Origin of the sequence: Mycolicibacterium vinylchloridicum (assembly GCF_013404075.1) — a bacterium.
In the GTDB taxonomy this organism is placed as follows: domain Bacteria; phylum Actinomycetota; class Actinomycetes; order Mycobacteriales; family Mycobacteriaceae; genus Mycobacterium; species Mycobacterium vinylchloridicum.
Genome location: NZ_JACBJQ010000032.1, coordinates 1 through 57,671, shown reverse-complemented (window position 1 = coordinate 57,671; position 57,671 = coordinate 1). Strand labels below are relative to the sequence as shown.

Annotated in this window: 53 protein-coding genes and 1 pseudogene; 34 read left to right on the top strand and 20 right to left on the bottom strand. The window is 66.7% G+C overall.

Features of this window, described 5'->3' with window-relative positions:
- Nucleotides 1-19: 19 nt before the first annotated feature.
- Complete coding sequence (locus HPC46_RS23430; protein WP_179474385.1) at nt 20-892, bottom strand: phosphoadenosine phosphosulfate reductase domain-containing protein; 873 nt, start codon at nt 890-892, stop codon at nt 20-22.
- Between the two features lie 531 nt (nt 893-1,423).
- On the opposite strand from HPC46_RS23430, the gene HPC46_RS23425 reads away from it, so the two are divergent.
- The gene (locus HPC46_RS23425) at nt 1,424-2,338 is read left to right on the top strand and encodes an MPT63 family protein (protein WP_179474383.1); all 915 of its coding nucleotides are present in this window, start codon (nt 1,424-1,426) and stop codon (nt 2,336-2,338) included.
- Between the two features lie 58 nt (nt 2,339-2,396).
- Here HPC46_RS23425 and HPC46_RS23420 read toward each other — a convergent pair whose 3' ends face one another.
- Nucleotides 2,397-2,897: a hypothetical protein gene (locus HPC46_RS23420; RefSeq protein ID WP_179474381.1), complete on the bottom strand. Its 501-nt coding sequence runs from the start codon at nt 2,895-2,897 to the stop codon at nt 2,397-2,399.
- A 95-nt stretch (nt 2,898-2,992) separates the two neighbouring features.
- Here HPC46_RS23420 and HPC46_RS23415 point away from each other — a divergent pair, with 95 nt between their 5' ends.
- The gene (locus HPC46_RS23415; RefSeq protein WP_233716597.1) at nt 2,993-4,183 is read left to right on the top strand and encodes a hypothetical protein; all 1,191 of its coding nucleotides are present in this window, start codon (nt 2,993-2,995) and stop codon (nt 4,181-4,183) included.
- A 270-nt stretch (nt 4,184-4,453) separates the two neighbouring features.
- Here HPC46_RS23415 and HPC46_RS23410 read toward each other — a convergent pair whose 3' ends face one another.
- Both HPC46_RS23410 and HPC46_RS23405 read right to left on the bottom strand, forming a co-directional pair.
- The gene (locus HPC46_RS23410; RefSeq protein ID WP_179474379.1) at nt 4,454-4,876 is read right to left on the bottom strand and encodes a hypothetical protein; all 423 of its coding nucleotides are present in this window, start codon (nt 4,874-4,876) and stop codon (nt 4,454-4,456) included.
- A 164-nt stretch (nt 4,877-5,040) separates the two neighbouring features.
- The gene (locus HPC46_RS23405) at nt 5,041-5,307 is read right to left on the bottom strand and encodes a helix-turn-helix domain-containing protein (RefSeq protein ID WP_179474377.1); all 267 of its coding nucleotides are present in this window, start codon (nt 5,305-5,307) and stop codon (nt 5,041-5,043) included.
- 96 nt (nt 5,308-5,403) lie between these two features.
- On the opposite strand from HPC46_RS23405, the gene HPC46_RS23400 reads away from it, so the two are divergent.
- Nucleotides 5,404-5,691, top strand: a complete 288-nt coding sequence (locus HPC46_RS23400) for a hypothetical protein (RefSeq protein ID WP_233716596.1) — start codon at nt 5,404-5,406, stop codon at nt 5,689-5,691.
- 14 nt (nt 5,692-5,705) lie between these two features.
- On the opposite strand, the gene HPC46_RS23395 is transcribed toward HPC46_RS23400, so the two are convergent.
- The 3 genes from HPC46_RS23395 to HPC46_RS23385 all read right to left on the bottom strand — a co-directional run bounded on the left by HPC46_RS23395 (nt 5,706) and on the right by HPC46_RS23385 (nt 7,440).
- Nucleotides 5,706-6,467, bottom strand: a complete 762-nt coding sequence (locus HPC46_RS23395) for a Fic/DOC family protein (protein WP_179474373.1) — start codon at nt 6,465-6,467, stop codon at nt 5,706-5,708.
- 4 nt (nt 6,468-6,471) lie between these two features.
- Nucleotides 6,472-6,663: an antitoxin VbhA family protein gene (locus HPC46_RS23390; protein WP_233716595.1), complete on the bottom strand. Its 192-nt coding sequence runs from the start codon at nt 6,661-6,663 to the stop codon at nt 6,472-6,474.
- A 144-nt stretch (nt 6,664-6,807) separates the two neighbouring features.
- Complete coding sequence (locus HPC46_RS23385) at nt 6,808-7,440, bottom strand: thermonuclease family protein (protein WP_179474369.1); 633 nt, start codon at nt 7,438-7,440, stop codon at nt 6,808-6,810.
- Between the two features lie 81 nt (nt 7,441-7,521).
- Here HPC46_RS23385 and HPC46_RS23380 point away from each other — a divergent pair, with 81 nt between their 5' ends.
- Nucleotides 7,522-7,977: a hypothetical protein gene (locus HPC46_RS23380; RefSeq protein ID WP_179474367.1), complete on the top strand. Its 456-nt coding sequence runs from the start codon at nt 7,522-7,524 to the stop codon at nt 7,975-7,977.
- A gap of 44 nt (nt 7,978-8,021) precedes the next feature.
- On the opposite strand, the gene HPC46_RS23375 is transcribed toward HPC46_RS23380, so the two are convergent.
- The 4 genes from HPC46_RS23375 to HPC46_RS23360 all read right to left on the bottom strand — a co-directional run bounded on the left by HPC46_RS23375 (nt 8,022) and on the right by HPC46_RS23360 (nt 12,312).
- A complete protein-coding gene (locus HPC46_RS23375) occupies nt 8,022-8,630 on the bottom strand; it encodes a protein kinase (protein WP_233716594.1) in 609 nt (202 codons plus the stop codon).
- A 155-nt stretch (nt 8,631-8,785) separates the two neighbouring features.
- Nucleotides 8,786-10,600 carry a hypothetical protein gene (locus HPC46_RS23370; protein ID WP_179474365.1) on the bottom strand — a complete coding sequence of 605 codons (1,815 nt, stop codon included), beginning with the start codon at nt 10,598-10,600 and terminating at the stop codon, nt 8,786-8,788.
- A gap of 96 nt (nt 10,601-10,696) precedes the next feature.
- Nucleotides 10,697-11,071 carry a hypothetical protein gene (locus HPC46_RS23365; RefSeq protein WP_179474363.1) on the bottom strand — a complete coding sequence of 125 codons (375 nt, stop codon included), beginning with the start codon at nt 11,069-11,071 and terminating at the stop codon, nt 10,697-10,699.
- 53 nt (nt 11,072-11,124) lie between these two features.
- Entirely contained in the window at nt 11,125-12,312 is a 1,188-nt protein-coding gene (locus HPC46_RS23360) for a helix-turn-helix domain-containing protein (protein WP_179474361.1), read from the bottom strand.
- Between the two features lie 148 nt (nt 12,313-12,460).
- Here HPC46_RS23360 and HPC46_RS23355 point away from each other — a divergent pair, with 148 nt between their 5' ends.
- The 4 genes from HPC46_RS23355 (at nt 12,461) to HPC46_RS23340 (ending at nt 14,676) form a co-directional block, all read left to right on the top strand.
- Nucleotides 12,461-12,796 (top strand): AbrB/MazE/SpoVT family DNA-binding domain-containing protein, encoded by a 336-nt coding sequence (locus tag HPC46_RS23355; protein WP_179474360.1) that lies wholly within the window; start codon nt 12,461-12,463, stop codon nt 12,794-12,796.
- Nucleotides 12,793-13,104 (top strand): hypothetical protein, encoded by a 312-nt coding sequence (locus tag HPC46_RS23350; protein ID WP_073682041.1) that lies wholly within the window; start codon nt 12,793-12,795, stop codon nt 13,102-13,104. Before HPC46_RS23355 ends, HPC46_RS23350 begins: the two co-directional genes overlap by 4 nt.
- Before the next feature lie 109 nt (nt 13,105-13,213).
- Complete coding sequence (locus HPC46_RS23345; RefSeq protein ID WP_233716593.1) at nt 13,214-13,918, top strand: hypothetical protein; 705 nt, start codon at nt 13,214-13,216, stop codon at nt 13,916-13,918.
- 173 nt (nt 13,919-14,091) lie between these two features.
- Nucleotides 14,092-14,676, top strand: a complete 585-nt coding sequence (locus HPC46_RS23340; protein WP_179474356.1) for a hypothetical protein — start codon at nt 14,092-14,094, stop codon at nt 14,674-14,676.
- Nucleotides 14,677-14,920: 244 nt separating this feature from the next.
- Here the strand turns inward: HPC46_RS23340 and HPC46_RS23335 are convergent, their stop codons facing one another.
- The 6 genes from HPC46_RS23335 to HPC46_RS23310 form a co-directional block, all read right to left on the bottom strand.
- Complete coding sequence (locus tag HPC46_RS23335) at nt 14,921-15,400, bottom strand: hypothetical protein (RefSeq protein WP_179474354.1); 480 nt, start codon at nt 15,398-15,400, stop codon at nt 14,921-14,923.
- Between the two features lie 100 nt (nt 15,401-15,500).
- Complete coding sequence (locus HPC46_RS23330; RefSeq protein ID WP_179474352.1) at nt 15,501-15,899, bottom strand: hypothetical protein; 399 nt, start codon at nt 15,897-15,899, stop codon at nt 15,501-15,503.
- Nucleotides 15,896-16,639, bottom strand: a complete 744-nt coding sequence (locus tag HPC46_RS23325) for a hypothetical protein (RefSeq protein ID WP_179474350.1) — start codon at nt 16,637-16,639, stop codon at nt 15,896-15,898. Before HPC46_RS23325 ends, HPC46_RS23330 begins: the two co-directional genes overlap by 4 nt.
- Nucleotides 16,636-22,386 carry a helicase-like domain-containing protein gene (locus HPC46_RS23320; protein WP_179474348.1) on the bottom strand — a complete coding sequence of 1,917 codons (5,751 nt, stop codon included), beginning with the start codon at nt 22,384-22,386 and terminating at the stop codon, nt 16,636-16,638. The genes HPC46_RS23325 and HPC46_RS23320 overlap by 4 nt, the downstream gene beginning before the upstream one ends.
- 47 nt (nt 22,387-22,433) lie before the next feature.
- Nucleotides 22,434-23,027 carry a hypothetical protein gene (locus tag HPC46_RS23315; protein ID WP_233716592.1) on the bottom strand — a complete coding sequence of 198 codons (594 nt, stop codon included), beginning with the start codon at nt 23,025-23,027 and terminating at the stop codon, nt 22,434-22,436.
- Between the two features lie 73 nt (nt 23,028-23,100).
- Nucleotides 23,101-23,982 carry a hypothetical protein gene (locus tag HPC46_RS23310; protein ID WP_179474344.1) on the bottom strand — a complete coding sequence of 294 codons (882 nt, stop codon included), beginning with the start codon at nt 23,980-23,982 and terminating at the stop codon, nt 23,101-23,103.
- A gap of 889 nt (nt 23,983-24,871) precedes the next feature.
- On the opposite strand from HPC46_RS23310, the gene HPC46_RS23305 reads away from it, so the two are divergent.
- Both HPC46_RS23305 and HPC46_RS23300 read left to right on the top strand, forming a co-directional pair.
- Nucleotides 24,872-25,753: a P-loop NTPase family protein gene (locus HPC46_RS23305; RefSeq protein ID WP_179474342.1), complete on the top strand. Its 882-nt coding sequence runs from the start codon at nt 24,872-24,874 to the stop codon at nt 25,751-25,753.
- The gene (locus HPC46_RS23300) at nt 25,750-26,514 is read left to right on the top strand and encodes a hypothetical protein (RefSeq protein ID WP_179474340.1); all 765 of its coding nucleotides are present in this window, start codon (nt 25,750-25,752) and stop codon (nt 26,512-26,514) included. Before HPC46_RS23305 ends, HPC46_RS23300 begins: the two co-directional genes overlap by 4 nt.
- 11 nt (nt 26,515-26,525) lie before the next feature.
- On the opposite strand, the gene HPC46_RS23295 is transcribed toward HPC46_RS23300, so the two are convergent.
- Nucleotides 26,526-28,550 carry a hypothetical protein gene (locus HPC46_RS23295; RefSeq protein WP_308161693.1) on the bottom strand — a complete coding sequence of 675 codons (2,025 nt, stop codon included), beginning with the start codon at nt 28,548-28,550 and terminating at the stop codon, nt 26,526-26,528.
- Nucleotides 28,551-28,905: 355 nt separating this feature from the next.
- On the bottom strand, nt 28,906-29,346 hold the full coding sequence (locus HPC46_RS23290) for a hypothetical protein (RefSeq protein WP_233716591.1): 441 nt from the start codon (nt 29,344-29,346) through the stop codon (nt 28,906-28,908).
- A gap of 211 nt (nt 29,347-29,557) precedes the next feature.
- Here HPC46_RS23290 and HPC46_RS23285 point away from each other — a divergent pair, with 211 nt between their 5' ends.
- The 5 genes from HPC46_RS23285 (at nt 29,558) to HPC46_RS35105 (ending at nt 33,191) form a co-directional block, all read left to right on the top strand.
- The gene (locus HPC46_RS23285) at nt 29,558-29,875 is read left to right on the top strand and encodes a type VII secretion target (RefSeq protein ID WP_179474336.1); all 318 of its coding nucleotides are present in this window, start codon (nt 29,558-29,560) and stop codon (nt 29,873-29,875) included.
- Nucleotides 29,876-29,928: 53 nt separating this feature from the next.
- Complete coding sequence (locus HPC46_RS23280; RefSeq protein ID WP_179474334.1) at nt 29,929-31,683, top strand: PPE domain-containing protein; 1,755 nt, start codon at nt 29,929-29,931, stop codon at nt 31,681-31,683.
- Complete coding sequence (locus HPC46_RS23275; RefSeq protein ID WP_179474332.1) at nt 31,664-32,062, top strand: hypothetical protein; 399 nt, start codon at nt 31,664-31,666, stop codon at nt 32,060-32,062. The genes HPC46_RS23280 and HPC46_RS23275 overlap by 20 nt, the downstream gene beginning before the upstream one ends.
- Before the next feature lie 2 nt (nt 32,063-32,064).
- Complete coding sequence (locus tag HPC46_RS23270; protein WP_179474330.1) at nt 32,065-32,439, top strand: hypothetical protein; 375 nt, start codon at nt 32,065-32,067, stop codon at nt 32,437-32,439.
- 494 nt (nt 32,440-32,933) lie between these two features.
- Nucleotides 32,934-33,191 (top strand): hypothetical protein, encoded by a 258-nt coding sequence (locus HPC46_RS35105; protein ID WP_233716590.1) that lies wholly within the window; start codon nt 32,934-32,936, stop codon nt 33,189-33,191.
- A 57-nt stretch (nt 33,192-33,248) separates the two neighbouring features.
- Here HPC46_RS35105 and HPC46_RS23260 read toward each other — a convergent pair whose 3' ends face one another.
- A complete protein-coding gene (locus HPC46_RS23260) occupies nt 33,249-33,965 on the bottom strand; it encodes a hypothetical protein (RefSeq protein ID WP_179474326.1) in 717 nt (238 codons plus the stop codon).
- A 75-nt stretch (nt 33,966-34,040) separates the two neighbouring features.
- Between HPC46_RS23260 and HPC46_RS23255 the strand changes: the two genes are divergently transcribed.
- The 19 genes and pseudogenes from HPC46_RS23255 to HPC46_RS23165 all read left to right on the top strand — a co-directional run.
- Nucleotides 34,041-35,651 (top strand): hypothetical protein, encoded by a 1,611-nt coding sequence (locus HPC46_RS23255; protein ID WP_179474324.1) that lies wholly within the window; start codon nt 34,041-34,043, stop codon nt 35,649-35,651.
- Between the two features lie 124 nt (nt 35,652-35,775).
- Nucleotides 35,776-36,063: a hypothetical protein gene (locus HPC46_RS23250; protein ID WP_179474322.1), complete on the top strand. Its 288-nt coding sequence runs from the start codon at nt 35,776-35,778 to the stop codon at nt 36,061-36,063.
- A 367-nt stretch (nt 36,064-36,430) separates the two neighbouring features.
- Complete coding sequence (locus HPC46_RS23245) at nt 36,431-37,609, top strand: hypothetical protein (protein WP_233716589.1); 1,179 nt, start codon at nt 36,431-36,433, stop codon at nt 37,607-37,609.
- 70 nt (nt 37,610-37,679) lie between these two features.
- The gene (locus tag HPC46_RS35780; protein WP_179474318.1) at nt 37,680-38,834 is read left to right on the top strand and encodes a lysozyme family protein; all 1,155 of its coding nucleotides are present in this window, start codon (nt 37,680-37,682) and stop codon (nt 38,832-38,834) included.
- Nucleotides 38,834-39,913, top strand: a complete 1,080-nt coding sequence (locus HPC46_RS23235) for a VldE C-terminal domain-containing protein (protein WP_179474316.1) — start codon at nt 38,834-38,836, stop codon at nt 39,911-39,913. The genes HPC46_RS35780 and HPC46_RS23235 overlap by 1 nt, the downstream gene beginning before the upstream one ends.
- 3 nt (nt 39,914-39,916) lie before the next feature.
- A complete protein-coding gene (eccB, locus tag HPC46_RS23230) occupies nt 39,917-41,461 on the top strand; it encodes a type VII secretion protein EccB (RefSeq protein WP_179474314.1) in 1,545 nt (514 codons plus the stop codon).
- Nucleotides 41,458-42,609, top strand: a complete 1,152-nt coding sequence (locus tag HPC46_RS23225; RefSeq protein WP_179474312.1) for a cell division protein FtsK — start codon at nt 41,458-41,460, stop codon at nt 42,607-42,609. Before eccB ends, HPC46_RS23225 begins: the two co-directional genes overlap by 4 nt.
- Nucleotides 42,610-45,606 (top strand): type VII secretion protein EccCb, encoded by a 2,997-nt coding sequence (gene eccCb / locus HPC46_RS23220; RefSeq protein WP_179474310.1) that lies wholly within the window; start codon nt 42,610-42,612, stop codon nt 45,604-45,606.
- Nucleotides 45,607-45,757: 151 nt separating this feature from the next.
- On the top strand, nt 45,758-46,069 hold the full coding sequence (locus HPC46_RS23215) for a hypothetical protein (RefSeq protein WP_179474308.1): 312 nt from the start codon (nt 45,758-45,760) through the stop codon (nt 46,067-46,069).
- A 14-nt stretch (nt 46,070-46,083) separates the two neighbouring features.
- Nucleotides 46,084-47,319: a PPE family protein gene (locus HPC46_RS23210; RefSeq protein WP_179474306.1), complete on the top strand. Its 1,236-nt coding sequence runs from the start codon at nt 46,084-46,086 to the stop codon at nt 47,317-47,319.
- Between the two features lie 92 nt (nt 47,320-47,411).
- On the top strand, nt 47,412-47,717 hold the full coding sequence (locus tag HPC46_RS23205) for a hypothetical protein (protein ID WP_179474304.1): 306 nt from the start codon (nt 47,412-47,414) through the stop codon (nt 47,715-47,717).
- Nucleotides 47,718-47,780: 63 nt separating this feature from the next.
- Nucleotides 47,781-48,071, top strand: coding sequence for a hypothetical protein (locus tag HPC46_RS23200; protein WP_179474302.1), 291 nt, complete (start codon nt 47,781-47,783; stop codon nt 48,069-48,071).
- A gap of 125 nt (nt 48,072-48,196) precedes the next feature.
- Nucleotides 48,197-49,078: an ESX secretion-associated protein EspG gene (locus HPC46_RS23195; RefSeq protein ID WP_179474300.1), complete on the top strand. Its 882-nt coding sequence runs from the start codon at nt 48,197-48,199 to the stop codon at nt 49,076-49,078.
- A gap of 174 nt (nt 49,079-49,252) precedes the next feature.
- The gene (locus HPC46_RS23190; RefSeq protein WP_325096741.1) at nt 49,253-50,683 is read left to right on the top strand and encodes a MinD/ParA family ATP-binding protein; all 1,431 of its coding nucleotides are present in this window, start codon (nt 49,253-49,255) and stop codon (nt 50,681-50,683) included.
- On the top strand, nt 50,680-52,212 hold the full coding sequence (gene eccD, locus HPC46_RS23185) for a type VII secretion integral membrane protein EccD (RefSeq protein ID WP_179474298.1): 1,533 nt from the start codon (nt 50,680-50,682) through the stop codon (nt 52,210-52,212). Before HPC46_RS23190 ends, eccD begins: the two co-directional genes overlap by 4 nt.
- Complete coding sequence (gene mycP, locus HPC46_RS23180) at nt 52,212-53,633, top strand: type VII secretion-associated serine protease mycosin (RefSeq protein WP_179474296.1); 1,422 nt, start codon at nt 52,212-52,214, stop codon at nt 53,631-53,633. Before eccD ends, mycP begins: the two co-directional genes overlap by 1 nt.
- Nucleotides 53,634-53,642: 9 nt before the next feature.
- On the top strand, nt 53,643-55,289 hold the full coding sequence (gene eccE, locus HPC46_RS23175; RefSeq protein WP_179474294.1) for a type VII secretion protein EccE: 1,647 nt from the start codon (nt 53,643-53,645) through the stop codon (nt 55,287-55,289).
- A complete protein-coding gene (eccA, locus tag HPC46_RS23170; protein ID WP_179474292.1) occupies nt 55,286-57,169 on the top strand; it encodes a type VII secretion AAA-ATPase EccA in 1,884 nt (627 codons plus the stop codon). The genes eccE and eccA overlap by 4 nt, the downstream gene beginning before the upstream one ends.
- A 139-nt stretch (nt 57,170-57,308) precedes the next feature.
- Nucleotides 57,309-57,671 (top strand): annotated as a pseudogene (locus HPC46_RS23165) (IS1634 family transposase); the annotation flags it as partial.

The following is a 57,671-nucleotide window of genomic DNA, read 5'->3' as shown; positions in this document are numbered from 1 at the left end:
TCCTGTCTGGCGTGGGTGGTCATGCCCCGATGGGGTGCAGGTCCGCGAGTGCGATGAAGGCGCCTTGCTCACCGGCTTGGGATTCGGCGATGATGTCGGCCATCGATAGGTCGGCGCGAAATCGGTGACCGGTCTCGACTTCGACCTCGGCGTAGCGGCGGGCCAGCTCGGGGTTCAGGCGAGCCGAGCACACCAGGTCGGCGCGGGACGCTAGGACGCAGAACCTGCACGACAGGCGTGACATGCCTTCGATGTAGGCCCGGTGGGGGCGGGTGCCGGCGGCGCGGATGCGCTCCCAGACCTGTTTGGTGGACCAGTGGTGGATGGGGTACCAGTCATCGACGCGGCGACGTCCGTTGGAGGCGGCCGTGTTGGGGGAGTAGGCCAGTCGGCGGGCGCGGGCGCTGCTCTCCTCGGCGCGAAGGCCCATGACGTTGAGCAGGTGCACGGGGCGGCCGGCGACCTGGCCGCTGTCGCGCAGCTCGGCGACCAGCTTGGTCATCACCTTGCGGATCGGACCGCGCTTGAAATCCGATGTGCACCAACGCTGGGAGGCACTGGGCCAAAGTCGGCGTTGCTGAACGTGATCCAGGATCGTGTAGAGGGCTCCGTTGCGTTCGCGGCGGGCCAGTTCGAATCGCAGGCCGTAGTGGGTGGCGTGCTCGGCGGCGAGTTCGGGCACGCCATCCCATTCGGCCTCGCCCAGATCGGCATGCACCACCACGACGCGGTGAACCACTCCGGCCCGGCGGGCGGCGGCAGCCACCACGTCGAGGCTGGCTTGGGAGTCCTTTCCGGCGCTGGAGTTGACCAGAATGACGTCGTAGCAACGCAGGTCAGGCACGTCACCGCCGGTGACGGTTCCCTGCGGGCGTTCAGAGGTGGCGGTCATGGCGGGCTCCGCGGCCTTTCTGTATGGGTGCCTTTAGCCTACCACTAACGGATGGCTTTAGCCACCCGTTTATGCTCTGAAAGCCATACGCGGCAGTGTATTTCGTGCTAGCGGCTCAGCAGCCTTGGTCGGCAGATCGGGGCGTAGGGCGACGTTCGCCTTGTCCTGGCTGTCGTTGATCCGGTTGAGGCGGCGTCGGCGGCCGACGACGGGGCTGCGGGCGACGCGGCCGCGGCTGCGCCTGGGTGCAAGCCGGCCCACCGGGATGCGAGCCAGGACCCGGCATTCGACCTGGCCTGGTCGCCCATCTAGGGGTGCCGCCAGAGGCCGTGTTGCAGGCGATGTTGCAGCGGATGTCAGAGGGGATGTTGCACACGAGGTGGCGGGCGGCCCGCCGAAGGGGTGCCCGGCCCCCGCCTCCTCGGTAACCAGCGTGTTTGGCCTCAGCGGCTGATAGCTTGCAAAGAGGACGACAGTTTTCTGTCGGGAACCTGGACGACGGAAGACGACAGCGACAGGAGACTCAAATCCGTGAAGACCTCAACCGTCTCCACCGCGATCGCCTCGACAGCACTAGCTGCGGCGCTGGGGCTCTCGGGCGCGCCAGCGGTGCTGGCCGAGCCCACCACGACGACCCTCGGCAGCCAGGCCGAGCTGGTCAATGGCGACGTGGTGCAGGGCTGGACCGTCAAAGACCTCAAGCCCAGCAGCGATGTGATCCCGCATCGGGTCTATGGGGTGCTGTGGGAGGCGACGGCCACCGACACCGCCCTCGCGGGGTCGGTAATCCCGATCGTGTCGAACTTCAATGCCCGCGCCCGCAACGGCGAGACCTACCGCGTCCTGTTCGGTGCGGCCACACCCCAGGGCGTCAACCCTGCCACGATCGCTCAGGGCCAGCAGACGACCGGCAAGCTCTACTTCGACGTGACCGGGGCCGAGCCCGATAGCGTCGTCTACAACGCCGGCGGCACCGATCTGGCGGTGTGGGTTACACCGGCGCCAGCACCGCGCGACGGTGGGGCCAGTACCGGAGCAAGTCGCACACCCGGCACCAGCTCCTCGGGCAGCGGCTCGGCGGCCGCGGCTGCGGTCCCCACTGAGCAGGAACCAGGCCTGGTGCCTGCCACACCAGCCGCCAGCGGCGCCGAGGGTGTCCCCGAGGGAAGCTCCGGGGCCCCGCTGCCCGGAAGTTCGGGCACCCCGTTGCCCACGGGCAGCACGGGCACCCCGGCGGGTGCTCCAGCGCCGGAGGCTGCCACCGCTGAGGCCCCCGGCAGCTCGGGTACGCCCGTCGAGGGGCAGCCCCACGGTCCAGCCCCGGCCAGCCCTGCGCCCCCAGCGCCGCCAGCACAGGGCCAGCCCGCCGCGGCGATACCGTCAGAAGCACCACCGGCCTCGGCGGCGCCGGCCACCACAGCGGTTGTCCCGCCGCCTGGTGCGTGACGGACGAAGACCGCAGATCAGCCAGCTCGCAACTGTTGAGCCAGCGAGTGGCGAGGAGTCAGTGCCGACCGTAGTCACCGGCCGTGGCGTTGAGGGCCACTAGCCCGGCCTCGGTAGGCCAGTAGTCGGCGGTGTTCGGAGTCGCGGCCTGGGGCGCGGTGGCGACGTCGTGGATGCGGGTGTCGTTGAGGTTGACTCGGATCGGGGCCGCATCGGGCGCGGTGTCGATCTGCACGACGGGCACGCCGTCGTCGGCAACGTACTCGCTGATGCGGGCGGGCTGTGGCAGGCCCCGGAATCGGGCCAGCGCGGCGGTGGTGGCGGCTAGGCCTTCCTGCAGCGTGTGCAGGTCGGCGTCGAGGGTCAGGATGCTGTGGGTTAGCAGTCTGTGATCCATGACGCCGAGGTGATCGTGCAGTCGTTCGGCCAGGATCAGCGTGGCCCGGGCGTCGACGAGCTGAGCGACGGCGGTGACGATGGCGTCACGGGCCCGGTCGAAGGTGTAGTTGCGGCGCAGGGCGCTGAGGTCGGCGGCGTGGGCGTCGGTGTGATCGGTCACCGGAGTTCTCCAATCTGTCTCGGACGGGCGGGTGCCTTTAGCCTACCATTTGTGGTAGGCTATAGCCATCCATCCCTCGAGTTTGCGGAGGACCGATGTTCAACACGGGCGCAATGGAATTGGAGATCCCGGGGATCGCCGATGGTGCTCGGCGTCCGTCCGTCGTGGTGTCCTACGGCCTCGGATTGGACAGCACCTGTCTGTTGTTGCGGTGGTTGACCGAGCCGCAGGCCCGGGATTTCGACCTGGCCGACATGGTGGTGGTGACGGCGATGACCGGTGATGAATTCGCCTCCACGGCACGGGATGTGGAGAAGCATGTGCTTCCGCTGTTTCGGGCCAACGGGGTGCGCTACATCCAATGTGCGCGGTCGGAGCGGACCACAACGAGCAGTGGGGACGGTGTGGTGATCCTGGATGATTCCACCTGTCCGCAGCAGCTCCACATAGACGGGAACTACCGGCTGTCGACCGAAATGATCACTGCTGGAACGGTTCCGCAGCTCGGCGGTGCCCGCAAGTGCTCGGTCCACGCGAAGGGTTGGGCACTCGATCCGGTGATCACCATGGTTACCGGGGGTCAGCCCTACCGGCACGTCATCGGTTTCGAGGCCGGCGAACAGCGACGGGCGGATAAGGACCGGCTGTACAACAACTCGCGCCGCACAGGATGGTATCCCCTGATCGAGTGGGGGATGGATCGACAGGCCTGCGCTGAGTATGTGCAGTCCAAACTCGGCACGTCCTGGTCCAAGAGCTGCTGCACGTTCTGCGTCTATGCCATGTCGACGGCGGCAGGCCGGGCCAACATGGTGCAGCGCTACCGCCGGGAGCCGATGGCCGGCGCGAAGGCGATGTTCATGGAGGCGGTGTCGCGGCGACTCAACGAACGCCAGACCCTGATCGCGGGAAGCAGTGTGGCCCAGATGATCTCCGAGGCCGGACTGGCCGAGGTCGAGGTGGCGTTCCACCGGCTGTGGGATGAGACCGACTTCGCCGTCTACGAGGTTCGCCGGGTCACCCCGTCGGGCCGTGAGGGCCGCAAGGGCGTCACGGCGCGGTCGGTGCGCCGCCTGGCGTGCGGGTCACGGGCCGACATGGATGCCCACCTGGCCGAGCTGCCCGGCCGCCGCGACATCGGCGGTGACCGCATCGTTCGGCACCGCCTTGCCGCGGCGGCGAACTGCGAGCACTTCTTCGTCGTGGCTCCGGCGGTGGTGGACGACAAGCAGCGCCCCTCGTTCGAGACCTTGTGGGCGCAGGCCAACAGCGACTTTCTGTTCTGAGCCTGACCCACGCGTCGAGCGGGAGCGGGCTGCCCATGCGGGTACCGATCCGTCGGCGCTTCTCCTTGTCCAGGCCACGTCTGGCCTCGGGGCACGGCACGCAGCCCACCGTGTGGCGCGGCGGCGACCGCGCGGCCCTGTGTGCAGACCGCCCCTCACACCACCGGGATTGCGGCAGGCGCTGGCCTTTCCGAGTGGAGGGGCGCGTTGGGCGGGGCGTGAGGGTTTGAGGTCGCGGCGCGGGCCTGTGAGTGGGAACCGCCGGGTGGATTATCCGGTGCGCAGAATGTCGGTGACGCGCCACTGCACCGCGGCCCAGTCCTCTGCGGGGAGGGCGTCGACCTCGGGTGACCAACCGGTGTCTGCGTCGATTTGATAGCGCAGTTCGCTGAAGCAGACGACCTGTCGGATCGTGCCCTGGCTGGCCAGGTTGTCGATCTGTTCAACCACCTCTCGTGCAAGACGGTCGATTACCAGCCAGTATTCCGCCGGGCGGCCGGTCTCGCGGAGCAGGTCGATGTGGCGCACCACGTGGTGCCCGACGAAGGTCTTGCCGTTGGTGTAGCGGACCCGGGCCAGCGGCTGCCGGTCGGACGGCGAGACTGCCGAGTACGGCTTGACCGCCGCGACGTACACCTCATCGCTGGCGGGCGCCTGCCGGGAGTCGGGTGGGTTGTAGTCGAACGGGTTCACGGCACCAGCACCCCTTCCATCCGTTGGACGCTGCGCACTGAGGTGTGCAACACCTGGTGCCGACGGGTCGGTGTGCTGCGGTCCATGGTTGATCCTTACCAGCAGGGGCCGACATCTCCGGATGGGAGCGTCGGTGTCGGGGTGTTCATCGCCGCAGATGTGGGTCAGACGCCGTGGGCGAGCTTTTCGATGCTGGTGTCGAGGGCGTCGGCAATCTTGGCGAGGAAGACGAGAGTGGCCGCGCGGTTGCCCTGCTCGACGTGACGCAGGAACACTCGGTCGATACCGGCTTTTTCTGCCAATGCCCGCTGCGACATGCCCAGCTTTTCGCGTCGGGCGATGACGTTGGCGCCCACGATCGGAAGGACGCGCTCAGCCACCGAGGTGTCAGGGTCGGGGCGGGACTTGGCGCCGGTCGCGGTGGCGGGCATCGATGCTGGTTCCTCTCGGGTCGTTGGGTAGACCTGCTGTGCTGAGCCTACCCCAGAGCGGGTGGCTAAAACCACCCGATTGCGAGAATGACTGACATGAGCAAGGGCAGTCGCGGCGGGGACGGAACCGGTGACGAGGTGGTCGTTGTCGGTGGTGTTCCGTTGCGCCGCAACCGTGATGGGAGCTGGTCGGAGCCGCCGTATCCGGCGGTGTGCGCTAATGGTCACGAGCTGGGTCCGTACCGCGTCACGATCGGGGTAAGCCACTGTCTGTGCGGGATTCTGCACCGCACCGCGCAGTGCAACGAGTGCGGGGCGACCTACTTCCTGCCTCCTCCGGGCGACCGCTGTGAGTCCACGGCGCTGGACGGGCGCCACGGGTAGGGGAGGGCCGGCGGTCAGAGGTGCAGCCCTCCGGGGCCGGCGGGGCGCTCGGAAGCCTCGCGTAGCGATTGTGCCCACTGCTGTTCTCGCTCACTGAGCTGTTCGGACTCGCGCTTGTGCACCGTGTCGAGCAGCAGTGCGATCAACCGCCCGTACCCTCGGGTAGCGTGTCCGTGAAAGCGGGCGCCGATGAACTCCTCTCGGCGATTGAACAGCTCTTGGCCGTCCAGCTCGTAGCCGTATTTGCGGCAGACCTGGTGGAACAGAATCGTCTGGCTTCGGGTGTTGCCTTCACGGAATGGGTGGATGTTGTCCAGCCCGCCCCAGTAGGTGGCCATGAGTGGAATGAACTGGTGCGGAGCCTGTTTTCGCGGGTCACTTAGTTCGAAGTCGAGCATGGTGAATTGGGAGGCCGCGCGGTTGGCGACCTCCGGGCCTGGGTGATAGCGGTACTTGACCCACGGTGCGGTGCGATCGTCGGGGGCGAAGTTGACGACATCGCGCCACTGTTTGGTCATGGCGAACTTCGGCACTGTGCGGGGTGTGCCCGCCCAGTCGTAGACGTCACCGAAGATCTTGCGATGTATGCCGCAGTAGTAGTTGAGGTCGATCACGTCGGGCTGGTTGTCCTCGGTGATGATCTCGGCCATGCGCACCAAGCTGATCCGCGTTTCCGCCTCGCGCAGTTGCCAACTGTCTTTGATGTTGAGGCGATTTTTCAGAACCCCTGGCGCATCGGGCCAGAAGTAATCCTCCCACTGGTCGTAGGACGCCAACGTGCTATTCGCCGGGCTGACCGAACTCCGCGATGACCTCGGCGACGGCCTGGTCGTAGGTCAGTTCGCCGCGGCCGATTCGGTCGAGGAGGTCCATCGCGCCGGGCGAGACGTCGTGGCCGGCCAGGCCGCTTGCGGCCACGGCGATGGTCACGGCCTCGTCGTGGGTGGGCGGGCGCTTGGGCGCGGTGGTCATGGTGCTCATTGTAGGTGCTCCCCTTTGATTCGTGCCGCACCAGAGAGTCAGCATTGCCGCTGGTGAAGGCGGGTGTTCAACCGTTTCCAGGATACCACATGCGGGTGGCGATGGCCTCCCATTATGCGGGGTTGTCGGTGTGGTTCAGCGCTGTGCTGCACAGGCTTTCGGGTTCCACAGTCCACGTTCACGCTCGGCAGCGGAGGCTTCGGCATCCTGGAACCGGCGCTGGTAGCGGTAGGGCGTGGAGTAGGTGTACTCGTTGGCGTATCCCCCGGCGATGAGGTCGAGGTTGATGAGGCGGCCGTCGAGGGTCCAGACATAGGCCAGGCGGCGGCCGTAGCGGTCTACGCTGTCCTGGCTGGGATCGTCCTCTAGGTACACCAACTGTCCGGTGAGGGCGTTCTTGGTGAAGTCGGAAGCCTCCTGGGCGAAGCACTCCACCGGAGAGCGGGGGTCGAGCAGTTCAGGGGTGTCGATGCCGATCAACCGGACCTTGGTGTCACCGTTGTCGGTTTTGACCGACAAGGTGTCGCCGTCGACCACACGAGACACCGGTACGGGCCCGGTGAGGGTGTCTGCGGGCGGTTGGGCGGGGTAGTCGGGGCCGTCGGTTGGCGGCTGCCCGGCGACGGAGGGTACCTGGCATGCCGCCAGGAAGATGGTGCCGGCGGCTCCGGCGAGGATATGCAGGTGACGGGGCGGGTTGCGTGCAGTAGTCCGCGGTGCGGCGCTGTCCGAAGGGCCACCACGTGATGGTCGTTCCTGCCTGTCCATGCGGGTCAGAATAGTGCATCGTTAGTCATTTGGGGAACGGTTCGTAAACACGTCTGTGCGGGTTGGTGTTAGCGTCTTCGTGTGGCCCGTCTCGTATTGCACAGTGTGCGGGGATTCCCGGTGACGGACTTTGCCGCGCACCTGCCCCTGAAGCTGCGGGTGAGCGGACGTCTGCGTTCGACGGTGCCGGGCCGGTACTGGTTCTGCGAGATTCAGCCAGCCGTGGTGTGTGCGTTGGGTGAGGGCGTCGAGCGCGATCACATCCATCCTGACCTGCTCAGCGAGGACCGAGGTTCAGTCACGGTCTCGGCGGTGGTGCTCACCCCGGCCGCGGGCAATCGGGTTCTGCAGTCCGGGATTGTGGACTTTCCAGTGCATGTGGCAGCGGTGCTGGACCCCGCTATGGAGGTGTCGGGGGTGATGGACCCCGACAGGGTCGGGTATCTGGGGTGCGCACTCGTTGACGACGCTGACGTGGCCGCAAGCAGCCAGGCTGTGCTGGAGCAGCAGGTTCGGGCACTGCCCACCCGGTGGTGATCCCCCGGACTGCCTTGCAGCGCGTTTAGAGGCGACGACCGGGGTCAGGAGTGCTTCGACCACCAGTCGTAGAGCTGGGGGAGCGTGGGGCCGCCCTGAGTGGATTCAATGCTGGCAAGCAGTCGCTCGCTGTCGACGGTCCAGCCGATCCGGGGATGTCCCTGGGGGCTAGTGCCACACACCAGGGTGCCGACGGGCACGTCGAGTGCTGCGTTGCGGCGCCACGGCCCCGGCGAGAGGTAGTTTCCCGGGCAGACGAGAACTGTTGTGCCACTGATGAATTGGTCGAGTGCGGCAGCCAGGGCATCGGCGTCCTGGTAGAGGGTGTATCGCGAGGAGGTGTTCGGGGCGTCGATGTTGGGGCCGCACTCAGCGGCGCTGCGATTGTCAGCGGGAACCGGCTTGCACGACCCCGGCGGATAACCGGTTGGCAGAAGTGACGCAAGCCGGGGATCGAGCCGAGGAGGGGACGCGACAGTCGCGGAGGGGGAGGCCTGGTCGTCTAAGTTTCCGGGCTGGTCGGTGGTGCCGGGCTCGGGCCAGAAGACCACGGCGGCCGCGGTGACGGCAGCAACGGCACCGACGGCGAGCAGCCAACGGCGGCGGTGTCCTGACTGGTTCGCGGACTGGGGTGGTGGTACGACGTCGATCACAGGGGGCGAGGAAGGGCCTTGGGGTCGCAGCGTTTCCGTTGAAGTTCGCGGCGGATCGTAGGGCGCGGGCTGTTCCCCGGGCGCCCAAGTGAAGAACTGACTGAGGACTGGCAGCGGTGCGGTGTTGGGGTCCTCGCCCCGCGTTGGCGCTTCTTTCACGCGACGTGCCCATCGCTCGTGCGCTGCGTGCGCCAGTTGGCGTCGAGCACGGCAGCCAGCTCCTCATCTCCACGGCCGCGAAGTACGGCGCCGACGTCTTCTTGTCGACAGTCCAAGGCCGCCGCGAGCGCTGCGGCGGGCTTTCGAACCGCGTGGCCGAGCAGTGTGTGCAACCGAGCCTTTCCGGCCTCGCCGGCGCCTACGCGGACCACCTCCAGTGACCTATCGGCCACCATGAACACCAACACCAGCGTGTCACCGGGGGCTGCGTTGACCGCGACGGCGTGGGCGCGCAACGAACCGATCCCGACACCGCTTGTCGACGTCAGCTTCCAAGACAGCGTGACCGACCCGTGTGGACTGGTGAATGTTCGCTGTCGGCCCGGGCGGACGCCAGCAGCGTCGGCCACCGACGGGTGGACCGTCTGGCCCGAGCCGCGCAGCACCTCCGAGGTGACGGGTAGCGCGACACGAATCTCGTTAGCCCCGTTACGGAAAACGCCACGGACCGTGTTCAGCGGCGGCAGCGCCGGCCAGCCATCAGCCTTGGTCCGGCGCCGTACAACGCCCTTTTCCACGACGAACTCCAGAGTGCTGAGATAGGCCCGGATCGACGCCTCGCTGATATCCGGATACCGTTCCCGAAGCTCGTCGATCACCGTGGTGACCCTGGCTTTGCCGCCGCCGGCGTCGATGCGTTCGCCGATCGCATGCGCGGCGTTGACGTACTCGGCAACGTCCCACTCCCGCAGCCCCCATGTGCTGCGGCTGGTGCGAACGAATCGGTCGTGCTTGGACAGAACCGCTTTGACACGCTGCAGGCTGGTGCCTGCCGCCGCGCCGGTTCCGATGGTGGCGAGGATGGCTTCGGCGGTCGCCGGGGCTCCGAGGACGTGCAGCGCCGCTTCTGTCATGTTGGCGGCGGTATCACCTGACCAGTGCACCCAAACATCGCCGAAACGACGCAGACTCATCTGGCTTTCGAGAAAGGTCAGGGCAACCCCGGTCGGCATTCCCAGGCTCGTCAGCGCGCGCAGCAGCGTGTCGGAGGTGGGGGCGGGCTGGGCATCGAAGACCGCCTCGACGGCGGCGATCACCTGCGCGCGTCCTCCACCCGGCGGCGTCGAGGTGTCCTCCATCCAACCGTCACGGCGGGCATACGGGCCGGCGACATGAAGCAGGACCTCAGCAGTCTTGCTCGCGGGTTCTACGCCCAGTCGGCGTAAGTCGAGGTGGACCGCTTCCACGGGAAGATACGGGCCCAGGCGTTGCCGCACTTGATCGGCATGCTCGCCGACCTCCTGGTGTGCCGGATCGGCGAGCAGCTCGGCGAACCGCGCTCGCGCCCGGCGCAGGTTGCGGCCCACCGAGACAGCGTGCACACCCAGGCGCTGGGCCACCACGTGTTGAGGAACCGGGTCCAGCGCCCACACCTGGGCCGACAGGATTTCACGGTCGAAACCGTCGAGCTGCCCGAGCAGGCTGGCCACCGCGGCATCGGCTCCGACCCGGCCGGCGGCGATCGTGTCTTGCCGAATTTGCACGGCTCGTTGCGCGGCCTCGATCAATGCACGAACTGCCGCCGCCCCCAACTTGGGGCGCAACAGCAGCGCCTGGGGAGTTTGGTCCGCCACATCGGCCCAGCGAGGGAACTCCTTGGCGTAGGCGCTCAGTCGCCGGGGTAACCGCGCGTACGGAATGGTGAACGAGCAGATGCTGTCGAAGCCGGGAACGAGGTCGCGCAGGCGCGTGTGCAGGGTCGTCTCGCAGCGCCACCATTCCGGATCGAGAAGCTCATCGAGTGGTGGCATTTTGCTCAGCACCCGCGTCGACATCGGGACCGAACCGGCACTTGCGGAGTACTCCAGGCGCGAAAGCGTGCCAACTGGAATCCGAGCATCCAGTTCTCATTCGAAGTCACTTGCCGTCAATTCGCGGGGGATTGCCCACAAGACGTCGGGTTCCTGTCTGAACCGCGCGCCCAGGATCAGCGGCCACTGCCACGGTAGGCACGGGTAGAAAATCGGAATTCCTGACGCGGCGGTTTGCTCGCGGTGCAGACGCGGCTCAGCGATTGCCACTGCGGGGGTCAGGCCCGGTGTGAAGCGAATGTCGGTGCGTAGAAGCTCAAACAAGATCCCGGGTGTGTCTTCAGCCTGGTCCTTCTTCGTGACGACAGTGGCTCCTCGTGCAACCCAATCGTCCCAACGTTCGTTGAGCGTCTTAACGGTCTCGTCCGGGAAGTAGAACGCCAAATTCGGTGTGGAAATTACGCCAGTCATAAACGGTTACAGCCTCCGTAGTTGTTGTGTTGCAATTGGCCAGGTCGACGGCTTCACTCGCCGGAATGATCCGTTTCCTCGCGGCGCAGCGCCGCTTCGGCGCGTTCGAGCAGCGTCCCGGGGAGATTGTCGGGGGTGGGTGTAGTGGAGACGGCGGCAGCGACGGCGTTGTCGATGGCGTTTGCCGTCCAGCCCAGCGTGGGCGAATCAAGGGCCTGATCCCACGGCGTGTCGAGGTCGACAGTCACCGACACTGGAACCGGCAGCTTGAGGGCCGCTAGCTCGGTACGAACCGCGGCTGCGGCCCGCTCGCCGTAGTCGGCGAGTTCGGCACGGCGCTGTGCTTCCACCCGTTCACGAAGGGCATCCAGGGCCGCCAGCGCGTCTTCTTCGGCTTGTTCTTCGGGGGTTAGCGGGATGGGATTCTCGCGCTCGGCGGCCTGCCATGCCCTGATCTCTTCATCCGTTGGCAACGGCGGGGGAGGTCCTGGGATGACCTCAATGCCCTCGTCGATGGCCCACTGCAGCGTCTGCGGGTCCTGATCGTAGGTGTAGATGACGCCAGGCCGCACGGCGGTCTCCCGGCGTTGTATCTCGGCTTCGGCGTTGTCGAGTTCGTTGAACCAGTCCGAGGCGTCATTGTCGAACAACAGCCGCTCGGGGTGAAGCACGACGGTCACCGGTTCGGTGCGGTGGCGCCACAGATCCCACTCGTCGTGCCCGACAGCGGCGCGCAGTGCGTCGCCAACCACCGCGGCTTCCCAGGAGCCGGGACGGCCGGCCAGGATCGCGTCGATGCCCCCGGCGTTGGCGGCCGCCCCGGCCAGTGCATCGGTGACGAATGCCGCCCAGTCGATCGCCAGCGCAGCTCGGGGGTCGGGGTCGGGCTCCCACTGGCCCGAACTCGTTTGGCGCATCGGTTGATTCGTGAGCCGACTCGCTTCAGTGAGCACATTGATGGCGTCACGCAGCACCTCATCGTAGGGCCGTGGAGCGTCAGTGTCGGCGTCCAGATAGCCGGTGTCGTACAGGGCTGCCGATAGGACCTCGCGGTATGGGCGGCCGATCACACGCGCCGTAGCAGCCAGATTCACGCGGTCCGGGAGCCGTCGGACACCGTTGATCCGCCATTTGCGCAGGTTCTCGCGCGTGACGCCGATGCGGCGGGCCAGCTCGGACTCGCTCACCCCGTGAGCGTTGCGGTACCTGTCGATCAGCTCGACCAGGCGAGGGGTTGCCATGCCGCCAAGTATTCTGCGAAACTATGGCTAAGTCAAGTGTCAGTATGCGCTACCGCCAACTATGAGTTGACATAACGGATGTTATCGGTAATACCGTTTTGCGGCATTACCGCTTTACAACATTACAGCATTATGGGATGATTGAGGTATGGCTTTCCATGGTTTCGTGGCGGTCCAGGGCCGCGGTGTCGTTGCTCTGCCCGCCGAGGTTCGGCGCCGACTGCACCTCGATGAATCGGGGGCTCAAGTCGAGATCACCGAGCGCGAGGACGGGGTGCTTGAGCTTCGGGCGGTGCTACCGATCCCGGCTGATCAACGGTGGTTTTGGCAGGATCGCTGGCAGCAGCGGGAGAAGGAAGTCGACGAGCACGTAGCGGCCGGGCGGGTCACCGTTCACGACGACGGCGACGCCTTGCTGGACCATCTCGATCAGCTTGACGCCCAGGCCGACGAAGCGCGGGCCAAGACCGAGCCCGAGTCGTGAAGTTCGAGACCACACCGGCGTTCGATGCGGACTACCGCAAGCTCAAGGCTGAGCACCGAACGGCCTTCCGCGACGTGGTGAAGACGAAGTTCGTCCCAGCCTGCGATGCCTACGCCGCCGATCCGGGGACCCCATGGCCGCGGTCGCTGCGCGTCAAGGCCGTGCACGGCGCGCCCGGCATCTTGGAGATGACGTGGTCGTTCGCCAGTCCCGACGGGCGAGCCACCTTCGAATTGGTAACCGTCAACGCCGAACTGCGCTGTCGGTGGCGCCGCGTCGGAGACCACGATGTCTTCAAATCCCCCTAGGCCGAGGTCGGCCTTCCCCTTCGACCACACCCCTGCCCACGCACTAATACGTCACGGTGACGAATCACCCCCGTGCAGACTGTCAGCCCGAAGGAGCAGAATGCCCACCATGACCTCCACCCTGGATGCACAGGCACGCGCTGCTGACATCGACAGCCGCCCTTGGTACGTCGTGGCCTACCACGATCGCGACGTCGTCAACGTTCAGGAGTTCAGCACCTTGCGACCGGGACGGCGCTTGACGTCTCGCCACTGGAACGGGTTTCGGCTCTTCGACGACCCGGCGTACCTGGCGTACGCCGGAGGCCCTTATGCCCACCGCTGCATGCCGTGGGAGGTGTGGCAGGTCATACCCACCCGACCGTTGCGCTACGAACCCACATCGGTTCCGGGTTTCACCACCCGCCAACTTCGGGCTCGCCGCATCGAAGTGGTGCAACGCATGACCCCAGGCTTCGAGTACGGACCCCACGGTCGCACAGTCCGTGCACTCGTCGAAAAGCTCGCCCAGGTCCCACCCGATCCTCCCGATCCGGCCCGGCGCGATCTCGACTACGAAATCGCTCTGACCTTCCTCGAAGAGCAGCGGGGTCCCGGAGGGTGGCTCCACGATTGCCGGGTGTCGCTGGCCACTGCATACCTGGACTGCCTCACATCGGGCTCATCTACCGGGCCGAGCGGCCGCTGGAAACACCGTCTGCCAACCAGCTTGCCGGTCCACACCCTCTTGGACGCGGCCATTTCCGGACTGCCGATCCCGCACGTCGTCGCTGAGCGGTGGAACCTCACCGAGGATTCAAGTGCCAGAATCTGACCTCTCACAACATCATTGGTGAGACGTCCGCTGCCTCTTACTGAAGGTCCCGATGCCGCCGTGAAGAACGCGGCGCAGGGGCGTGACGGCCAGGCCCTCGGACGGTGTTTCGGACCGAGACCAGAGTCGTAGGTGTCAGTGCCTCGGCGTACGGTCAGACGATGCCTCCCGAGTTGACCGCGGCCATGGAGGCGACGGCCGCGGCGGTCTTTAATGCGGCCACGACAACCCTGCTGCCGCAAGGGTTATCGCCGTCGCCACAGGTATTCGTCTTCGATCGGTTGGGTGGCGACAGGCTGGTTGGGCAGGTGACCTGTCGGCCGTACCGGCGTGGCCAGGACGCCGCGGTCGCTATCGCCGAGTTGGGGCGGATCGCCGCCGGCGTAGTTGGCACCGACCTGTTGGTGTTTTGGGAAGAGTTCAACCTGAGGACCTCGCTCTACGGGTCGTCTGAACAACACCCGAAGGCGCTGGTGATCCTGCAAGCAACCCTGCAGTCGCATTTTCTGACGTGGTTTCCGTTCGAAAGCGACGTGCTGAGCTGGCGGGCCAACGGCTTGCCCGACGATGTGCGGATCAGACGCGGTGCACCGACCGACACCGTCGAAGGAGCTCAGCTCTCAGAGCCGATTTACCGATTACTCGGTTTGTGGCGAGCTGGGATCGTGGCGTATGACTTCGACGAATGCCGGCGCATCGTCACCTCAGCTGTAAAAGACGGTTACGACGTCTCTTTCGTGACACAGTCCCACGATTAGCCCTGTGGGCCTGAACCGGTCAGGATTCGAAGTCGGCGGCCCCGGCTGGGCGGCAGTTCAAGTAGTTGCCGTCCTGGACCACAATCCCGTAGCTGTCCAGAGGCTGAGGTCGGGGCCGGCGTCTCGCTCGCGGCCGTGGTTTCGGTTGTGGTGGTTGCGGGCCTGGATCCAGCGGCCGGCCGCCGGTGCGGTCGTCGAGTTCGGCGAGCATACGGCAACGTCGGCTTGGCAGTGGGGAGTCGTTTCAGATCGTCAGTGGTCGGCGGTCAGGCTGAGGTTTCTTGCGCCGGCGCCGCTGGGCATGAGCGTCGGCGGCGTAGCGCCATTCAAGCCGTATTGGTCCGCGCCAGCCGTTCGCGTGCAACGCGATAGCGTGGATTTGGTCGTTCGTTAGCCCGGCGAGGCCGCCGTCTGCGTCATGGGAGAGGATCATGACTCGGCCACGCAGGAGCGGAACGGTGCTTGGCCGCAGTTTCGCCGTATACATGAACAGCTCGGTTGCGGGCCGATTGACAGCGCGCGGGTCTTGCCCGGGCCAGCGGCTGAACCAGAAGTCAAGACGCCCGAACGGGCCTGCTGTTGCGAAGGTCTCGACAAACCTGTCCGGGGGGTAATGGGCGCGCAGGTACATGGCCAGCTCGTCATGGTCGGAGACGTCCATCACGTCAAGCGACGACGGATGCAGATAGTGGTTCGCGTCGTGGATAAAGATCCCTTGCGGCATCTCTTAATCGTAATCAGCTTGCCCGACAGTTCCCGGCTCCATCAACACCGTTCCTCGCTGCACATTTGCCGCTGCGGGACTTCGCCCATCGAAGTGGCCACTACGGCTGGTCTTCGCGGTGGAGCAGCAGATAATGCGCTCCAATTTGCTGTGTGTGGAACAGGGAGATGTTGGCGGGGAGGGTGTCGAGGCGGTCGGCGGTTTCGGTCCAGGTGGCTTGACAGGCGGGGCAGTCGGCGTGAGCGAGGTGGGCCAGGCTGATCAGCCAGGTTTCGGCGGTGCCGGTGGTGAGCGTGTTGAATGTGCCTACCAGCAGGGGCATTTGGGTGCTGGTGTAGGGGTGTCGGTACAGCCGTGGTGGATGGTGGGGCTGGAACTCGGCGGCGGGTGATCCGGGGATGTAGAGGGCTGATCCGTTGGTGAGGTGCCGCAGCCGGGATCGGGTGTAGCTGCTGAGGTCGTCGGGGCTGAGGCAGTGCAGTGTGATGGGGGTGGTCATCGGCTCAGTCCGGGTTCGTCGGCGCTGCGGGTGTTGCGGTGTGGTCTGCGCTGTTGTTGGTCGATCCACCATTGGCGCTGCTGCTCGGTGAGCCCATCGATGAGCTGATGGTCCGGGTCTTGGGTGTGGTCGGGGTTGTCGCGCTGGCGGTCCTGTTGGGTGGGTGGGATGAGGGCGGCCAGGTGGGGGTGTTCGCGCCAGGCGTCGCCGTAGATGGCGTGACCGGCCCAGAGGCTGATCGCGGGTACGGCGGGCCCGGTGAGTTGCAGGGGCGGGGTGTGGTCTTCGTCGAACGACATCACCAGGGTGCGGGCGTGTGGTTGGGGGTAGAACTCGGCGAGGTCTTGGTACCAGAACGACACGTAGCCGCCGTCGGGGCGGCTGCACATGAGCCGCAGGTTGGTGGTGAGCACCGCGGCTGGGCGGTGGTTGCGCCAACTGGGCTGGGCATCCTGCTCGGCGCGGCGTCGTCGGCCGCGGTTGACCGCTCCTTGGGTGGCCATCGCTCCGGCCATGAGCAGCGGGTTGACGAAGAATGGGGCGCCGGCGCGGTCGAAGTGCCCGTCGCCGCCCACCAGGCGGCTGTAGTGGGCGGGGGCGCTGAGCCTGGTCACCTCGTTGGGCTGCAGCAGTGGGCCGTGGGTGGCCACCACGGGTGGTTCCACTCCCCTGCTCAGCGCGGCCGCGCAGCCTTGGGTGTAGCTCCACCATGGGTCGTCTGTGCGTTCCTGGCTGTTCACAGTGCCAGCCCTTCGTCGGTGTCGCGGTGGGCCTCCTGACCCGGTTCCTGTTGGGAGGCAAGGTATTCGGCGGCGCGGGCACGCTCGGCCATTCTTTGGGCGAAGCGGTACTGCTCGGCGGTGTCGAAACCGGATTCCTCGAGGAGGAACGGGGTCGGGTTGAGGTGCAGGGACCATCCGGGTTCGCGGCCGGCGGCGCGCATGCGGTGCGCCGCCTCGGCGGCTTTGGCTTTGGCTGCCTCGGATTCGGCTTCCAGCCGCAGCATCGTGGTCAAGGTGGCGTGTTCTTCCCGGAGCGCGGCCAGTTCGTCGCCGCGGTCGAACACCTCGACCTCGGTGGCTTGGAGGTCTTCGATGCCGCCGGCGATCTGGTCATGGTGGCGCTGCAGCCGCTGGTGATGGTTGGGCAGGTCCTTGTAGAGGTTCTCGATGCGGGTGAGCAGGCCTCGGGCTTTGGCGCTGCCGTTGTCATCGAGACTGCCCAGGGTTGCGTGCAGGTCCATCACCGTGACATCGACTTCGGCTGACGGCACGTCGGCTTTGATCCATAGTTTCGAGTTCATGTGGTCGCGGCGGGCGAGAAGCCCGACACCGTTGATCGAGACGTTCAGGGGGCGGTTCTCGTAACCGGGGGCGTTCTTCATGGCGTGGTAGGTATTGCGGCAGACGGTGGCCAAAGCTTCGGCGGCGTCCTTGCGCTCCTTGTGTCGGCGGCCTTCGACCAGGATGGTCGGGCGGGCCTCGGGGTCGCGGGTGGTGACGTCTTCGGCCACGGGCGCCAGGGCCTGCAGATCGGCGGCGACGATGGCGAGTTGGCGTTGGTTGGCGGCGATTTCGCGGTCGCGGCTGGCCAGCGTCTCGTGGTGGGAGCGTTCCAGTGCAGCGAGGTGGTCGATCTCGTCCTGCAGTTGCACCTGCCGCACGTAGCGCGGGTCGCCGGTGGCGATGGCCTTGGTTTCGGCGGCGCTGGCGCTGAGGTCTCCCCCACCGACGTCCTCGACTTCATCGACGGCGATGTCGGCGCGTTTGACCTGTTCGATGAACAGGGATTTGGCCTCGATCTTCTGCCACATCACCGTGTCGTAGCTGCCCTCGACCACGTAGTTGAAGATGTGGACCTCGCGGTTCTGGTTGCCCTGTCGGATGATGCGGCCCTCGCGCTGCTCCAGATCGGCTGGGCGCCAGGGCACATCGACGTGATGCAGGGCGACGGCGCGGGCCTGCACGTTTGTCCCGGTGCCCATCTTCTCTGTGGATCCGAGGAGCACCGACACCATCCCGCGGTTGCATTCATCGAACAGTCGCAGCTTGTCCTCGGGTTTTTCGGCGTCGTGGATGAACCGGATTTTCTCGGCCGGAATGCCGCGGTCGATCAACTCATCGCGGATGGCGGTGTACATCCCGAAGCTGTTGTTGGGTTTGCCGGCCTTCTTGGTGGGTGTCCCCCGGTCGCAGAACACGATCTGCAGGCCGCCGGGATTGGGCATGTCGTGGCCGTGCTGGGGGTCTTTGTAGATGCGGTCGGCGGTGGCGTTGTGCACCGCCATGATCTGGTCGGCCACGGCAGCGGTGCGTGAGTACGCCGGGGCGGGCAGGTGCACCATTCGGGGGTCCAGGCTAGCCTCACGACCGTCGTTGCTGATCTTGAGGATGTTGTCGCGGGCCATGTTCTTCGGGTCGATGGCGGTGGCCCGATAGCCCAGATCGGTGATGAAGTCCTTGAGTTCTTGATCGGCCGGGATGTTGACGATGGTGCGTTTGCCGCCGACCAGCTCCGGCAGCTCGATGTTGGCCTGGTCGAGCACCTGGTCGCGGGTGATGACGTCGCTGAACACCGACGACAGCTTCAGCAGCTCCTGCAGGTTGCAGAACTTGCCGACGCGGGTGACCGGCCTGAGCTGGGTGCCGGTGGCGTTGACTTCGACGGTGTTGACGGTGGAGGTGAACGCTGCTCCCCAGTCGTTGAGGTGGAACACTCCGGCGTCTTCGAGCAGGTCGGGACGCAGATAGCGCTGCATGACATACATTTCGCCGAGACTGTTGGCGACCGGGGTGCCGGTGGCGAAGGTGGCGACCCGCTCGTCGGCCGCGGTGGGCTGGCGGCCGGCGGCCAGGGCCTCCTCGCGGCGGCGCTGGCGCAACATGTCCATCTTCATCGCGAGGTCGTCGGCACGCTCAGACCCGTTGGGGCAGGCCAATTCTTTGACTGCCGACAGCCTCGTCCGGTTTTTGAACATGTGGGCTTCGTCAACGAAAAGGTAGTCCGCGCCTGTCTGCTCGAAACGCAGCCCGGTGTCCTTGCTGGCTTGATCGGTGAGGTCGTTGAGTTTGGTTTCGTAGCGCTGCAGGGCCTTTTCGAGTCGCTTGACGCTGGTCGGGGTGGTGTCCTCGGTGGTGGCGCTGAGTGCCTCTCGCAGGATTTCCAGCTCGCGTTCGATGTAGTCCCGTTGTACCTCGGGCCCGACCGGGATCGCCTCAAACAGTGACTGCGGCACGATCACCATGTCCCAGTCCGAGGTGGCGGACTGGGCGACGAAGCGCCGGCGCCCTTCGGGGTTGGTTCCCGGTGCGCCGAGCAGGATTTCGGCGCTGGGGTACCACCATTTGGCCTCCTTGCCGACCTGCTCGATGATGTGGTTGGGCACCACGATCCAGGGTTGGCGTGCCAGCCCGAGTCGGCGCAGTTCCATGGCGGCCATGAACATGGTGCCGGATTTGCCCGCGCCGACCACGTGGTCGAGCAGCACGTTGGGTTCGGCGATGATCCGGGCCACTGCATCCCGTTGGTAGGGGTGCGGTTCGATGCGTTGCGACAGTCCGGGCAGGGTGAGTGCGGCACCGGAGTAGCGGGGTGCCCGCAGGGAGTTGAACCGTTCGTTGTAGACGGTGACCAGTTCGTCGCGGCGGGTCTCGTCGGCGAAGATCCACTTCTGAAAGGCCTCGGTGATTTTGGCAGCTTTGGCCTGGGCGGCGACGGTGGCGTCGCGGTTGACGCCGGTTCGGCCGGTGCGCTCGGTCTCTTCGGCGGTGTATTTGACGACGATTTCTTTGTTGTTGCACACCATTTCGAGCAGATCGATGGCGTCGCGGTTGTCGTAGCGGGTGCCCCAGGTTTCGAAGAAGCTGGCATGCGCCCGGTCGTGGTTGGGGCATTCGATGGTCCACACACCCTGGATGTGGTCGACCTTGACGCGGGGAATCTTGTGTTCGGAGGGCGCGAAGGTCTCGCGGGCGAACTGGGCGATGTAGCGGGCGTCGATCCAGGGTGATCCGGGGCGGGCGCTGATCTGGCTGGCTTGGCGGTCGATGGGCTGCACCTTTTGCAGCGCGTCGATGTATTCGTGGTAGCGGGGATCGTTTTCGGCGGCCTTTTTGGCCTGCCGCAATTGGCGGCGCACGTTGCCCGACAGGGCTGTGGTGGCAGGGATCAGCACTTCGGGGTCGCGCAGCGAAGGAAATACCAGGCCGCGCAGGTGTTCTCGCGCGGCGTCTTTGTCGGTGCCCAGCAGGGTGGCGATGTGGTCGAGGTCGACGCCGCCGTGCTGGTCGAGGCTGATGGCCAGGGCTTCCTCGGCGGTTTCGGCGCGGTCGCGGACGGTGGGTGGCCCCAACAGGTCGACGCTGAAGATCGGTGCCTTGCGGACCTCTTTGGTCTGCTCGTCGTAGGACTCCAGCGCCAGCACCGTGGTCCAGGACGGGTCGTTGCGCAGGGCGGTGACGATGTGCGGGCGCAGCTTGTAGGGGCTGGGGGTCTCCCAGGCCTCCTGGTCCCACTGCTCGATGAGTTCCTCGGGGACTTGGGTGGCGTCGGGGTTCTTCTTTCGCCAAGACTCGATCTTTTTGGCGAGTTTTTCGTCGTGTTTGTCTTGGGTGATTTCGGCGGGGGTGCTCCACTTGAACCGCTGGATGGGTCCGTGCCGTTTGACGTAGGCGTCGTAGAGGCGGTTGAGCTGGCCGCGGAGCTGTTCGCGTTCTTCTGGTGGCAGCCCGTTGCGCTGTGAGGCCACTACTGCGTTGGCGGCATCCCGCAGCGCGAGCAGTTTGATGGTTTCGCCCTTGCGGCTCTGGTAGACCTTGGTTTCCACCCACTTGTCGCGGTCCCAGGATTCGAACCGGTCGGCCTCGGCGTTGTAGCGCAGCGTGCCGTAGGCGGGCAGTTGGTCGGCGGTGGCTTTGGTCAACAGGCCGGGATCGAAGCTGACCTCGCTGACGTCGGTGAGGTCAGCTGGGCTGGCGGTGAGGCCGCGATCGGTGTCCACGGCGGTGTCGATGATGCGGCGCAGGCAGCGGGCCACCTGGTCTGGGACGGCCGAGGGGTCGGTCGTGCGGACGTGCAGGGTGGTGCTGCCGTGGATGCCGTGCCCGATCATGGGGGTGCCGAGCATGTTTTCGGGATGCTCATGGAAGTAGGTGTTGACCGGCAGCGACGATAACTGTCCGTCGTCACCGACGAGGTCTGTGTCGGCCACCTGCAGCCAGCCGTCCTCCCCCTCCCCGATTTCGCGGTCGGCTTCGCGGCGGCGCAGCACGAGGATGTCGGTGACGACTTCGGTGCCGGCGACTCTGCGGAATGCGGCGGTGGGCAACCGGACGGCGCCGAGAAGATCGGCGCGGGCGAGGATTTCACGCCGGGCCTTCTCGTCGACGTTGTCCATGGTGTACCGGCTGGTGAGCACCACGACGTAGCCGCCGGGAGCAGTCAGTTCCAGCGATTTGACGATGAAGTGGTTGTGGATGGACAGCCGTTTTGGGTTGTACGAGGGATCGCGCAGCGTGAAGTCCCCGAACGGCACGTTGCCGATGACGGCGGCGAAGCTGCCGTTGGGCACGTTGGTGGTTTCGAAACCCTCGGAGCGGATTTGGGCCGACGGATACAGGTGGGCGGCCACCGCGGCGCTGATTGGGTCCTTCTCCACCCCGACCATTTGGGCGTTCTCGGGTGCCAGCCCGATGAAGGTGCCCGATCCGCAGCCGGGCTCCAGGACACGGCCACCGCTGAATCCGGCGTGCTGCAGGGCTTTCCACATGTGCTCGGCGATGGCCGGGTCGGTGTAGTGGGCGTTGAGGGTGCTGGCTGAGGCCGCCCGGTACTGCCGCTGCCCCAGCACCTCTTTGAGGTATTCGCGCTGGGACTGGTAGGTGTCCTTGCGGCTGTCGAAGACGTCGGCGATCGCACCCCAGCCCGACCAGCACGCCAGGGTCTGCTGCTCGGCGGCGGTGGCGGGTCGTCCCTCGTGCTGCAGCCGCATGAGGGTGTCGATGACAGCGATGTTGGCCAGCAGCCGGGCCTTGGTGCCCGACGGCACGCGGATGTCAGTGCCGGGCTGGAAGTCCGCCGCTGGCGGATGCGCCACCTCCTGCTGCTGTTCGGTGGCCTCGGGGGGGATCGACTGCTCCGAAGCCGCGGTGTCGGCGGCGGCCGCGGTGGCGACGGCTTCAGTAGCGCGGGGGTGCTGGTCGACGGTGGGTGCGGCGGTGTCGGGGACTGCGCTCAGGTGCGGCCGGGTCTGGGTTGCCTGGGTTGTGGTGGCGGGAGTGTCGGCCTGCAGGGGCGGCACCAGGGTCAGCGCCGGTCGTTGCGAGGTGTTGAGGGTCAGCGTGTCCGGGGCCGGCGTCGCGGTCTTCTGTGCCTGCTCCTCGGTGACGTCTTGGTCGGGGCGGCGCACCGGGGGCAGCGGGGTACCGCCGGGGTCGATGACCCGGGGATCAGTGGGCAGGTCGAAGGTGTCCTCGGCGAACAGCGCCAACTGTGGGTCGTCGTGTTCGTCGCGTTGGCGTGCCTTCGTCTTGCGGGTTACTCGACCGGGTACCCGTCGGCCCGCAGCTCCTCCTCCACCAGCGGGGTGAGTCGGGGCGCCAGGTGGTGGCGCGGGCTGGTGGGCACGGGGCGGCCTTCCTCCGCGCGGCTCGCGAGCAGGTAGGCGGCCTTGACCCTGAACATCGCCGAGCGTTGTGGCCACACCGTCCGAACCAGATCCTCCACCGCTTCGCTGGGCTGCGTCCGATAGCGGACGTCGCGCCACCGGTCCTCCCAGCTCACCTCGGGCCGGGGCCTGCTGATCGGCTCCGGCTGATCCTCGGCCGGCGTCGGAATCAGCGCGTACAGCTCTTGCCGCACGACCGCCTCCCGGGCGTTCTCCAGCGCTGTCTCGTGCAGGGCGACCGTGGTCTGATGATCGGGGTCTTGGCCCGGATGGGCCATCCGCCACCGACTGATGGCGTCCTCCCCCAGGTCGATCGACAACTGGGCGGCCTTGTTGTCCAGCCGCTCGGTCACCAGGTTGAGGAACGTCTCGGTCTGCTCGCTGGTCCAGCCCGTCGGCAGGCCGAGCTGACGGTAGGCGGCCTCGACCGCCTCGCGCATCCATTGGCTGCTCACGGGCTTCATTCTCCGATGTATTGATGCTGAACAGATCCGGTTGCTGCTGGTCGCCCATAGCAGCCTCCCTACGGCCATACCGCTAGTCATGGATTTCTCCCTTACCTGCGGCATCGCTCTCATCGGAGCTGCCCGAATCTGGATCCAGCACGGCTCGCCGTGCCGGGTCCCCCACTTCTGCTATGGCGACGTTGACACGGGCCAAAGTCTCATCGACGTCGGACTGAAGTTGCGCCACGCTCTGGGCTTGGCGGTTGAGTCTGATCTTGACTGCCTTCAAGGTGTCGCGGACCGCGTTGAGCGGCACCAGCGCGGGATGGGCGACCGCGGCGCCGATACGTACCGGGGCTCCCCCGCGCAGCACGGTCAGCGCCGATCCACGTTCCCACATCAGGAACCGGTCGATGCGGTCCAGTGTCTCGGCGGTTGGGACGTACCCGCGCCGGCCCAGTGTCGCTAGAGTCGAGCGGCCGGGGCCGCCGATCGCGGCGAACTTCGACTTCGTCATGTTCAGCTCGCGCAGCCGCCGCTCGATCGCGGTGACCAGCGCGTTGTAGTCCCACTGGGCGGGGTCTTCGTTCGGGTTGAACAGGTTGTCGAGGGTGACGCCGGACTGCGCCTCCTCCTCGGGCAGGCTCGACTTGGGCAGTTGGCTGTACACGCCCTGTTCGCGCGGCACCGGGTCGCCGCCGTGCAGGACGGCTTTAGCTGACCCGGGTTCCCAAACCAGCAGGTCATCGAGTTTGGTGAGTGTCTGCAAATTCGGGACACGATCCGCGTCGCGCAGGCTGGTCAGGGTTGAGCGCGATAGGATTCCAAGCTTGGAGGCGCCAAGCAGGCTGAACCCCAGCTCCCGCAGACGTATCTGCATCTGCTGCGACAGCCGTTGGACATCGGGTTGCCCGTCGGATTCTGCGTCGGGCTCAACGGCCGCGATGATCGCCTCCTTGGGTCCGCTGCTCAACAGGACCGCAAAAGCCCTGATTGGTCCCCGATCTTACATGCCTGACACGCATACAGATAGGTCAACATCGCGCAATCGTCAATCGCCTTCTGCAAACGAGTTGGTCTACGCCGAATCACGCGCGGGTCGCCCCCAGACCACCGTGCGCCGCAACAGCCCCTCTCACATGCGATGCAACACGAGCTGCAACATGGCCTCCGTCCCGCCACATGGGCCTCGTTTCCGACCAGCTCCCAACCTGGGAAAACGAGCCTAAACGCCCGTGGCGCCCCGAACGCGGAACCGCCCTACGGGAAGTTGCCCGCGCCCGGTTCTGGAAGTGCGAGGAGCCTGAGGAGCCCCCTGTTTTGCGTTATAAACCCGCCGGTTCGGCGGTTACACCCGCAACATCAGTCACCCCAGCGGTATGCAACATGGCATACAACAGGGGTCACAACATGCCGCGCAACACGGCATGGCTGGCTGGTGTGGTTGGTGTGTGCGCCTAGGTGGTGTGGCTAAGCGGTCTGTGAGGAGCGCGGCCTGTATGGTGCGCCGTGCAGGCGCAGCACCGCCGTACACCGACTCAGCGCGGCGGATATGCACGCCGTTGGTGTACGCCATTACTGTCCGGCGCAGCGGTCCACCGATGTTTGGCGCCGTATCGGTGTGGCACAGGTATGCGGCGTGTCGCTACGCCGGGGCGGTAAGGCGGTGTTGTCTGTGTTAGCGTTTGCGGCATTGGGTTGTGTTATCGAGTGACGGGAAGTGTTGCCGCGCGGTAGGTGACAGGACGTGGCGACACGCTGGACCACGGCGGTAAGCAGATGTTGCATGGCGGCACTGCGCGGCGACGCGGGTACGGCACAGCCGGCGAGTGGCGCCACAGGCGGATGGAAGGGGAACTTTTATGCAGGTGACAGCAGGGGCGCGGGGGACAGCGCTGGGACGCATCGGCCTGACGGGGCCTGCCCTGGACACGTTCTGCGAGGACGTGGGCGCCAGCCCGGATTACGTGCTCGACCTGTTCGACCGACTCATCATCACCATCGCCGCGTGGAAGGGCGGCGTCGGGAAGACCGAGCTGGCCAAGGAGCTGGCGTGGCTACTTGACGGGGTGCTGGTGGACCTGGACTGGGATGCCGGCGGCGCCACGCGGGCGTGGGGGTATCGCCACGAGACCCGCACGAATGCGCCGCTGCTGGACGCCCTGGAGCGGGGCAGGTGTCCTCGCCCTTTGTCCGGTAAGGGTGTGCGTGCTGACCTGATCCCGTCGCACCCTGATTTCTCGGTCAACCAGCCCGCCAGCCAGGACATGGCGGCCGCGCTGGAGAAGTGGTCGGCCGAGCTGAAACGCCCGCTGGTCATCGACACCCATCCCGGAGGCGTGCCCTCGACGGTGGGTGCTGCCAGCGCTGCTCACGTGGTGGTTGTGCCGGTGAACCTCGAAACACGCGCTTTGGCAGCGACCGAGCAGATGGCCAACGAACTGCAGGGCGGGTATCCGCTGCTGTTCGTGCCCAACCGGGTCGAGGCGGCTCCCGAATCCGAGGTGAGCCGCCTGGAGAAGATCAGCACCACCTACGGAATCGAGGTCGGCCCGCCAGTGCACAGCCATGCATTCCTCAAGCGCCGCAAGTTGTCAGGCGCGGTGTGCGCACCGGGCAAGTCCGGCCAGATTCCCGCCTCCAACGCGAGGTTCGTCGCGGAGGTCAAAGACGTGGCTCGCGCCGTTTTGACCCATGCGGTGCGGAACGCGATCGCCCAACACCAGGAGGAGGCGTTGTCGTGAGTGATACTGCTGTCAGCGGTGGATTGAGCAAGCTTCGGGCGGGGCGGCAGCGCAGGGCCGGGCAGGTCCCGCCGCCCAAGCATCCCGCGGCGCCGCATACCACTGACCCACAGAACCCGGCGAACGCGGAGACCACCGCCCCTGCTGCGCCCAGCAGTCCCGCTCCGACCGTTGAACCTGCAGGCCAGCAGCGGGCGGGGCAGGAGAGCGCGAGCCCTGCGGCGGCTCCAACACCGCCAGCCTCGGTCCCTCCTGCTGCGCCGGCGGCCTCTGCGCCCGCTGCAGCGTCGCCGGCGCAGACCGTCGTGCGGCGACCGCTGCCCGATCTGATCATCGACTGGTCCGATCCGGTGATGCATGTGGTGCGCGCGACTCGCCTCAGTGTGGCCAGTTCGGTGTTCGACGCGTTCAAGGCTGCAGCCGAGCAGCCGGGCCAGCCTCCGCAGACGTCGCTGATCATGGCGGCGGTCAGCACTCACTTGGCGCGGTTGCCCGAGCTGGTGTTGGCGCGGCGGCCAGAGGAGCACACCGACTTCTCGTCGTTTTATCGGCGTCCGGCTGCTCCGAGCAGGAATAGGACCGATCCGCAGGTGCCGCTCTACATCCGCCCGAACGGCGGCGAGGACCAGGCGCTCAACCGCATTGTCGATTGGGTCAACGCGATCATCACCGACGGGCATCCGGGGCGTCGGGAGGCGTCGCGTTCGGAGATCGTGGCGGCCGCGTTGGCGGCGGAGTATCTGGCGTCGTCGAAGCGCTGAACGAACCGCGTTCACCTCAGTGCGGGCTCGGCCGCCACCACCACGGCGCCGAGCACTTCCCACAGCAGGGTCAGTGCCCGACGCTCGATGAGGTTCGATTCCTCGTCCTCGGTGTCGGGCAATGCGTCGTACCCGGGCACCGGGGGAGGGCCGGTGGCCAGCACCGACCGCAGGTAGGCGGCCTGCAAAGCCAGTGCCCGATCACGGGTGGGGCCACGCAGGTAGGCCTCGTCGGCGGTCTGAGCGAGCAGCAGATCATCTTGCACGTCACGACCCCGGTCTAGCCACTGCTGCCAGGCGCTGCGTTCCCTGCGATAGCGCTCGATGCGTTCCTGACGGGTCTCGTGGAGTCTGTGCTGGGCGGCGATGGTGTCGAGGGTGTTCGGGCCGGGCCCGACGCAGCCGCGGCCGGTGACGGCGATCAGGCCGGCGATCTGTAGGTCGCTGATCATGGCGTCGCCGGTGCTGCGGCTGACCGCGGCCGCGGCGTAGATGTCGGCTCGCTCGGTCAGACCGTGCTGGACCACCAGATCGTGGATGCGCTGCAGCCGCCAACCCAAAACGTGCCAGGCATCATGCACGGGTTCGATGCGGATGCGCTCGGCCGCGCCGATGTCGACTGTGACGGCTCCTTGGCTGGTCAGGGCGTAGGCGTCGGCGTCGCGACCAACGGCGCGGCGGGTCAAGATCAACGGTGCGCCGACGCGTTCACGCATGTCGCGCAGCACTTTCCACACCGCGTCGGCGGTCATCAGGCCGGCGGCCAGCGACAGGCTGCGTCCTCCCACCGCGACAACCCAGGCGCCGTTGACCTGTTCTCCTGATTTCAGGGCCAGGTAGGCCAGGGCTTGCAGCACCACCTTGACCGTCCAGCGTTGTCGTCGGCCGTGGTACTCAGTGTCAGCCCAGCGGAAGGCGCAGGCCAGCCAGCGGCGCAGTTCCACGGGCCCGCTGGGTCCGCGCGTTGCTGAGGTGGGTGCCTTGGGTGTTGACCCCCCCGGTGAATCTTTCTGTAGCTTGTGCTGACGGTGCCGGTGAATTAACACCATTTCGTAGTAGTGGTTCATCGCTTTGCTGAAGTCCCTGTTCAGGGCGATGTCTGCGCGGTTCCCGTAGCGGTTGAAGGCGGTCCCCAAGCCTTGGTGCCAGGGGCCGGCGGGGGCGATGAGTTCGCGCAGGTCGTTGAGGGTGTAGCCGCGCATGACGGCGTGGTAGATCACCGACATCCGGGCTTCGGAGTGGCTGGGCCAGGCGCGGCCTGCCGCCCCGTTGGCGTCACCGTGGGTGGCGTAGTGCAGCACTGCGGCCGGGATGGGGGTGGGGTTGGTGTGCTGGGGCGCCAGGCGTAGGTCGTCGCCGTTGCCGGTGGTGAACTGCGCCAGGGCTGGGCAGTTCTCGGCGGCGGTGGCGTTCGCGGGCGTCGGGGCTGCGGTGGAGGGCCGTTTGAGGATGCCGAGGTGGGCGTAGAGGGTGGGCAGGAAGTCTGGGGTGGAGCCGTCGGCGATGGCGGCGCGGGCGTCGCTGAGGCTGCCGAGTAACTGGCGGTGTCCGCCTTGCTTGTCGAGGGTGCCGGGCAGGCTCAGGCATCCCGTCGCGACGTTGCCGTTGGGTGAGGTGTCCAGGGTCGGCAGATGTGCGGCCAGGACCGCCGTCAGTTGGGTGATCTCGGCGTGGGTGGCGCTGGTGGCCGGCGCCAGCGGGCAGATGATGTGCATGCCGCCGTTGGTGGAGCGGTCGATGATCAGGCGGCCGCCGGCGGCGGTGAGCCAGCGGCGGGCGATCTCGACGTCACGCTGCACCGCGGTCGGTCCGCCGCGCGTGGAGTCGAAGTCCAACGCCAGGATGCGTGTGGTCGCGGCGTGTTCGGTGTAGAGGTAGACCGCTGCGGGTCGGCCCGGCAGTTTGCGGGTGAGTTGGCGGCTGGTGCTGAACTTGCCCGTCGTCGGGTTGTACAGACGCATAGTGGTGCGCCCTGGGGCGCTCAGCAGCGGCGCCAACGCAGCCCACACCTCATCGGGCGCGGACAAAGGAGGCACATGGTGTGCCACCGCTACACCGCCCACCTGCGGGTCGGTGTGTATGGCACCCAAGGTTTTGGGGTGCGCGAAAGGTCACGGTTTCTGCACAGACTCCGCGCCGGTTCTGGAAAGAATCGCGGGTGTGCGCTACCGTGAGACGAGTCATCCAAGACAGGTCCCTTCGGGGATACGGGTGCGGACCCAGATTCGAAGGGCCAACTTCGAATCGAAACCGGAACGAGGCCCCCTAGTGGGGCCTTTGTTCATGCCCGGGCCGGAATCCGCACACCAGCTATGTATTTGTCACATCTGCCCCCAAGAGCGGTCAAGCAAAGACAACGGTCATACAAAGACAAAGAGGGGGCTGGGGTGTTCAGATCGCCAACGGCAGCTCCTCACCGCGCCCGGGCGCATCGGTGGTCAGGTCTGTCAGGTTCAACTCCTTGAGGTCGAACCGGTATAGGTCGGTCATCAGCTCGGGCATGCCGACGTGCTCGCACAGCACATCGCCGAGGTAGCGGCCCATGGAGATGCCGAGCATCGCGGCGCGGGTCCTGACCACGTTGTAGACCTCACGCGGGGCGAGTGCCTTGACGAAACTGGGTGCCTCCAGCGCTTCGACGTAGGAGGCGCGTCCCATATCCGGCACCGCGGGGGGCGGGATGCCCAGATCCAGGCAGTGCAGTTCACGGACAAGATGATCCAGGCCGACGTGCTCAGACAGCACGTCTCCGGCGTACTGCACGACCGGAACGTTCAGCAGTGCTGCGCGTTCGCGGACCAGGGCGCATACGGTCGGGTCTGGGAGGGCCATGATCTGGGCCCTATCACCCTTGTAGGTGCTGCGATGGCGACGGTGCATCTCCATAACAGGTGACTCTTTCATCTCGGAACCGCTCTACCCTGTAAGTGATTCCCGCGTGTCTTGCACACTCCCTTGCGCGCGATGAGACGTACAGTACACAATGGAGCAGTTCGTGAACATGTTAGGCACATTGGGCGGGCACGAGAGAGGCTGAATCGTTATGAGCGCTGATCAGATCAGTTTGGACCCGGAGGCCGCGGCAGCCCTGGCCGACCGTTGGGACCAGTACGCCGACGAGCTGGGGCAATACCTCGCGTCGACACAGCCCGACATGGAGCAGCTGAGTAACCAGTTGGGGCCGATCTACTCAGCGTTCATTCAGGCCAAAGCGCTGGAGACGACCGAACGCGGTCTGAGCTACGAGCGCGTCATCGCCTGGGCTCGGTCGCACGCGCAGAAACTGCGCAATCATCGGACTGGCTTCGAGGCCGCTGACGACGACACCGCCCGCGCCATCGACGCCGCGGTGTCGAACTGACCTCAGCGAGGATCGTCGGGTGGGGTCGGAGTTGAGCCGGGAAGGGGGATGGCGTGGTTGACATTTCGTTCGAACCGCCCGCCCTGGTCGCCCACGGCCGCGAGTTGGAGGACGACGCGGCCGGGCATTCACCCTCCTGCTCGCTGTGCCAGCCGGCAGCCTCCGACGAGGTGTCGACCGCGGTGGCCGCGTCGTTCACCGCATGGGCCACAGGTCTGGAACTGCTCCTCGGGCACTCGATCGCCCAGCGGGCCGCCGGAGGAATGGCCGTGGCCACCACCGGGGTGGCACTGGACCAAAGTGACGCCGATGCCGCCACGGTGATCTCCTCCTATGGCCAGGCCCCGCCTTCCTCGGCCGCACCCGTCCTACCCACCGGGCCCGGCCAGGTGCCGTCGTTACCGGCCGCCCCGGCAGTTCCTGCCGCGCCCACACCCGTGCCCGCTGAAACCTGGTCCTCGCTCATCCACGGCGGGCCGGGTTCAGAGCCGCTGCGCACGTTGGCCACCCAGTTCCGAACGCTGGCAACGGAATTGGACAAGCAGGCCGGTGACACCAAGCGCGCTGCCCAAGGGGTCGACGCGAACTGGAACGAGGGAAACCAACCCGCAGGCCGCAACATCTCCGAACACGCCTCGTGGTTGGCCGATTCCGCGAACTACGCCAGGACCCTGGCGTCCTCAGCGGAGTCGGCGGCCAACACCGTCGACAACACCCGCACCGCGACGCCGACGCCGGAGACGTTCAAAGCATTGCGCCAGGAGTACCGCACCGCGCTGCAGAAGTTCAACTCCAGCGCAGGTGTGATCAGTGAGCCGCTGATGGTGGCCAAGACTAACCTTTCTACCGCGCAGGCTGAGGCCGTAGCTGCACAGACCAGCTATGCGCTGGCCGCCAACACCGACACCGTGACCGTGCCGCCGCCACCGCCGGCACCCCCGCCGATCGTGGGCAACACCCCTGGCACCGAGAATGCTGAGCACAAAGAGTCCACCACCGAGGCTGACGAAAAGAAGGACAAGCCCGAACCCACCACCGAGGAGATCAAGGACGGACCCGGGTCTGGCGATCCTGGCACCGAGGGTGATCCGGCGACCAACAGCGACCCAACCGCACAGCCGACCGGCGACATCGCGGCCGTGGAGCAGGGGGACCTGCCCAGTGAGCCAACCGCGGCGCAACCTCCGCTGACTCCGGCCACCGATGCGACCGCCAACACCGCGGGCACTGTCCTGGGCTCGATTCTGGGCGCGGTGAGCCAATCTGCGGGCGGCGCTTCGGGGATGATGCCCGGCGGGGGCGCTTCTCCGCTGTCGGCGCTGTCGGGGATCCCGAGTCTGCCCGGCCTGGGTGGCATGCCCAGCACCGGCGGTGAGGGCGTGCCGCCTCCGGAGGACATGGGCTTTGACGACCTCGGCCCGAGTGATCTGGGTACCACCCCGGCAAGCAGCGGCGGCGGTGGTGGTGGCGGATTACCTGCTGGCGGCCCATCGAGTTCGGTGTCCGCGGCGGCCCCCGGTGCTGCGATCAGCCCACCGGCCAGCGCACCGCCTGCGGCGCCCGCGCCGGCCCCTGGCCGAGTCGGCGGTCCGATGATGGGGGGCATGTATCCGCCGATGATGGGCGGTATGGGTGGCAACAACGAACCCGAGCGGGATAAAGACCTTTTCCCCGACAAGCGGGTCGTGCATCGCGACCACGCGAACACGGAGCCGGTGTTCGGGGAGTTGGAACAAGTGAGGAAGCGTCCTGGCCGGCGTACGTCGTCCAGGACTCAGGAGGAGACCGATGGCGACACCACCGATTAACCCTGCCGCCGAGGCGGCGCTGGCACCGCTGAACAGGATGCTGGACGCGATCTACGCCTGGGATGAGGAGACCGATGCGTTCCTGTCGAGCACCAGCGACGACGACGACATCATCGTCGTGCACGACTCTCGGGGACGGCTGCTTGACCTCGATGTCCGGGAGGGACTCCAGCAGGAGTTGACCATCGGCGAACTCAACGACCGCATCAGCGATGCGCTGGCGCAGAACGCCCGCCAGGCCGCCGATGGGCTCGACGCCATCTCACAGAAGCTGTTTGACGAGTGCGCCAAGATCGCCTCACCCGAGCTGCTCCAGCATCCTGTGGCCAACCAACTCGCCCAAGCATTGCACAGCCCGAACAATCAACGGAGGCAGTAGAAATGCCCGCAGTCACACCATCGCCACAGGGACAGTCAGCAGACAACATCGAGGTCGAACCGATGGAGCTCATTGCCGATGGAGCCGACACCGCGGCCGATGCGGGCAGCGTTGCCGCCGCCGGAGCGGGCGGGGCGATTGGGGCCGCCGCGGCCACGGCGGCTGGGGCAGGACCAGATGCGGTGAGCGCAGCGATCACCGCCGCCATGAGCCCGTGGGTCGCTGAACTGGCCGCATGCGAAGCTCAGGCCGCTGCTCTGGCAAGCCAAACGGCCGCGACCGACAGCACCTGCGCTGCCACATTGGAAGCCGAGGACGGTCAGACCGCTGCCACCATCAGCGCTGCCGTGGCTGGACCAGGGGTCTACACGATCTGACGAGTTTTTACCGGCAAAGGTGTTGGTGCTGAGCGGTAGGCTCTAACCATCCACCCGATACGCAGGGAGACGAGATGAGCCACCCCATCACAACCGGGCCTGGCACAGGACGCGCACACGGGGCTGGCTACCAACCAGTACCCGAAGGGTCGGGGTATCAGCCCGCCCCCGAGGGGTGGGGCTACCAGCCATCCCCACCGCCACCCGAGGGGACCGTCTACCAGCCCGCCCCCGCGCCCGGACATTTTGGGTCACCCACCGCGGCCACCAAGCGCCCGCGTCGAGTTGGCCTCATCGCTGCGATCGCTGCCACTGCCCTGATCTCTGCCGGGCTGGGCGCTGCAGTCGGAACCGTCGTCACCAGTTCAGCCTCATCGAGCGACGGTGCCACTCAAACCGTTGAACCAACGAATGTTGCAGGCGCACCAGCCACCGGCGACACCCACGCACAGGATGTGGGACTGTGCACCCGCTACGCCACCATTAACAGTGCCATGCCGGCGAAAGACAAGAAGGCGAGTGACCTCCTTCCCGGAGTCGCTGCGTTGGAATCCTCCCTGCAGGAGTTCCCCGGGGCTAGTCCCGAGATTCGAGAAGCAGTAGCCGACATGGTGTCGATCTACTACGCACGGATAGCGGCGTACGCGCCGGTTCGTACGCGTGGCCTGGCCGAGCCACCGCCCCACACTGCAGAGGCCGAGAACGCTGCGAGTGACCGGGTGTGGCAGATCTGCGGTCTCGACCAAGGCTGAGTTCGTATTCCAACGTGTGAATGAGGGGAGAGCGCAGCCATGCCTGCTGCTGGATCGTTAGGGGGTTCGGGAGACATTCAACGGCCACCGGGCATCGGTGCCCAGATGGCCATCGGTGAGTTCTGGCCGAGCATCAGCGAAAGCGACATCCAGAGTGTTGCCGACGAACAACGGGCCGCTGAAACCAGGTTTTCCACCTACGGCGACACCCTTAAACGCAAGATGACAACGAGCCCGGACCTCCTTCAAGGACAGGCAGGCATCGCGCGGGTCGAGCGGCTCACCATGATGCGCAACCATGCCTACGACGTAGCCGATCATGTCGGGTCGAAAGCCGTCACCGCGGAGTCCTACAAGAGCACGGTCATTGGCCTGAAAATGGACCTCACACGGATCGGGGACGCCGCCCAAACGGCTTGGGAGACAGCACAAAAGACCAAGACACCCTTCTCCGCTGGCACGTTCAAAGCAGAGGCCGCCACCGCGTACAGCACAGCCCTCGGAGACATCGCCGCCGCGCCGCCACCGCTGCCTATGCCGGGCCAGGACAGCCCACGTAACGGCACGGAGGCAGAGCCAGCCAGTAATGAAACAGGCAAAGACGAGCAACGAGACAGGGCCGATGAAGTCGAGCCTGATAAAGCTGATCCTGCAGGCGATGTTGAGGGTGCCGGGGATGAGCTTCAGGGGGACGAACAGAAAGTTGCTGAGGATGTCGTCGGCGGTCCCAGTGAGATGGGGCCAGGCACGGGGAACGAGTTCCTTGATGAGCAACGTGTAGGTGGAGACATCGAACAGCCGGGTGTCTCGCCCGTGACCAGTCCTGTCACGCAGCCGACTATGCCGACAATGAGTACCCCTCAGGTGGGCAATGTGGGTAGCGGAGTAGGCAGTGGTATGGGTGGGATACGGCCGCCGCAGATGCCGTCGGGTTTGAATGCGTTGAGCGGGAGTCCGTTGAAGGATGCGGCGACGGCTCCGGCCTCGTCGATGTCGGAGGCGTTGAGCAGCAGCCCGTTGACGAGTAATCCGTTGTCGAGTGCTGCGAGCAGTTTCCAGTCCGGTTTGGCGTCGGGTATGGGCGCTTCGGGTGCGGTGTCTCCGGCGCCGGCGCCGCCGCTGGAAAAGTTTGCGGCGCAGCATCCTTCGGTGACTCCGGTGGCGTCGCCGGGTTCGCAGGGGCCGGTGGTTCCCGCTCAGGGCCCGACGGCGGCTGCACCGGGTGCTTCACCTGCTGTTGGCGGCGGTGGAGGTATGGCGCCGATGGTTCCTCCGGGTGGTGGAGGCGGTGGCGGTTTGGCACCGTATGTGCCGCCCGGTGGCGGGGGTGGTCCCGTGCCACCGCCTGGTGCGGGGACGGTGCCGGCGTCGGCTCAGCCTGCGCCTCCGGTCGGCCCGACGCCGCAGCAGGGCGGCGGTGGTGCGGGGGCTCCGCTGGTCGCTGGCAGCGGAGGTGCCGGTGCTGGTGCGGCACTGACGGATTCGGAGCCGAGTGCTGATCTGCTGTTGGCGCGGCGGGTTCTGGATGGGCTGGTGCGCGGTACTGAAGTTCGGGAGGACTTACTCAACGGCGGGTTCGTGCAGTGGGCGGTGTCGGTGGTGCATTTGCCGTCGGGTCCGTCGGTGTCGATTGCGTCGAGCGTGGGTGGGGGCGCCTACCTGCCGCCTGGGGTCTTTATTCCGAACTCGGCGCACCTTGCGGTGTTTGATGAGCTGCTTCCTTTGAATTGGGCCACCCGGTTCATGGGGGTTGAGCAGCCGACAATCTTGCTGGCGGCTCATGCCGAGGAATTGTCGCGGCATGTGCCAGGGGCGCGTCGGTCTGCGTTGGTGACGACCGAGTTGGGGGTTTCGCGGCCGGTGGGGTGGCCTGATTTCGAGTCGGTCCGCGCTGTCGAGATCCTGCACACCCCTGGCGAGGCTCCGAGTGGTGGCGGTGGATATGTCCACCGGTTGATGACGGTGGATCGGCCGGCGTGGGCGAAGGTGCAGAGCATCCTTCAGCAGGGTTTGGGACTGCAGGCCGCTGGAGCGATCACCGAGGCGGTGTTGGCTGCTGCTGCGCAGACGCCGAGTCCGTTGGCCGGGGTGGACGGTCAGGAGGCGCGGCTGATCGAGCAGTACGACGTGGATCATGTGTTGGAGCCGTTACGCAGCCGTACCGCAGTGGACTGGGATGCCCACTACCGCAACGTGATTGAGCGGCATAATTCTGCGGTTCTGCATCCGAGCATGGCAGGGGCGGTGCTCGACGCTGATGATTCTGAGGTGTCGCGGGCTTCGCAGCAGGTGTACGTGCACTTCTACCGGGCGGGCCTGATGGTCGAACTGCTGCGGTGTTGGCGTGATCAGCCGCCGTCGCTGCCTGATCTGGTCTACTGCGCCAAGATCGCCGGGTTCGGCCATGTTGTCGATGCGGTGTTGGCGCCGCGGCCGCAGAACCAGGGGACGCCGAGCTGACCGGCGGCGAAACAACCTTCTCCAGCAATTGTGCCTGACATGTTCACTCGTTGCATGAGTATGTGTAATATGTCCATCAACATGCGGGTCAGGTGACGTTGGGTGTGTGGCCGGAAGGGGAACCGTGACGGAGCAGGGGGCTGCTGAGGCGGCCAGTGATCTTGCCGAGCAGGTTGTGGCGACGGCGATCTCTGTGAAGCGCACAGTGTTCGTGCAGGTCAATGCCCTCGGTTTCGTCTGTGGTGTGGTGTTGAAGCCCGAAGCTCGGAACTGGGATTCGGTGACGCTGAACAACCGTGTCCGCAAGGTCGCCGCCGTCGCTCACGACCGGTATCTGGCCAATCTGGGCATTGATGGGACGTATCCGACGCTTGACGCGGTGGCAGCCGACGAGCGTGCATTGAACTTCTAGTCATAGGGAGAGTTGCATGTCGTGGGACATTGTCAGCAAAGCCGTCGAGACGGTCATCACCAACGCCATCCTCGGGATCGGCCGGCTGGCGCCGCTGCTGCCGACGTCGCCTGTCCCAGACGTTGAGCTTGACGGGGGCGCGGGTGCGCCCGAATCGCCCGCCCCCCCGGCGCCCGGTGGACCGGGCCAGCCTTCGCCACCGCCTCCAGGTCCGGGTGCCCCTGCGCCAGGGCCCGTAACACCGCCGCCTGGTCCTGGCGAACCTCCGTCAGGCCCGGGAGCGCCGCCCCCTCCGCCGGCGCCTCCGATGCCCCCGGAGGGTGCTGAGGGGCCAGCCGCGGAGGCCGCCAAAGAGGAGGCGCGGCGTGTGGGCGAGATGCTGGAGCAGCTTGTGGAACTCGACAGTGCGGGGATCAGCGCTGAGGAGGTGGCCGCTGCGGGCGAGGTTGGCCGCCAGGAGTTGGAGGACATCCGCGCCGATGTGACGGCCAAAATCGAGCAGATGAAGGCTGACGGGTCGCTGTACACCGCCGAGGGTCAGAAGACGTTGATGGATTTCGTCAAGACCCGCCTCGAGGAGGCCCGGACGATCATCGAGAAGGCGGCGGCCGACTCCGAGGACAAGGCGACGGTGTCGCAGGACAACGCCACGAGATACAGCGGGGTGGGAACAGCACCCGACGGTGCTGGCGGGCCCGCCGACAGCGGAAGCGCCACGGATGCTCCTGCCGAGGCGGATTCGGCCAAGGAGGCGCAGACCAACCCGGCTGGCATGGGTCAACCAGGGCTGGGTATGGGCATGCCCCTGGGCGGTGGGATGCCGATGGGCGGTGGCATGCCGATGGGTGGTCTCCCCGGGTTCGGCGGTGGCGGGGGCGGATTGCCGGGCTTCGGCGGCGGGGGCCTGCCCACCGGATTCATGGACCCGCTGGCCTCGACGCTGGCGGGGTTCAACGATCAGAAGCCTGCCGATGAGGCTGCACCGGACTTCAAAGACGACGAGGCCGGCGCCCATACCGATGAGGCCGCACCCGACTTCCAGGAAGACGAAGGTAAGACTGAGCCAACCTCCGAGGGCGAGAGTGGCTCCGAGGAGGGCGAAGAGGAGTCGGCGCAGACTCAGGCGGCCGCTGCCGAGCAGGCTGGCCCGCAGGCCGAGACGGTGGAGCCACCAGCGAAGTCGACTGATGTGCAGTTGCCCGACAACTCGGTAGCGGAGGCGCGGACCGCGCAAGCTGCGGAGGCGGTGAGGTCGGCGCTCAACGGCACTCCGGTGGCCGAGGCGTGGCAACAGGCTGCGGGCGTGACACTGCCGCCGGCGGGCACCCCGGTGACCGATCCGGTGCCTCCGACACAGCTCAAGGCGGGGGATGTGGGCATGTGGAAGGACCACCTGGTGATGGCGTTGGGTGACGGCAAGGTGCTGGTGTCCGGGCAGGTGCAGCCGTTGGAGAGCGTGAGTTCGGGGCCGGACTTCCTGGGCTGGTTCGATCCCACGGCGACGGCGAAGGCGGGCGCACCGGCCCCGACACCGACTGCTGACTGACTGACGAGAGAGACGTGAGACTCGATGATGACCCCGCCGGAGGCACACTGAGATGTCGGTGGAGGGGTTTGTGCGTGCTGCCGGTGGGGTGATGGGTCAGGCGCGGGATGGTTTCGGCACCGGGGTTGGGGTGCTGTTGCCGCTGCCGCCGTTGGCTCCGGCACCGCCGCCGACGATCACTCCGGGGCAGGGTCAGGCCGCCGATGGCCAACAGGATTCCGCGTCGCAGCACCACAACTCGACGGCCGCGCTCGGCTCGCTCGATGACACCAGTCGCGCCGAGTTGGATGCGGCGACGGCCTCGGCCTCGGGTGGCCGGGTGAATATGGAGTCGATCATCGCCCAGGCGGTGGCCGACGTGCAGGCGCTGGGTTTGAGCACCAACACCCCGGAAGGCAAGCGGGCTTTGATCACCGCGATCAAGACACGGTTGGAGGAGACTCGCGGCACGGTGGAGACCGGTGCCGCTGAGGCGGGCACGCACGCGGCCTCGGCCAATGCCAACGCCGCCGGATACGGTGACGTGGCGGGCCTGACCCGCCCTGCGGGGATGTCGGCAAATCCGTTGGGCGCCATGCCAATGGGCGGTGGTATGCCGATGGGTGGCGGGATGCCGATGGGTGGCGGTGGGATGCCCGGCTTCGGTGCACCGATGTCCGCGTTGAGCGGACTGAGCGCCCCCTTCACCCAAGCCAGCCGACTCGCCGGCAGCAGCACTGGGAGCGCGTCCGAGGGCAGTAGCGGGTCGAAGTCGGCGGTGTCGCAGGCAGCGAAAATCCCACTCGGTGCTGTGCGGTACGACCGGCAGAAGTTCCCGGTGGGCAAGGAGGCCTATCGGGGATACATCAGTGAAGCGCTCGACGTAATGGGTGTTGACGATCCGCAGGCGCGGGCACGATGGATGACTGGTTTGATGACCGCTGCCGCGCGGGAGTCCAGCTTCAATCCGCTGGCGGTCAACACCTCCGATATGAACGCCACGCGGCTGGCCGGCTCCGGTCCGGACGGGTTCCCAGCGGGTTCGTCACGCGGTGGGGTGCAGACGATTCCGGAGACGTTCGCCAGCTTCCACCAGCCTGGTACGTCGACCAACATCTATGAGCCGGTGGCCAATCTGTGTGCGTCGATGAACTACGTGATGAGCCGCTACGGGGTTGATCCCAGCGGGTCCAATCTGTCGAAGGTTGCCCAGTTCAACCCGAGTTCTGCAGGCGGTGGTTACTGATGTCGGTGGAGGGGTTTGTGCGTGCTGCCGGTGGGGTGATGGGTCAGGCGCGGGATGGTTTCGGCACCGGGGTTGGGGTGCTGTTGCCGCTGCCGCCGTTGGCTCCGGCACCGCCGCCGACGATCACTCCGGGGCAGGGTCAGGCCGCCGATGGCCAACAGGATTCCGCGTCGCAGCACCACAACTCGACGGCCGCGCTCGGCTCGCTCGATGACACCAGTCGCGCCGAGTTGGATGCGGCGACGGCCTCGGCCTCGGGTGGCCGGGTGAATATGGAGTCGATCATCGCCCAGGCGGTGGCCGACGTGCAGGCGCTGGGTTTGAGCACCAACACCCCGGAAGGCAAGCGGGCTTTGATCACCGCGATCAAGACACGGTTGGAGGAGACTCGCGGCACGGTGGAGACCGGTGCCGCTGAGGCGGGCACGCACGCGGCCTCGGCCAATGCCAACGCCGCCGGATACGGTGACGTGGCGGGCCTGACCCGCCCTGCGGGGATGTCGGCAAATCCGTTGGGCGCCATGCCAATGGGCGGTGGTATGCCGATGGGTGGCGGGATGCCGATGGGTGGCGGTGGGATGCCCGGCTTCGGTGCACCGATGTCCGCGTTGAGCGGACTGAGCGCCCCCTTCACCCAAGCCAGCCGACTCGCCGGCAGCACCAGCCCCGCCAAGCTCGCCTCGGCGGTGATTCCTGGGCTGGACACCAGCGGGTCGGGGAAGGCCGATGAGCGGGGTCTGCAGAAGTACACCAAGTTGATGAACCGGGCGATCTCGAATGCGTTCCCTGAGATCGAGGAGATCGGCGGGGTCCGCTCCGACAGCCTCAAGTGGCATCCGAACGGGCTGGCCTTGGATGTGATGATCCCGAACTGGGACACCGCCGAGGGGCGTGCCCTCGGTGATCGGGTGGTCAACTTTTTGATCCGCAACCAGAAACCGCTGGGCCTGGACCACATCATCTGGCGGCAGCAGATGATCCAACCGGACGGCAGTTCCTCGAAGATGGATGATCGAGGCAGCGCCACACAGAATCACTTCGACCACGTTCATGTGGCGTCATTGGGCGGGGGGTATTGAGCCGTGCAGGAACCGAAGCACACCCATCGGAGCGAGCGGCGCCGCGGCGGCACCGGATTGACTTACGCCTCACTGGAACAGGTTGCGGCGTGGCGGTTTCTGTGGCACCGCATGGCGGTGGCGGTCGCTCGCCATTCAGTGCGGCTGGTGCATGACCCGTCGAAGAACTACGGCGCGGCGGCCACCGTCGGGGTGGTGATCGCAGCACTGGCACTCGGGGTGTGCTTCGTGTTGTCCTGGCTGCGGCCGGTGGGGCAGATCGGCAACTCCAAGCTGGTGGCCGACCGGGGCAGTGGAGCACTGTTCGTTGACGTCAACGGAACGATGCACCCGGCGTTGAACCTGGCGTCGGCGCGGCTGATCCTCGGCCAGGACGCCTCCCCGACGCTGGTGCCGATGGCCCAGATCGAGGAACGACCGATCGGGCCCACGGTCGGCATCGTCGGGGCGCCCAATGATCTGACGCCACGCACTCCCGCCGACACCGGGTGGGGGTTGTGCGATAAGGCCGGCACTGCGGGCACTTTGGCGACGCCGCGGGTGACCGCACTGACCGGACAGGCCGAGCTGGGGGATTGGGCACACGAGATGGCTTCCCCGGAGGCGGTGCTGATGACCTACGGCGGCAGCGTCTTCCTGGTCACCGACGGGCACCGGTCCCAGCTCGACCTGGCCGACAAGCCAGTGATGCTGGCGCTGGGGCTGCAGGCGGGCAATCTTCGGCCCACTCCGATGTCGCGGGCACTGTATGAGGCGTTGATTCCCACCGCACCGCTGCGGGTGCCCGACGTCCCCGCGCCGGGTGGCCCGGTCGGGTATGCCGCGCCGGGGCTGCCGGTGGTGTCGGGGTCGGTGGTCAAGTCGCGGGGCGCGACCGGGGACGATCAGTTCTTTGTGGCGCTGCCAGCGGGGCTGCAGATGATTCCGGAGACGGTGGCGCTGATGCTGCACAACGCCAATGTGTCCCGGCAGGGGCGGGTGCTCGACGTGGAGGCTCCGATGGTCGCGTCGGCTCCGCAGGCTGTGGGCTTCGATGTGTCGATGTATCCCAACGGGCCGGTGAAGCTGCTGGATAAGGCCGCCGAACCGGTCACCTGCGTGATGTGGCGCAAGGATTCCGGTGCACCGCAGGCCACGGTGACCACCGTGTCGGGTCGGCGCCTGCCGATCGCGCAGGGCGAGGAGTCGCAGGTGATCAAGATGGTGTCGGCGCAGGCGGGCCAGCAGTCCGCCGATGAGGTGTACCTGGGGCCGCAGAGCGCGAACTTCGTTCAGGTGACCGGCGTCGAACCTGATTCCGGGCGCAGTGAGTCGGTGTGGTGGATCGGCCACACCGGTGTGCGTTTCGGCATCGAAACCTCAGACAGGGAACACGATCCGCTGCGGGCATTGGGATTGTCAGGTGTGACGCCGACCCCGGCGCCGTGGGCGGTGGTGCGTTGGCTTCCGGCCGGCCCGGCGTTGTCGCGGCAGTCCGCGATGGTCGAGCACGACACTTTGGGGGCCAACCCGGCGGCCGCGCCGATGAGCGAGAAGGGGACGCGATGACGACGAAGAAGGGTTTCGACAAGGAGAAACCGGCGGCGCCGATCCTGCCGGAACGCACCGCCACGATGCCCGAGATCGGCGAGATCACGCGGCCGCCGCAGCAGCGACCCCCGGTGTGGGTGTGGGTGCTGATCTTCGTCGTCGCCGTGATCGTGCTGCTGGTCATCATGATTCGAACCGGCGCGCGCTCCATCGGCCTGGGCGGCATGTTCATCATGCCGATCATGTTGGTGTCGATGCTGATGATGCTGCGCAATCGGGGCGGCGGCACCAACGAGAAGACGAAACCAGCAGCGCTCAACCAGACCAGGGTGGACTATCTGCGCAGCCTGGATGAACTACGCGACGACGTGACCGAAGGCGCTCAGGAGCAAGCCGCCGAGATCGCCTATCACCATCCCAATCCCTGCAACGGTTCGCTGCTGACCATGGTCGGCACTGGCCGAATGTGGGAGCGCCGACCCACCGACCGCAATTTCGGGCATGTGCGTCTCGGGCTGGGGGTGACCCGGTTGCGCACCATCATCAACCCACCGCAGAAGGTGCCACCCCCGGAGTACCGGGAGACCTCCACAGCCATCGCGGCGCGCGATTTCCTGTTGGCGCAGAACGTGGTTCACGATGTGGCGCGGCCACTGCACCTGTTCGACCAGATGGGCTGGGCGTTCTTCGCCGAGGAGGAGCAGCGCCAGCTGGTGCAGGGAACACTGCGGGCGCTGGTGTGCCAGTTGTGCGTGTTCCATGGTCCCGACGTGGTGCGACTGGCGATCATCAGCGACGATCCCGCGTCGTGGGAGTGGGCCAAGTGGTGGCCCCATGTCGCTGACCCTGAGCTGGTCGACGCCTGTGGGCCGGTGCGGATGGTCTACAGCGATGTGGGGGAGTTTATGGAGCGCTTCGGGGAGCAGTGGCGAAGTCGGCCACCGTGGTCACCGCCGATGGAAGGACAGCCCCGCGCCGAGGACCACTGGGTGATTGTGGTGGACATGCCGGGCGCCAACTGTGCCCCGTTGTTGGGCAGCACCGGGTACGCCGGGGTGGCGGTGTTGGAGGCGACTAACGACTACTACTCGCCGCTGGCGACGTCGGCGACGGCGATGAAGTTCGATGCGGTAGGAAATCTGTTGCGGGCCAGGGAGGTTGTCTAAATGGTTCGGATTTCACCGTTGGCCGAGGAGGGGCTTTCCTTCGCGGCCACACCGGATGTGATGCCGCTGGTGGAGGCCGAGGTGTTGGCCCGCGCGGTGGCGGCATGGGAGCCGCAGGACGCCGCCACCCGGTTTGTGGCAGAGCGGGCTGCCGACGCGCGAGCAGGCCAGGATTTCCTCGACTTGTTCCAGATCGAGGATGCCCGGGTGTGGGATCCGACCACACTGTGGTCGCAACTGACCACGACCACGCGGCTGCGTGCCCCGTTGGGCAAGAATCCGAGCACCGGGAAGACGGTGTGGTTGGACCTCAAGGAGGGCGCCGAGGGCGGCATGGGGCCGCACGGCATGCTGACCGGTCAGATTGGCTCGGGTAAGTCCGAAACCCTGGTGTCGTTCTGTCTGGCTATCGCCATGCTGCACCCGCCGGAAGCGCTGCAGATGATCCTGGGCGACTTCAAGGGCGAGACGGCGATGATGAAGCTGGCCGATATCCCGCACTGCCAGGGTGTCGTGTCGAATCTGGCCGAGTCCGCCGCCCGGCTGGATCGTTTCGAGGACATGATCAACGGCGAGACCGCGCGGCGCGAGGCGATCCTGAAAGCCTCGGGTTACAAAGACGTCCGCGACTACGAGCGGGCCCGGGCCACGACCCGCCCCGATCTGGAACCGCTGGGGACACTGCTGATCGTGCTGGACGAGTTCAGTGAGCTGCTGCGGATTCGGCCTCGGCTGGCCGAGACCTTCGACGTGGTGGCCCGAAAGGGACGCGGTCTGTGGATGCACATTCTCAATGCCTCGCAGCGGGTGGAGACCGGTCGAATGGCGGGCATGATCGCCCAGCAGACCTACTCGATCGGTTTGAAGCTCAAGGACGCCAGCCAATCTCGGGCCGCGATCGGCTCGACACGGGCCTACGAGGACCTCAAGGGCGCCCCGCAGGGCACAGGGTTCCTGGTCTTCGACGACGATCACACCCTATTTCGGTCGTACTACGTCTCCGCACCGTTCATCGCGCCGGTCGCGGGCCGACAGCAGCGGCGCCGCCAGGAGGGCCAGTACATCGATCCACGCCGATTCGGCGCCGCGGTTGAGCCGTTGCCGCTGGACATCGAGGTCGGGGAGGAAGAACCCGACGACGACCTCGCCGACGAGATCTCGATCGAGCAGATGAGCGTGGACGCCGACACCGTGGTGTCGGTGTTGGTGCAGCGGCTGGCGCAGGCAGGCCGCAGCGGCCGTCCCATGCACAAGTTGTACCTGCCTCCGCTGGATGAGACGCCGGTGGTGGCCGTCGATGAAGTGGCACAGGAGTTCTGGGGACGCGACTGGCTTGATGTCACCGCCGACTCCGGTCTGACGATTCCCTATGCCCGTGAAGATGACCCGTTTGACCACAGTCAGAAGCTGCTGAGCGTCGACCTGTCGGGAAGCATGGGCAACGCGGCCATCATCGGCGCCACGCAGAGCGGGAAATCCACTGCGCTGCAGTCGATCATGGCGAATCTCGCGGTTTCCCACAGCCCGCAGCGGGTGCAGTTCTACTGCATCGACCTCGGTGGCGGCAAGCTGCAGAACATGTCTGGGCTGCCGCATGTCAGCGGTGTGGCCGGACAGGGCAACGAGGAGCGGCTCACCCGAATCCTCAGCGAGGTCGAGCGCCTGCTGGCCAGCCGGGTCCGCAACTGGGAGTTGGCCGGGATCGACCTGACGGAGTTCCGGGCCCGCAAGTTCGCCGGCAAGCCCGGTGAGGTGCCCGAGGACGGCTACGGCGATGTGTTTCTGTTCGTGGACAATATGGCGGCGTTGAAGATCAAGGACCAGGAGCTGTACACCCGGATCAGTGAGCTGGGGTCGTCGTCGGCGCTGAACTACGGCATCCACCTTGTGGTCAGCAACGACCAGTGGACGAGCCTGCCGTACAGCCTCACCAGCAAGTTCGGCACCCGCATCGAACTGCGGATGGCCGATTACCGCGAATCGGAGATGGGTGATCGGGAACGCGCCAAAACCGTTCCCGACCAGCCGGGGCGGGGTCTCAAGCGCGGCGGCATGCACTTCCTGATGAGCGCTCCGGTCGCCACGCCGACGCTGACGGGCGCTCACGGCACCGTGACCTATGACCAGTCCTCGGTGGAGGCGACGTGCCGGTTGATTGCGCAGTCCTGGCAGCGGCGGGGCGTTGCCGGGGCGCCCCCGCTGCCCGAACTGCCCATCGAGCTGCACTGGCACGAGCTGGGGCCGGTACCTGCGGGCACCCTCAAGCTCGGTGTCGGGGAGGTCGCTCTTGACACCGTCGGTGTCGACCTGACCGCCGCAACGAACTTCTATGTGGTGGGCAGCAGCGGGTCGGGCCGCACGACGGTGATGCGCACGCTGGTGACCGCGATCCAGGACGCGTTCACCCCGACGCAGGCCCAAATCGTCGCGTTTGATCCCGACCTGAAGCTGGCTGCCTACATCGAACCGCAGTACCTGGCGGTACATATCGACAACCCGTCGGTGGACGTCGGCGCTATCGCGGCTCATCTGGCCAAGAGGTTCACCAGCGAACGTCGGCCGCCGGAGAACGCCACGGCCCATGAGCGGGCGCAGTGGCGCTTCAGCGGTCCTCGGTACTTCATCGTGATCGATGATCTGCACCTGTTCAACGCACCAGGCTCCACGATGGCGTCGCGGTTGATGCCGGCGTTGGAGCCGGTGATCGAACGAGGCCGGCAAATGGGGGTTCACGTCATGGCCAGCCTCAACGGCACCGGATGGGCGGCATCGAGCGCCCACAACAAGGTGGTGACCGCGATGGATCGCGCCGGGGCAGGGGTGCTCATCCTCGATGGCACCCGCGCCGACGGTGTCATTGTCGACGGGGTGCGTGCTGCTCCACGGGCACCTGGGCGAGGCGAACTGGTGTATCGCAAGCTGGGGCGCCAGCTCATGCAGGTGGCGTTGCCGCCGGCCGGGAAATCTCTGCATGAGCAGTCGGCTGATTCGTGGTGAACTGTAGTGACAACGTCAGCACGTCGTGGTGGAGTAGCAGAGCAAATTCATGCCGGTTTGTGCCGGAATGGATTGCCTGTGCATTAAGTGTGTACGAAATGACTAACAATGTGTTAGGTTGCATCTACGGGGAGCAGTAAGGAGCACGATCATGTCGGCACTGTCAGTCTTCATGGAACCCGCCGGGGTCACCGCCGCGTCGGCGGCGACCGCCGCATTGTCGGCCGAGGCCGCGGGTCACACCGCTCAGGCCGCGGCCGCTTCCGCGGTCGTACCGCCTGGGCTCGATGAGATCTCGGCGGCCAATGTCGCCAAGATCGCCTCCATCTCGGCTGATATCGCCGCGATTCTGGCCGCGGCGGCGGGCCAGCAGGCGCTCTATGGTCTGGCCAACGGCACTGCAAGCGTGCTCACCACCGTCGCTGATGAGGCGGCCGGTGCGGTGATCAACGCGGTGATCTAGAGAGCGGCAAAGTCATGCCACCCGGGGCTTACCAGGCCGAACCGCCCGAGGCGACCTCGGCGCAGTTCTGGTTCGGCCCTGGGGCGGGGTCATTCTTCGCCTCGGCGGCCAACCTCAAGGCGTTGGCGGCGGCGATCATTGGCATGCTCGGCGGGCACATGTCGACCGAGGCGGCCATGGCGGCCAGTTGGCCGTCCCTGAGTGGGGAGATCGCCCGCCTGGCCCACACACCCCATCTGGCGTGGCTGGGCACGGCGGGGGCGATGGTCGCGGAGGCGGGGATGGCGATCGACGCCACTGCCGCATCGTTTGAGACATCGAAGTTCGCCACCCCCCACCCCGGCGAAGTGGCGGCAAATCAGTCCGAGCATGTGGCACTGAACAACGCCAACTTCCTGGGGTTCCTGACACCGCTGATCATCGCCAACCGCGTCGACTACGGGCGCATGTGGATGCAGGGCGTGACCAACAAGTACGCCTATGAGGCGGGGTCGGTGCCGCTGCAGACGGTGCCGCCGCTGCCGCCGCCGCCACCGTCGACGACCGGCGGTGCCGGGTCGGGAACACCGGGCCTGGATCAGGCGTCTGGCGAGGCGGGCGCTCCGCTGGACAGCTTCTTCCAGCAGATGACCGGCATGTTGCCCGCCATCGGGCAGATGCCGATGTCGGCAGTCCAGTCGCTGGGCAGCGGTGGCCCGCTCAAGACCCTGACCGAAGTGCCGTCGCAGCTTCTCTCTCAGATGGGGTCGCTGGCCTCGGCGGCGAACCTGAGTCCCGAGGCGGGGCTGGATGGCTTCGCGGCGTCGGACTGGGTGACGTCCACACCGCTGGCCGGCGGTGCGGTGAACGCTTCGTTGGCCGGTGGCGGCGGGGGCGGCGGTCTCGGCGGGGCCGGGACCATTTCGGCAGCCTCGGCGCTGCGCAGTCCCGGCTCCTGGGCGTCGGCGGTGAGCGCGGCGGCCCCAGCGACCGGCGAGAGCACGTCACGGTTCAACGAGGTGCGGGCTCAGTCCAGCACTGTTCCGGCCTCAGCCGGTGGCGGTATGGGCGGGGCGATGGCGCCGTTGGCCCACGGTGCTGCTGCGGGGGCGCAGAACAACAACGACGAGAAGAAGACACAGACGGAACCCGGGCAGGTGCTGGTCTCGGCGGCCGATCTGTTCCGATCATCCGACGCCGTGCCGGTGATCACCGGGGGAGGGGGCCTGACGCGAGCCTCTGCACCTGGAGACAAGGAGGCGCCGGTCTGACAGCTGAGCGGGCAACCGCCAACGCGTAAGGGCAGTAATCCCACACCGGCGATCCGGTTCGGGGGCAAGGCAATTCAGGAAGGAAGTCTCAAATGGATATTTACGGCGATGTCGAGGCCATGCATGGCGACTCTTCGGCGATGTCGGAGAAGGAGGACCGGCTACGGTCGATGGTCCAGCAGCTCGGCTCGATGCTGGAGCACGCCTCGTCAGGCATGCAGGGCAAGGGCCGGGTCGCGCTGCAGCGTGCCGGCGAGGACCTGCAGACCTACGGCACCCAGCAGGCCACCATGCAGGCCGAACACTCCGAGAAGATGAACATCTCCGCGTCGCACCTGACCGAGGGCGACGAGGACGCGGCCGGCTACCTCAGCGCCATCGACACCATGACGGTGTGAGCGGCCGGACCAATTTGAACCGAGTCACCAAGACCAACTGAGAACTGAGAAAGCGAGCAGAAGATGGCGATTCAGTACAACGTGCCGATCCTCGAGGAATGCAAGCAGATGATCGGCGCCTGCGAGGTTCTGACGGCGGAAGTGCACAGCGACGCCATGTCGATGAAGGCCAACACCGAGCACCACTTCAGAGGCGGCGGCGGTGAGGGCTTCCAGGAGGACTACACCCGCGTGCTGACCTACGTCGATGGGCTGCGCGAGAAGCTCAACGCCGCCAAGGTGGCGCTGGGGATGGGCGTGGACGGCGTGATCCAGAAGGACGCAACGATCAAGGCGCAGTACGCCGGCGGTTAAAGCTTGCGTTGGCGCGTGCGCCAGGAAAGCTCCGAGCATGACACGGCCCGGCCCTGCACAACTGGCAGGCCGGGCCGTCGTCGTGACCGAACAGGTGGGGAATTGAACGACAGAGGAGTCCAGCGGTGGCGGTGCGACCGACATTCGTGAATCGGCCGGCGCCGACAACGACCGGACCGCAACCGGCCACCTCCATGGAGGTGACCCGAGAAGCACTATGGCTGCTGCAGGCGCTGTGCGGGGTGGAGCGGATGCCGGCGGTGCTGGTGACTCGACCCTTCACCGACACCGGCGATCCCGCGGAACGTCCGTGGGGGCATCCCGGTGTGGCGGTCCTGCGCGAGAAGGGTCTGGTGTTCGGCGACGAGGTGCACCCGCAGGTGCGGTTGTGGCTGGAGACCCTGGGCGCACCAGATGTGGTGTTGGCAGCCATGATTCGTCGCGGCGGGCATCATCTTCGGGTGGCCATCGCCCGCCGTGGTGAGATCACTGTGTCGGCGATCCAACATGAGGATGACCTGACGGTGGAGTACCTGGGTCATTCGGCGACGGTGTCGAGTCTGGTCGACCGTCTGGTGCCGGTGTGCGGGCCGCAGGTGGAGCCCGCACAGTTCGACGCGGTGTCGGTACCGACTGCCAACCTGCTCGAAGCGCTGGGGCAGGTGGCGCGAGGCGAGCACAGCGCGGCGACGGTGTTCGGCAGCATGGGGATGGACGCCGACCAGTACCGGGTAGTCACCATGGCCGCCGACAACCCGATCATGGAGCTGTCGATGACCGCGATGACCCCCGACGAGGCCGGTCGAATCGAGGTGAGCAGGACCGCGGCCACCGTGACCGACACGGCGCTGGGGCGGGTGCTGACGGGGCCGATCCGCAGTGAGAACGGCTCGTGGTGGACGCTGATCACGCCGGGCACCACGGCGGCGATCAAGTCGTCGGTGTCGGCGGTGCTGGGGATGGTCGGCATCCGCGAGTGGAGCGACCGGACGCCTCATCGCCGATAGGGGACGTCGCGCACCGCCAGTGCCCATCGCAGAGTATGGAAGACCGCCCCATCCACCCAACCACCAAAATCAGACAAAAATTGTGTTCACGCACTGCCTGAATATGTCTGAAGTGTGTAATAATAAGGCAGTGCTAGGAGGCAGGCCCGTGAGGCGCAACAGGATCGAGTCACTGTGAGCGAACAAGACTTCTACAGCCAGTACCTCAAGCCCGAGGAGCCGTTGGAGCCCGCCGCACCGGACACTCCCGCGGCGCCGGCGGAGCCGACCGGCGCGGAGGATCGTCCCCACAACGGTGTTGAACCCAGTGACGCGCACACCGATCCCCGGATGCCGGTGGTCGATCCGCACGCAGTGGCGCCCCCACCCGCAGCGCCAGCGTGGCCGACCGTGGGCTATCCCCCTGCTGCTCCACCGGACCCTGCGGCCGCACCGCCCGGTCGCGGTCGGCACGCGCTCGGCGGTGCACCGGGCGAATCAGGCGTCGTTCCTGCACCGCCTGCAGGTCCGCCTGCCGGGTATCAACATCCTGGTCGACATCAGCCACCGCCCCCAGCGGGCGCACCGCAGCCCCCGCCAGGGTGGGCGCCGCGCCCGCCCGAACCCCCGGCATGGCCTGCCCGCGGTGGGGAGTCGGTGGGACCGATGCAGGCTCAGGTGCGGCAAGCCGACCTGGTGCGGCCGTACAAGCCGACGCCGGAATCAGGTTGGCGCAAGAAGCTGTATAAGACCACGAAGATCAATCTGGGCCCCGGTGCCAGCGAGCGGGAGTGGAATGATCTGCGTCGCCGGCTGAAGGTCAACCTTCGCGGCACCTACGTCATTGCGGTGCTGCAGCAAAAGGGTGGGGTCTCCAAAACCACGGCCGCTCTGGGCATCGGCGCGGCGCTGGCCCATTACCGCAGTGACAAGGTGGTGGCCATCGACGCCAACCCAGCCTCGGGCAACCTGTCCAAGCGGATCAACGAACCGAGCACGGGCACGTGGCGCACGCTGTTGGCTGATCCGAATCTGCACTCCTACAGCGATTTTCGGCACCACCTGGGCATGGATTCCTCGTCGGGTCTGGAGGTGCTCGCCGGTGATCCCGGTGATGCGGTGCTGACCGGGCGTGAGTTGGTGATGGCCTGGCAGCGGCTGGCCCGGGTGTATCCGGTGGCACTGCTGGACTGCGGTAACCAGATGCGCGACGACATCACCGCGGCGGTGCTGTCGATGGCCGATGCGGTGGTGGTGGTCTCGACGACCCGCTACGACGGCGCTGAGGCTGCGCAGCAGACACTGAATTGGCTGATCTCGCATGGCTATCCGGGCCTGGTGCGGGAGGCGGTGATGGTGATCAGCAACGTCAACAAGATCACGCCGACCAAGGCGGTCCGCAATCTGCATGAGGGGTTTGAGCGGGTGGTGCGTGCCGTGCACGACATCCCCTACGACCCGCACCTCAGCGATGCCACCGCCGTCGATTTCAACCGTCTGGCACCAGCGACGCGGCGAGCGTTCATCGAGGCCGCGGCGTCGGTGGCCGACGGGTTCGTCAAGGCCGCTGACAAGGACCCGGGGTATCGGCCGCAGTGGCCCGAGCAAGGCGAGGGGTGGCGATGACAACAGCGACGGAGAGGGGCACGCAGGGTGCGGTCCCGGCGCGTCAGGTCCGTCTGGCCGAGCAGGTCAACGTGGCGGTGCTGTTCGACGGCCGCCAACACGACGTGACGCTTCCAGCCAGCTCCCCGGTGGCGGCGGTGGTCGACGCGCTGGTGCGCCGGTTGCAGACCGACGACGACAGCGGTGAGGAGGGGCTGCGCAGCCCCGACGAAAACGGCATGGTCAGCCCCGGCCTGGTGAACCTGACCCACATCGACGGACGGCCGCTGAACCGGACGCAGACATTGGGCCAGCAGGGGGTGGTCGACGGCGACCTGCTGGTGCTGGAGGTGATCGACGCCGAGGTCGAGTTCACCCCGGTGATCGAGTCCCCGTCGTCGGCGGTGGCGGTGCTGAACAAGGCCCGCACCCCCGTGGTGACTGCTGCCACGGCCCGGCTGGTGGCCGGAATCATCGTGGCGGTGGCGGTGACCGTGACGACCGCGCTGCTGATGCTGGCGTGGTCGCGCAACCGCGGCGCAGGCCAGGACTGGAACCTGATCCCGACCGCCGGCGCGGCGGGGCTGGGACTGCTGCTGATCGTCGGTGGGGCACTGGTGTGGAAACAGCAGCGGGATTCGGTGACCGCCAATGCGTTATGGCTACCTGGGGCGTTGATCGCGTGCCCGGCGGCTGCGCTGATGGCCGCTCCGGGAAGCGTAGGGCCCTGGCACCTCACCTTCGCGGTGATGGTGGCGGTGGTCCTGGCGGCGCTGTTGTGGCGGCTGAGTCCAGCCCCACGTGCACTGATGGCCACCATCGTCATCGTCGGCACCGGCCTGGCGGTCCTGGCCGTCATCCATGCGCTGACCGGAGCGACATTGCAGAACCTGTCGGTGGCGGTGATGGTGCTGGCGCTGTTCGTGTTGACCGGGGCGCCGAAGATCGCTGCCCGCATGGCCGGTATCCCGGTGCCGCCATTCCCCACGGTCACCGGCAAGGACACCTTCGATAACGCCGACGCCATCGCCAAGGAGGCGCTGGTGGCCGCCGAGCATCAGGGCACACCGAGTGTGGAGGACCTGCGCCGCGGGGCAGAGGCGGCCAACGTGTACTTGAGTGCGTTGCTGATCGCGGTGGCGATCTTCTTCGTGGGCGCATCGGTGTTCGTCGTGGAACCGGGGCGGGGCCGCTGGTGGCTGGCTACGGTGTTCATCGGACTGCTGGCGACGGTGCTTGTGTTGCGCGGCAGGGCGTTCGCCGCTCGCGGGCAGGCGATCACCGTGGTGGCCGCTGCCGTGCTGATGGTGATGGTCACGACCGTGAAGTACGCGCTGGCATGGCCGAACCCGGTGGCGGCCTACGCGGCGGCGGCGGTGATCCTGGCGCTGGGCGTCGCGGGAATGGGGGCCGCGGCCGTCGTTCCGGCGAAGGTGTTCTCCCCGGTGTTCCGCAAGGTCGTGGAATGGGTTGAGTATCTGCTGATCGTGGCGGTCCCGCCGATCGCGGTATGGCTGCTGAACCTGCTGGCCCTGGCGAGGAACATGTGATGGCTGGCTCTGTGGGGATCGGCCGTCGTCTGGGGGTCGCGGCAATGGCCGCGATGCTGGCGCTGGTGTGGCCGTCGGGCACCGCCACGGCGATCACACCTCCGGCGATCGATCCGGCCGCTGTACCCGCCGATGGTGTACCCGGCCCTGATGAGCCGATGAAGCAGCGTTACGCATGCCCTGGCAACGCGCTGATGCCGGGCACCGATGTGGCCGTGCCGCCCGCAGCGCAGACGTTCATGAATCTGCCGGAGCTGTGGAAGTCGGCCGGGCGGGGGGCCGGCGTGACGGTCGCGGTAATCGACACGGGTGTGTGGCCCTCTCCGCGTCTGCCGCGCCTGCGCGGCGGCGGCGACTACGTCATGGCCGGTGACGGGCTGTCGGACTGCGACACCCACGGCAGCGTGGTCGCCAGCATCATCGCGGCCAGCCCGGCCGAGGGCGACGGCCTGGTCGGGGTCGCCCCGGAGGCCGAGATCATCTCGATCCGGCAGTCCTCGGGCATGTTCGTGCGCGAACGCGGCGGCAACGAGGATGACGCACGAGCGGGCACGGTGAGCACGTTGGCGCGCGCGATCGTGCACGCCGCCAACCTCGGCGCCCGGGTGATCAACATGTCCATCGTGTCCTGTGTCCCGGTGACCAAACCGGTGGACCAGACCACGCTGGGAGCCGCGGTGCGGTATGCGGCGGTGGAAAAGGATGTCGTCCTGGTGGCCGCGGCCGGCAACGCCAATGCCGCCAGTGCCGGAATGCCGATGGGCACAGGGTGTTCCCAGAACCCCAACATCGACGCCACCAATGTCGATGATCCCCGCAACTGGGGTGGAGTCGTGACGATCAGCACGCCGTCGTGGTTCTCCGACTATGTGCTGTCGGTGAGTGCGACCGATGACCGGGGTCAGCCCGCGCAGACCCAGGAGGGCGCCGACATCAGCCTGGCTGGGCCGTGGGTCGGTGTGGCTGCTCCGGGCCTGTTCGTGGAGGGGGTCAACCCCGCCGGAGGCATCATCAACGCCACCGTCGATCCGCAGACCTCGGAACTGAAGCCGATGAGCGGGACAAGCTTTTCTGCGGCATATGTGTCGGGGCTGGCGGCGCTGATCCGCGCCAAGTACCCCGATCTGCCTGCCGCACAGGTGATCAACCGGATCAAGCAGACCGCCCACTCACCGGCGGCGGTGGTGGACAACAGGGTCGGCCACGGGGTGATCGACCCGCTGGCTGCGCTGAACTTCGATGTACCCGTAATCCCGGCACCCCGGGAGAACCTGACACGACCGCTGGGACCTCCGGCGCCCCCGCCCCCGACCGATCATCGGCCGATGATCCTGGCGGTGGCCGGATCGACCGCACTGCTGCTGGTGCTCGGTGTGGTGCTGCTGGTGACGTCGATGTCGAAATCGCGACGAGGACAGTAGGGGGCGACCGTGACCGTGCTCGATGAGCAAATTCCCGGCCCGCATGCAGGATTCGGTGAGCAGATTCGACGCTGGCGGCTGGATTTGCGGTTGAAGCTGGTGGTGATCGCCGAACTGATCGCCGCGGCGATCCTGGTTGCGACCTCGCCGGTGCCGTGGTGGCTGATTCCACTGGTGCTGATTCTGGTGCTGCTGGTGGTGACTGTCAGCTACAACGGTGCGACGGCGCCCGGCTGGCTGGCCCGATGGATGCGGTTCGTGTACTTCCGGCGCCGCGAGAGTGCCCGGCGGGCCCGCGCCCGTATCCCCGAGCCGTTCACCGTAGACATGCCCGGTGCGGGGCCGGTGGGGATGATCTGGGACGGCCAGTACGCGGTCACCATGATCACCCTGCACGGTCGCCCGTTTTCTCCCACGGTGCTGGTGCCCACGGGAGCAGAGACCATCGACACGATCCCGTTGGAGGCGATTCAATCCCGGTTGCGCCAGTTCGCTGGTCTGGAGCTGCACTCGGTGGACGTGGTGCAGGTGGGCAGCCGGGTGGCCGCCGACGGGAGCTACACCCCGAAGTACGCCGAGATCGTCGGTGACCGCGCCGCTGTCGGCGACCGCCGCTCCTGGCTGGTGTTGCGGCTGTGCCCGCAGGCGTGCCTGGCGGCGATGCTGTATCGCGGCGATGCCGCCGCGGCCGCCGCGGCGGCCACCGAGAGGGTACGGCAGGCGGTGTTGCGGGCGGGCTGCCGGGCGGTGACCTGCACCGCGCCGCAGATGAGCGCAGCGATCACCGCGCTGCTCAACGAAACCGATCTGGATCGCGTGCAGGAGAATTGGTCGAACCTGGACGCCGACGCCGACTACGTGACCACCTATCGCATCTCCGGGCGCGACCTGACGACCAAAATGCTCAACGACCTGTGGACGGTGCGGGCACACCGCACCGTCACCACCGTGAGGGTGTTCGGTGACCGCGCTGGCAGCTCCCGCGTCGCCGGCCTGGTGCGCTTCCACACCGACGCCCCGTTGACCCACCCTCCGCTGCTGGCGCTGCAGCCAGTCTCCGGTCAGGCCTTCGACTCCCTACTGGCGTCGTTGCCGTTGGGGGACAGGGCTTTGCATCTGGAGATGTCGCCACGCCTGCTGGGCGACGGCGCCGACCTGAAGATTCCGGTGGGTCCGTCGGGGCCGATGTTCGGCATGACCGTCACCGGAGTCCCATTCCTGATGCCGCTGACCGATCCGCTGCGGGCGACGCGGGTTTCGATCAACGCCGACCTTTCGGTCGTGATCCCGCTGCTGCTGCGGACCAGCGCCGCCGGGGCGGTGATCCTGATCCACAGTGATCGTCCCGCTGTGTGGCGACCGTTGTGCGACAACGACTATCGGATCAGTTTGGCCGGTGACCGTGACCCAGTGCGGCAGCCGACGGTGATCGTGGCTGACGGCGAGGGGTTGGCGCTGACGGCCGGTGAGCGGGGACACAGTCTGGTGACCGTGGGATCAGTGGACTCCGACGCTGATGTGACGATCGTGCAGGAGTCCCCGGATGAACTGGTGATCGGAACTCCAGCGGTGCGTGGGGTGCGATTGTCGGTGATGCGGCCCCGCAATGAAGCGCAGTTCCTGACCCATCTGCGGACAGGAGCACTGCAGCCGTGATCGATGACCGTTCACTGCAAGCGCTGCGGGCGGCGATGAAGGTGCTGAGCAGTTCTCCGGATCGGGCTGGGCAGGTGTTCGTCCTAGCGACCGGGGACAACCCAGAGCTGGCCGACGCCTGGTTGGGCCGGTATGCGACCGGGGAGCGCTCGATGCAGGTGCTGGAGCGACTGGCTACCCACGCCGACCGGCTCGGCGACGGGCTGGTGCGGATTCAGCATCGGCCCGCCGATCTGCGAGCGCACTTCGACATCGACTATGTGCGGATGCCGATTGTGGACGCGACTACGGCCCGGTTGGCCTACGCCGCGGCACTGATTCGGGAGCAGAACTGGCAAGGCGCCGACGACATGGTGCGCACGCTTCCGGCGACACCGGCGGTGGGCTATGTGCGGTCGGTGCTGGCCACCGCCACCAAGCGCTGGCCTGATGTCCTGGTCGCGGTGAGCAACTGCCGCCAGTGGCATGGCGACCCGCATCTGCGTAGGGCCGCCAGCCTGCAGGAGGCTTGGGCGGCAGCCTCTTTGGGGCTGACCGATCGGGCCTTGGAAGGCGTCGAGCGGGTGATCAATCCGCCCGCCGACGACACGGGGACTGGGTGGAAGCCCAGTGCCCAGCAGGCCAGCGACGACCTGACCAGGGACGCGCTGTTCTGTCGGGCGCTGGTGCTGCGCCATCAGGGCCAGGCCGAGGAAGCGCGCACGGTGCTGACCAACATCCGCGTTCAGTGGCCCGACTTCGAGCGTGCCCAGACCGCGCTGTCGGACCCGACTTTCGGATTGCAGATCACCGACCCGCAGACGATCGAGACACGCACCGATCGCTGGGACCCCTCCACCGAGACCAGCCCCGAAGAGCGGGCGGCTGCGGAGTCGGCCCGCTCGGCGAAGACCCTGCTGGCTGAGGCCGAAGCGGAGCTGGAGGCGATGGTCGGCCTCGATGAGGTCAAGGCGCGGATCGCCGAGCTGCGCCACGACTCCATCGCGCGAGTGCTGCGGCAGCGCAAGGGATTACCGACCTCCCCGGTGTCGCGTCACCTGTTGATGATGGGTCCCCCCGGAGTCGGCAAGACGGTGTCGGCGCGGGTGATTGCCCACATCTTCTGCGGACTGGGGCTGCTGCGCCGTCCCGACGTCTATGAAACCCGCCGTGACAAGCTGATCGGCCGCCACGTCGGCGACACCGAGAACAACACTCTTGAGCAGCTCGAAACGGGTTTAGGCGCCACGGTGTTCATCGACGAGTTCGGTGATCTCATCCACACCGGCTACGGTTCGGGTGACCCGTACGGTCAAGCCATCATCAGCACCCTGGTCCCGTTCATGGAGAACCACCGCGACGACATGGTGGTCATCGCCGCAGGGTATCCGATGGCCAGCCAGCGCGTGTTGGCCGCCAATGATGGTCTGCGGGGCCGTTTCGCCACGCTCATCGAGTACACCTCATACAACCCGGATCAGCTGATTGCGATCATGGAGGGGATCGCGGCCAAGGACGGTGACACCTTCGCACCGGATGCGCTGCTGTCGCTACGGGAGAGTTTCGCGCAGTACTACAACGCCCAGATCACCAGCAGCGAAGGTGATGTCATCCGCGTGATCGACGGCCTGGGTAACGGGCGTTTCGTGCGCACCGTGGTGGAGAAGGCGCAGTTGAACCGCAACAGCCGCATCGTGAGTTCGCTGGGCTTGAGCGGTGCCGACCTGTCCGACCCCGATTTTGGCACCGACCTCGATGCGGACATGCTGACCCTGCTGACCGCTGAGGACGTGCACTATGGGCATCAGCAGGCGCTGCCCCCGGAGATGCGAACCAACGGCGCGCGGGCGTCGGACTGGCTGCGCGAGTCTGAGGAACGGCGCCGGACTCAAACCCAGTAACAACGTTCGGACAATGTTCACGTATTGACTGACCTGAGTTAGGACATTACCGGTTGGTAACTTGGCGCGCGTGGGTTTGACCTGCGGGTTCTCTGGGTGGGGTTCGGTGCTGGGGGTACTAGGCGAGTAGTTTTGGGCCGTGGCGTACGTGCGGAAGGTGCGCACGACCTCGGGCGCGGTCGCGGTGCAGGTCGCGCGCAAGGACAACGGTCGGGTGGTGGTGCTGGCGCACTTGGGTTCGGCGCATACCGATGCCGAGCTGGGGGTTCTGTTGGCGCGCGCCCAGGAGGTGGTGGCCGATGGCCAGCAGAGTCTCGATTTTGAGGTCAGCGCTCGCGCGCAGTCGCTGACCGACGTCGCCGACTACCGCGAGGCGGCGCTGCTGAAGGCATCGACGGCGGGCCGGGCGTTGGTCGCGCCGCCGGGGCGCACCACCGGTACCGGTTCCCGGCTGCTCTACGGGGTGCTCGGCGCGGTCTATGACTGGTTGGGTTTCGATGTC

Coding starts and splice junctions, on each gene's coding strand:
- HPC46_RS23390 (WP_233716595.1), bottom strand. CDS start 6,663: ATGACCACCGCGCCCAAGCGCCCGCCCACCCACGACGAGGCCGTGACC.
- HPC46_RS23360 (WP_179474361.1), bottom strand. CDS start 12,312: ATGGCAACCCCTCGCCTGGTCGAGCTGATCGACAGGTACCGCAACGCT.
- mycP (WP_179474296.1), top strand. CDS start 52,212: ATGGCTGGCTCTGTGGGGATCGGCCGTCGTCTGGGGGTCGCGGCAATG.
- HPC46_RS23270 (WP_179474330.1), top strand. CDS start 32,065: ATGCCCGCAGTCACACCATCGCCACAGGGACAGTCAGCAGACAACATC.
- HPC46_RS23385 (WP_179474369.1), bottom strand. CDS start 7,440: ATGGACAGGCAGGAACGACCATCACGTGGTGGCCCTTCGGACAGCGCC.
- HPC46_RS23315 (WP_233716592.1), bottom strand. CDS start 23,027: ATGAAGCCCGTGAGCAGCCAATGGATGCGCGAGGCGGTCGAGGCCGCC.
- HPC46_RS23405 (WP_179474377.1), bottom strand. CDS start 5,307: ATGCCCGCCACCGCGACCGGCGCCAAGTCCCGCCCCGACCCTGACACC.
- HPC46_RS23430 (WP_179474385.1), bottom strand. CDS start 892: ATGACCGCCACCTCTGAACGCCCGCAGGGAACCGTCACCGGCGGTGAC.
- HPC46_RS23235 (WP_179474316.1), top strand. CDS start 38,834: ATGTCGGTGGAGGGGTTTGTGCGTGCTGCCGGTGGGGTGATGGGTCAG.
- HPC46_RS23215 (WP_179474308.1), top strand. CDS start 45,758: ATGTCGGCACTGTCAGTCTTCATGGAACCCGCCGGGGTCACCGCCGCG.
- HPC46_RS23335 (WP_179474354.1), bottom strand. CDS start 15,400: ATGCCGCAAGGGATCTTTATCCACGACGCGAACCACTATCTGCATCCG.
- eccD (WP_179474298.1), top strand. CDS start 50,680: ATGACAACAGCGACGGAGAGGGGCACGCAGGGTGCGGTCCCGGCGCGT.
- HPC46_RS23225 (WP_179474312.1), top strand. CDS start 41,458: ATGACGACGAAGAAGGGTTTCGACAAGGAGAAACCGGCGGCGCCGATC.
- HPC46_RS23415 (WP_233716597.1), top strand. CDS start 2,993: ATGTTCAACACGGGCGCAATGGAATTGGAGATCCCGGGGATCGCCGAT.
- HPC46_RS23355 (WP_179474360.1), top strand. CDS start 12,461: ATGGCTTTCCATGGTTTCGTGGCGGTCCAGGGCCGCGGTGTCGTTGCT.
- HPC46_RS23285 (WP_179474336.1), top strand. CDS start 29,558: ATGAGCGCTGATCAGATCAGTTTGGACCCGGAGGCCGCGGCAGCCCTG.
- HPC46_RS23330 (WP_179474352.1), bottom strand. CDS start 15,899: ATGACCACCCCCATCACACTGCACTGCCTCAGCCCCGACGACCTCAGC.
- HPC46_RS23275 (WP_179474332.1), top strand. CDS start 31,664: ATGGCGACACCACCGATTAACCCTGCCGCCGAGGCGGCGCTGGCACCG.
- HPC46_RS23370 (WP_179474365.1), bottom strand. CDS start 10,600: ATGCCACCACTCGATGAGCTTCTCGATCCGGAATGGTGGCGCTGCGAG.
- HPC46_RS23305 (WP_179474342.1), top strand. CDS start 24,872: ATGCAGGTGACAGCAGGGGCGCGGGGGACAGCGCTGGGACGCATCGGC.
- HPC46_RS23290 (WP_233716591.1), bottom strand. CDS start 29,346: ATGGCCCTCCCAGACCCGACCGTATGCGCCCTGGTCCGCGAACGCGCA.
- HPC46_RS23400 (WP_233716596.1), top strand. CDS start 5,404: ATGAGCAAGGGCAGTCGCGGCGGGGACGGAACCGGTGACGAGGTGGTC.
- HPC46_RS23200 (WP_179474302.1), top strand. CDS start 47,781: ATGGCGATTCAGTACAACGTGCCGATCCTCGAGGAATGCAAGCAGATG.
- HPC46_RS23345 (WP_233716593.1), top strand. CDS start 13,214: ATGACCTCCACCCTGGATGCACAGGCACGCGCTGCTGACATCGACAGC.
- HPC46_RS35105 (WP_233716590.1), top strand. CDS start 32,934: ATGCCGGCGAAAGACAAGAAGGCGAGTGACCTCCTTCCCGGAGTCGCT.
- HPC46_RS23210 (WP_179474306.1), top strand. CDS start 46,084: ATGCCACCCGGGGCTTACCAGGCCGAACCGCCCGAGGCGACCTCGGCG.
- HPC46_RS23365 (WP_179474363.1), bottom strand. CDS start 11,071: ATGACTGGCGTAATTTCCACACCGAATTTGGCGTTCTACTTCCCGGAC.
- HPC46_RS23255 (WP_179474324.1), top strand. CDS start 34,041: ATGAGTACCCCTCAGGTGGGCAATGTGGGTAGCGGAGTAGGCAGTGGT.
- eccCb (WP_179474310.1), top strand. CDS start 42,610: ATGGTTCGGATTTCACCGTTGGCCGAGGAGGGGCTTTCCTTCGCGGCC.
- HPC46_RS23205 (WP_179474304.1), top strand. CDS start 47,412: ATGGATATTTACGGCGATGTCGAGGCCATGCATGGCGACTCTTCGGCG.